The organism is Caballeronia catudaia, from assembly GCF_001544755.2.
GTDB lineage: Bacteria > Pseudomonadota > Gammaproteobacteria > Burkholderiales > Burkholderiaceae > Caballeronia > Caballeronia catudaia.
The window spans coordinates 230,687-275,735 of record NZ_FCOF02000006.1 but is presented as its reverse complement, the minus strand read 5'-3'; the positions used below and the strand labels follow the sequence as shown (position 1 = coordinate 275,735).

At 62.4% G+C, this 45,049-nt stretch carries 42 protein-coding genes (1 of these 42 only partly in view); 18 read left to right on the top strand and 24 right to left on the bottom strand.

Going from position 1 to position 45,049, the window contains the following annotated elements; all coding sequences use genetic code 11:
• Positions 1-110: 110 nt before the first annotated feature.
• The 4 genes from AWB75_RS09475 to AWB75_RS09460 all read right to left on the bottom strand — a co-directional run bounded on the left by AWB75_RS09475 (position 111) and on the right by AWB75_RS09460 (position 4,464).
• Positions 111-1,415: a THUMP domain-containing class I SAM-dependent RNA methyltransferase gene (locus AWB75_RS09475; protein ID WP_061123809.1), complete on the bottom strand. Its 1,305-nt coding sequence runs from the start codon at positions 1,413-1,415 to the stop codon at positions 111-113.
• A 125-nt stretch (positions 1,416-1,540) separates the two neighbouring features.
• Positions 1,541-2,983 carry an NAD(P)(+) transhydrogenase (Re/Si-specific) subunit beta gene (locus tag AWB75_RS09470; RefSeq protein WP_061123808.1) on the bottom strand — a complete coding sequence of 481 codons (1,443 nt, stop codon included), beginning with the start codon at positions 2,981-2,983 and terminating at the stop codon, positions 1,541-1,543.
• Complete coding sequence (locus AWB75_RS09465) at positions 2,984-3,304, bottom strand: NAD(P) transhydrogenase subunit alpha (RefSeq protein WP_061123807.1); 321 nt, start codon at positions 3,302-3,304, stop codon at positions 2,984-2,986. It abuts the gene before it with no gap.
• A 14-nt stretch (positions 3,305-3,318) separates the two neighbouring features.
• Positions 3,319-4,464, bottom strand: coding sequence for a Re/Si-specific NAD(P)(+) transhydrogenase subunit alpha (locus AWB75_RS09460; protein ID WP_061123806.1), 1,146 nt, complete (start codon positions 4,462-4,464; stop codon positions 3,319-3,321).
• Between the two features lie 224 nt (positions 4,465-4,688).
• Between AWB75_RS09460 and AWB75_RS09455 the strand changes: the two genes are divergently transcribed.
• The 4 genes from AWB75_RS09455 (at position 4,689) to AWB75_RS09440 (ending at position 8,305) form a co-directional block, all read left to right on the top strand.
• Positions 4,689-5,171 carry an NUDIX hydrolase gene (locus AWB75_RS09455; RefSeq protein ID WP_061123844.1) on the top strand — a complete coding sequence of 161 codons (483 nt, stop codon included), beginning with the start codon at positions 4,689-4,691 and terminating at the stop codon, positions 5,169-5,171.
• A gap of 12 nt (positions 5,172-5,183) precedes the next feature.
• The gene (mnmA, locus tag AWB75_RS09450) at positions 5,184-6,314 is read left to right on the top strand and encodes a tRNA 2-thiouridine(34) synthase MnmA (protein WP_061123805.1); all 1,131 of its coding nucleotides are present in this window, start codon (positions 5,184-5,186) and stop codon (positions 6,312-6,314) included.
• A 155-nt stretch (positions 6,315-6,469) separates the two neighbouring features.
• Complete coding sequence (locus AWB75_RS09445; protein ID WP_061123804.1) at positions 6,470-7,027, top strand: TetR/AcrR family transcriptional regulator; 558 nt, start codon at positions 6,470-6,472, stop codon at positions 7,025-7,027.
• A 243-nt stretch (positions 7,028-7,270) separates the two neighbouring features.
• Positions 7,271-8,305: an alpha/beta hydrolase gene (locus AWB75_RS09440; protein ID WP_061123803.1), complete on the top strand. Its 1,035-nt coding sequence runs from the start codon at positions 7,271-7,273 to the stop codon at positions 8,303-8,305.
• 48 nt (positions 8,306-8,353) lie between these two features.
• On the opposite strand, the gene AWB75_RS09435 is transcribed toward AWB75_RS09440, so the two are convergent.
• From AWB75_RS09435 to AWB75_RS09415, 5 genes are all read right to left on the bottom strand, one after another.
• Positions 8,354-8,965, bottom strand: a complete 612-nt coding sequence (locus AWB75_RS09435) for a glutathione S-transferase family protein (RefSeq protein WP_200822952.1) — start codon at positions 8,963-8,965, stop codon at positions 8,354-8,356.
• A 152-nt stretch (positions 8,966-9,117) separates the two neighbouring features.
• Positions 9,118-9,822 (bottom strand): PqiC family protein, encoded by a 705-nt coding sequence (locus AWB75_RS09430; RefSeq protein WP_061123802.1) that lies wholly within the window; start codon positions 9,820-9,822, stop codon positions 9,118-9,120.
• Positions 9,819-11,501 (bottom strand): PqiB family protein, encoded by a 1,683-nt coding sequence (locus AWB75_RS09425; RefSeq protein WP_061123801.1) that lies wholly within the window; start codon positions 11,499-11,501, stop codon positions 9,819-9,821. Before AWB75_RS09425 ends, AWB75_RS09430 begins: the two co-directional genes overlap by 4 nt.
• On the bottom strand, positions 11,494-12,180 hold the full coding sequence (locus AWB75_RS09420) for a paraquat-inducible protein A (protein ID WP_061123800.1): 687 nt from the start codon (positions 12,178-12,180) through the stop codon (positions 11,494-11,496). Before AWB75_RS09420 ends, AWB75_RS09425 begins: the two co-directional genes overlap by 8 nt.
• The gene (locus tag AWB75_RS09415) at positions 12,177-12,854 is read right to left on the bottom strand and encodes a paraquat-inducible protein A (protein WP_061123799.1); all 678 of its coding nucleotides are present in this window, start codon (positions 12,852-12,854) and stop codon (positions 12,177-12,179) included. Before AWB75_RS09415 ends, AWB75_RS09420 begins: the two co-directional genes overlap by 4 nt.
• A 457-nt stretch (positions 12,855-13,311) precedes the next feature.
• Between AWB75_RS09415 and AWB75_RS09410 the strand changes: the two genes are divergently transcribed.
• The 4 genes from AWB75_RS09410 to AWB75_RS09395 all read left to right on the top strand — a co-directional run bounded on the left by AWB75_RS09410 (position 13,312) and on the right by AWB75_RS09395 (position 16,251).
• On the top strand, positions 13,312-13,881 hold the full coding sequence (locus AWB75_RS09410; protein ID WP_061123798.1) for a cytochrome b: 570 nt from the start codon (positions 13,312-13,314) through the stop codon (positions 13,879-13,881).
• Positions 13,882-14,006: 125 nt separating this feature from the next.
• The gene (locus tag AWB75_RS09405; protein ID WP_061123797.1) at positions 14,007-14,564 is read left to right on the top strand and encodes a YceI family protein; all 558 of its coding nucleotides are present in this window, start codon (positions 14,007-14,009) and stop codon (positions 14,562-14,564) included.
• Between the two features lie 51 nt (positions 14,565-14,615).
• Positions 14,616-15,194, top strand: a complete 579-nt coding sequence (locus AWB75_RS09400; protein ID WP_061123842.1) for a YceI family protein — start codon at positions 14,616-14,618, stop codon at positions 15,192-15,194.
• Positions 15,195-15,378: 184 nt separating this feature from the next.
• Positions 15,379-16,251 (top strand): DUF5672 family protein, encoded by an 873-nt coding sequence (locus tag AWB75_RS09395; RefSeq protein ID WP_061123796.1) that lies wholly within the window; start codon positions 15,379-15,381, stop codon positions 16,249-16,251.
• An 89-nt stretch (positions 16,252-16,340) separates the two neighbouring features.
• On the opposite strand, the gene secF is transcribed toward AWB75_RS09395, so the two are convergent.
• The 5 genes from secF to queA form a co-directional block, all read right to left on the bottom strand.
• Positions 16,341-17,291: a protein translocase subunit SecF gene (gene secF, locus AWB75_RS09390; RefSeq protein ID WP_061123795.1), complete on the bottom strand. Its 951-nt coding sequence runs from the start codon at positions 17,289-17,291 to the stop codon at positions 16,341-16,343.
• Between the two features lie 28 nt (positions 17,292-17,319).
• Positions 17,320-19,395, bottom strand: coding sequence for a protein translocase subunit SecD (secD, locus tag AWB75_RS09385; RefSeq protein ID WP_061123794.1), 2,076 nt, complete (start codon positions 19,393-19,395; stop codon positions 17,320-17,322).
• 139 nt (positions 19,396-19,534) lie between these two features.
• Positions 19,535-19,861 carry a preprotein translocase subunit YajC gene (gene yajC, locus AWB75_RS09380; protein WP_061123793.1) on the bottom strand — a complete coding sequence of 109 codons (327 nt, stop codon included), beginning with the start codon at positions 19,859-19,861 and terminating at the stop codon, positions 19,535-19,537.
• A 208-nt stretch (positions 19,862-20,069) separates the two neighbouring features.
• Positions 20,070-21,233: a tRNA guanosine(34) transglycosylase Tgt gene (gene tgt / locus AWB75_RS09375; RefSeq protein ID WP_061123792.1), complete on the bottom strand. Its 1,164-nt coding sequence runs from the start codon at positions 21,231-21,233 to the stop codon at positions 20,070-20,072.
• Between the two features lie 152 nt (positions 21,234-21,385).
• Positions 21,386-22,432, bottom strand: coding sequence for a tRNA preQ1(34) S-adenosylmethionine ribosyltransferase-isomerase QueA (gene queA, locus AWB75_RS09370; protein WP_061123841.1), 1,047 nt, complete (start codon positions 22,430-22,432; stop codon positions 21,386-21,388).
• 81 nt (positions 22,433-22,513) lie between these two features.
• Here queA and recG point away from each other — a divergent pair, with 81 nt between their 5' ends.
• The 8 genes from recG to AWB75_RS38065 all read left to right on the top strand — a co-directional run bounded on the left by recG (position 22,514) and on the right by AWB75_RS38065 (position 30,970).
• Positions 22,514-24,697 (top strand): ATP-dependent DNA helicase RecG, encoded by a 2,184-nt coding sequence (recG, locus tag AWB75_RS09365; protein WP_061123791.1) that lies wholly within the window; start codon positions 22,514-22,516, stop codon positions 24,695-24,697.
• Positions 24,698-24,829: 132 nt separating this feature from the next.
• Positions 24,830-25,789 (top strand): hydrogen peroxide-inducible genes activator, encoded by a 960-nt coding sequence (locus AWB75_RS09360; protein ID WP_061123790.1) that lies wholly within the window; start codon positions 24,830-24,832, stop codon positions 25,787-25,789.
• A gap of 88 nt (positions 25,790-25,877) precedes the next feature.
• Positions 25,878-26,069 (top strand): hypothetical protein, encoded by a 192-nt coding sequence (locus AWB75_RS36970; protein ID WP_143746415.1) that lies wholly within the window; start codon positions 25,878-25,880, stop codon positions 26,067-26,069.
• A 50-nt stretch (positions 26,070-26,119) separates the two neighbouring features.
• Positions 26,120-27,592: a catalase gene (locus AWB75_RS09350; RefSeq protein ID WP_061123788.1), complete on the top strand. Its 1,473-nt coding sequence runs from the start codon at positions 26,120-26,122 to the stop codon at positions 27,590-27,592.
• Between the two features lie 30 nt (positions 27,593-27,622).
• Positions 27,623-27,775: a hypothetical protein gene (locus AWB75_RS37660; protein WP_159462775.1), complete on the top strand. Its 153-nt coding sequence runs from the start codon at positions 27,623-27,625 to the stop codon at positions 27,773-27,775.
• 178 nt (positions 27,776-27,953) lie between these two features.
• Positions 27,954-28,442 carry a Dps family protein gene (locus AWB75_RS09345; protein WP_061123787.1) on the top strand — a complete coding sequence of 163 codons (489 nt, stop codon included), beginning with the start codon at positions 27,954-27,956 and terminating at the stop codon, positions 28,440-28,442.
• A 104-nt stretch (positions 28,443-28,546) separates the two neighbouring features.
• Positions 28,547-29,404, top strand: coding sequence for a 4-hydroxybenzoate octaprenyltransferase (gene ubiA, locus AWB75_RS09340; RefSeq protein WP_061123786.1), 858 nt, complete (start codon positions 28,547-28,549; stop codon positions 29,402-29,404).
• 321 nt (positions 29,405-29,725) lie between these two features.
• Positions 29,726-30,970 (top strand): class I SAM-dependent methyltransferase, encoded by a 1,245-nt coding sequence (locus tag AWB75_RS38065; RefSeq protein WP_200822951.1) that lies wholly within the window; start codon positions 29,726-29,728, stop codon positions 30,968-30,970.
• A 19-nt stretch (positions 30,971-30,989) separates the two neighbouring features.
• Here AWB75_RS38065 and proC read toward each other — a convergent pair whose 3' ends face one another.
• The 6 genes from proC to AWB75_RS09305 all read right to left on the bottom strand — a co-directional run bounded on the left by proC (position 30,990) and on the right by AWB75_RS09305 (position 38,016).
• Complete coding sequence (gene proC, locus AWB75_RS09330; protein ID WP_061123785.1) at positions 30,990-31,802, bottom strand: pyrroline-5-carboxylate reductase; 813 nt, start codon at positions 31,800-31,802, stop codon at positions 30,990-30,992.
• A gap of 14 nt (positions 31,803-31,816) precedes the next feature.
• Positions 31,817-32,512 carry a YggS family pyridoxal phosphate-dependent enzyme gene (locus AWB75_RS09325; protein WP_061123784.1) on the bottom strand — a complete coding sequence of 232 codons (696 nt, stop codon included), beginning with the start codon at positions 32,510-32,512 and terminating at the stop codon, positions 31,817-31,819.
• Between the two features lie 40 nt (positions 32,513-32,552).
• Positions 32,553-33,779, bottom strand: coding sequence for a glycolate oxidase subunit GlcF (gene glcF / locus AWB75_RS09320; RefSeq protein ID WP_061123783.1), 1,227 nt, complete (start codon positions 33,777-33,779; stop codon positions 32,553-32,555).
• Positions 33,780-33,787: 8 nt separating this feature from the next.
• On the bottom strand, positions 33,788-34,876 hold the full coding sequence (gene glcE, locus AWB75_RS09315) for a glycolate oxidase subunit GlcE (protein ID WP_061123782.1): 1,089 nt from the start codon (positions 34,874-34,876) through the stop codon (positions 33,788-33,790).
• Positions 34,877-34,985: 109 nt separating this feature from the next.
• A complete protein-coding gene (locus AWB75_RS09310) occupies positions 34,986-36,497 on the bottom strand; it encodes an FAD-linked oxidase C-terminal domain-containing protein (protein WP_087086554.1) in 1,512 nt (503 codons plus the stop codon).
• Between the two features lie 100 nt (positions 36,498-36,597).
• Positions 36,598-38,016: an FAD-binding oxidoreductase gene (locus tag AWB75_RS09305; protein ID WP_061123780.1), complete on the bottom strand. Its 1,419-nt coding sequence runs from the start codon at positions 38,014-38,016 to the stop codon at positions 36,598-36,600.
• Positions 38,017-38,269: 253 nt separating this feature from the next.
• Between AWB75_RS09305 and AWB75_RS09300 the strand changes: the two genes are divergently transcribed.
• Together AWB75_RS09300 and AWB75_RS09295 are read left to right on the top strand one after the other, a co-directional pair.
• Positions 38,270-38,815, top strand: coding sequence for a cob(I)yrinic acid a,c-diamide adenosyltransferase (locus tag AWB75_RS09300; RefSeq protein WP_061123839.1), 546 nt, complete (start codon positions 38,270-38,272; stop codon positions 38,813-38,815).
• A gap of 65 nt (positions 38,816-38,880) precedes the next feature.
• Complete coding sequence (locus AWB75_RS09295) at positions 38,881-39,924, top strand: HEPN domain-containing protein (RefSeq protein ID WP_143746414.1); 1,044 nt, start codon at positions 38,881-38,883, stop codon at positions 39,922-39,924.
• A gap of 60 nt (positions 39,925-39,984) precedes the next feature.
• On the opposite strand, the gene aroG is transcribed toward AWB75_RS09295, so the two are convergent.
• From aroG to AWB75_RS09275, 4 genes are all read right to left on the bottom strand, one after another.
• Complete coding sequence (gene aroG / locus AWB75_RS09290) at positions 39,985-41,058, bottom strand: 3-deoxy-7-phosphoheptulonate synthase AroG (protein ID WP_061123778.1); 1,074 nt, start codon at positions 41,056-41,058, stop codon at positions 39,985-39,987.
• A 338-nt stretch (positions 41,059-41,396) separates the two neighbouring features.
• The gene (gene tldD / locus AWB75_RS09285; protein WP_061123777.1) at positions 41,397-42,863 is read right to left on the bottom strand and encodes a metalloprotease TldD; all 1,467 of its coding nucleotides are present in this window, start codon (positions 42,861-42,863) and stop codon (positions 41,397-41,399) included.
• 129 nt (positions 42,864-42,992) lie between these two features.
• Complete coding sequence (locus AWB75_RS09280) at positions 42,993-43,823, bottom strand: carbon-nitrogen hydrolase family protein (protein WP_061123776.1); 831 nt, start codon at positions 43,821-43,823, stop codon at positions 42,993-42,995.
• A 66-nt stretch (positions 43,824-43,889) separates the two neighbouring features.
• Positions 43,890-45,049: the end of a YhdP family protein gene (locus AWB75_RS09275; RefSeq protein WP_061123775.1), read on the bottom strand. Its footprint extends 3,148 nt past the window's final position; the window shows 1,160 of its 4,308 coding nt (coding positions 3,149-4,308); its start codon lies off the right edge, out of view; the stop codon is at positions 43,890-43,892.

The window sequence follows — 45,049 nt, the reverse complement described above, 5'->3', positions numbered from 1 at the left end:
GAAACGTGGCAGTCAAAGGAGCTAAATGTGTTACCCATGTCCTGACACACCTGTTACCCATGTCTCCGGTCTATACAGCCGCTGCATACTTGTTTCGAAGGCGGCGCGGCTTACTCGTCGGCGGGCCGGTTGCGCACGCTGCCCGCGATCAGATCGAAGCGGAAGAGACGGCATTCGAGCGCACCGTTGAAAAGCGGCGTTTTCGTCGATTCGCGGAGCCGCAGCATGCCCGGCAGCTTGCGGTCCGACGTGAGCACGTAGGCGCGCCAGCCGGGAAAACGCTGCTTGAGCGCGTTGCCGAAGTTGACGAAGAACTCCGTGTCGGCGGGATCGGGCTGCGCGCGGGCGAAGGCGTCGTCGTCTTCGCGGCGGGAGCGCGCCGTGTCGCGGATTTCGCCGCGCGGACCGCGTCCGCGCACTTCGATCCGTTCGCCGTACGGCGGATTCGCGACGAGGATGCCGGGTGCGTCGGTCGGCGGCGCCATGTTACGGGCGTCGACCTGCTTGAGCGACAGCCCGGAAACGCCCGCGCGGCTCAGGTTCGCGCGCGCTTTTTCGAGCATGTCGCCGGAGATGTCGCTGCCGAAGATATTCAGTTCGTTTTGCGCCGCGCGCGCGGCGCGGCGTTGTTCGAGCGCGGCCGTCTTGAGCTTTTGCCACATGCCGGGGTGAAACGGCTTGAGCTTCTCGAAGCCGAAGCGCCGCTCGCTGCCCGGCGCGATATCGAGCGCCGTTTGGGCTGCTTCGGCGAGGAAGGTGCCGCTGCCGCACATCGGATCGAAGAGCGGCGTGCCGGGCGTCCAGCCAGTGAGGCGCAGAATGCCCGCGGCGAGATTTTCCCGCAGCGGCGCGGCGCCTTTGTCCATGCGCCAGCCGCGCTTGAAGAGCGGCTCGCCGGAGGTGTCGAGATAGAGCGTGCACTCGTTCATCGTGAGGAACGCGAACACGCGTACATCGGGCTGGGCGGTGTCGATGCTCGGGCGCGCGCCGGCCACGTCGCGCAGCCGGTCGCAGACCGCGTCCTTCACGCGCAAGGTCGTGAATTCGAGGCTCTTCACCGGCGATTTGATTGCGGTGAGATCGACGCGCATCGTCTGGCTCGGCGTGAACCATTGCTCCCAGCGCTGGCGATGCGTCAGTTCGTAGATGTCGTGCTCGTTGCGATACGGGCCCTGCGCGACTTTCAAAAGCACGCGGCTCGCGATGCGCGAGTGCAGGTTCGCCGCCATGCCCGCGACCCAGCCGCCCCGGAAATGCACGCCGCCGGGCACTTGCGCGCCGACGACGAGCGATCCGCCACCCGACAGCGGTGCGCCTGACACATGCCGTTCACCGATCTCCGCAAGCTCGGCGGCGAGCGGCGCTTCAAGACCGCGCGGGCAGGGGACAAACCAGTCGAAGAGAGGGGAGGACATGTGGTGCTTTTCTGACGTTCAAAGGCGGTATTGTACGCGGGCGTTCGAAACGAAAGCGCCAGCCTCTATGAGAGCAGGCTGGCGCGGTTCATTCGGCGACCTCGATCGTGGCTACGCCATGATGCTCAATCCACCGCCTTCATCATCTCCTCGACGACCTTCTTCGCGTCCCCGAACACCATCATCGTTTTGTCCATATAGAACAGTTCGTTATCGAGACCGGCATAACCCGCGGCCATCGACCGCTTGTTCACGATGATCGTCCGTGCCTTGTACGCTTCGAGAATCGGCATCCCGGCAATCGGCGATTTCGGATCGGTCTTCGCGGCGGGATTCACCACGTCGTTCGCTCCGAGCACCAGCACCACATCCGTCTGGCCGAACTCGCTGTTGATGTCCTCCATCTCCTGGACCATCTCATAAGGCACTTCGGCTTCCGCGAGCAGCACGTTCATGTGCCCCGGCATGCGTCCCGCGACCGGGTGAATCGCGTACCGCACATCGATGCCTTTCTCGACCAGCTTGTCCGTCAGCTCCTTCAACGCGTGCTGCGCGCGGGCCACGGCAAGACCGTAACCCGGCACGATCACTACGCTTTCCGCGTTGCCGAGCATGAACGCGGCGTCATCGGCGGAACCGGATTTGACCGGACGTTGCTCCGTCGATCCGCCTGCCGTCGCGCCGCCCGCTTCGCCGCCGAACCCGCCGAGAATCACGTTGAAGAACGAGCGGTTCATCGCCTTGCACATGATGTACGACAGAATCGCACCCGACGAACCGACCAGCGAACCTGCGATGATCAGCATCGGATTGTTCAGCGAGAAGCCGATGCCCGCCGCCGCCCAGCCCGAATACGAGTTGAGCATCGACACGACCACGGGCATGTCCGCGCCGCCGATCGGAATGATGATGAGCACGCCCAGCGCGAACGCGATGATCGTCATGATGATGAACGGCAGCCACGATTGCGTGATCATGAAGATCACGCCGAAGCCGACCATCGCGACGGCGAGCAACAGGTTGATCAGATGCTGTCCCGAATACACGACCGGCGCGCCCTGAAACAGCCGGAACTTGTACTTGCCCGACAGCTTCCCGAACGCGATGACCGAACCGGAGAACGTGATCGCGCCGACGAACGTGCCGATGAACAACTCGACGCGATTGCCGTACGGAATCGGCTCGCCGAGCGGCGCGAGACCGAACGCGGCCGGCTCCGCAACGACGCCATACGCGATACACACCGCCGCGAGACCGATCAGCGAGTGCATCGCCGCGACCAGTTCGGGCATCTTCGTCATCTCGACTTTCGCCGCGATGTACGCGCCCGCGCCGCCGCCGACGATCAGCGCGACGAACAACAGCGACAAGCCCAGCGCCAGATTCGCTTCGAGATAAGCCGCCTGTTTAACGATCAGCGCGAGCGTGGTGAAGATGGCGATCGCCATACCCGCCATGCCGAACGTGTTGCCGATGCGCGCGGTCTTCGGATTGGACAAGCCCTTCAACGCCTGGATGAAGCACACCGAGGCGACGAGATAGAGGAGAGTAACGACGTTCAGGCTCATTTACGCACCCTCCTTGCTCGCGATCTTCTTGGGTTCTTTCTTCTTGAACATCTCGAGCATTCGCCTTGTGACGAGGAAGCCGCCGAACACGTTCACCGCCGCGAGCAGCACGGCGAGCGTGCCGAAGAACTTGCCCGCCACGCCGACGGTCAGGCCGACCGCGAGCATCGCGCCGACGATGACGATCGCCGAGATCGCGTTGGTCACGGCCATCAGCGGCGTATGCAGCGCGGGCGTGACGTTCCACACGACGTGATAGCCGACGTAAATGGCCAACACGAAGATGATGAGGTTGATCACCGTATGATTGATGACGTCCATGGCTCGTCTCCGTGTTATGCCGTGGCGCGCGCCACTTGACCGTCGCGGCACTGAAGCGTGGCCGCGACGATGTCGTCCGCGAGATCGATGTTGAGCGTGCCTTCCTTCGTCAGAATCAGCTTCAGGAAGTCCAGGAGATTGCGGGCGTAGAGCGCGGAGGCATCGGCGCCGACCATCGAAGCGAGATTCGTGTGGCCGACGATATGCACGCCGTGCTTCATCACCACTTGGTCGACTTCGGTGAGCGGGCAATTGCCGCCTTTCCTGCCTTCGAACTCGGGCCCGCGACCGGCGGCGAGATCGACGATCACGCTGCCCGGCTTCATGTGCTTCACCGTTTCGACGGAAATGAGCGTCGGCGCGGGACGGCCGGGAATCAGCGCCGTCGAGATGACGATGTCCGCGGCCTTCGCACGTTCGTGCACTTGCGCCGCCTGCCGCGCGAGCCAGCTTGGCGGCATCGGGCGCGCGTAACCGCCGACGCCGACCGCCGCCTCGCGTTCTTCTTCGGTTTCGAAGGGCACGTCGACGAACTTCCCGCCGAGCGATTCGATTTGCTCTTTTACAGCCGGACGCACGTCGGACGCTTCGACGACCGCGCCGAGACGCTTGGCCGTCGCGATCGCCTGCAGGCCCGCCACGCCCGCGCCGAGCACGAGCACGCGCGCCGCTTTCACGGTGCCGGCGGCGGTCATCAGCATCGGCATGAAGCGTTGGTAATACTGGCAGGCCATCAGCACCGCCTTGTAGCCGGCGATGTTGGCCTGCGACGAGAGCACGTCCAGGCTTTGCGCGCGCGTCGTGCGCGGCGCGGCTTCGAGCGCGAACGCGGTCACGTTCGCGGACGCGAGACGCGCGGTGTTCTCCGTGTTGAAGGGGTCGAGCATGCCGATGAGCACGGCGCCCGGTTTGAGCATCGCGAGTTCGCTTTCGCTCGGCGATTGCACCTTGAGGACGATTTCGGCGGAAAAGGCCGTGGCCGCATCGACGAGATCCGCGCCCGCCTGAGCGAACGCATCGTCGATATAACTTGCCGGCAAGCCCGCGCCGCTCTGGACAGAAACGCGATGTCCTTGCGTGACGAGCTTTTTGACCGTTTCGGGCGTGGCGGCGACGCGCGCCTCGTTCGCCCGCGTTTCAGCAGGCACTCCAATATGCATCTTCAATTCTCCTGTCTTTGTTGCCTTCTTCACCCGGGCAAGGCTTAGGAAGGCTTAAGGCTGAGTTTTTATTTCAAATGCTGGAACTTACGGCTATCGCAACTGTAACCGAAGAATGCGCGCGCAAGAGTCCGATCCGGCACTCGTTCCGTTTTGCCCACAGTCGGCGCTTACCCTTAGGGCGGATGCGCGTGATCTGTGCGGGGACGGTAAAATATCTCACCATGAAATCAGTTACTTGGGCCCCCCACGTTACGGTGGCTGCCATCATCGAGCGCGACGGGCGTTTTCTCGTCATCGAGGAGCACACCTCCGCAGGGCTGCGAATCAACCAACCGGCCGGTCATCTGGAAGCGGGCGAAACGCTCGTCGAAGCCGTGGTGCGCGAAACGCTGGAAGAAACCGCGCATCGCTTCGAGCCGGAGGCGCTCGTCGGTACGTATATGACGCACTTCGAGCGGCCAGGCCGCGGCGTCACGTATCTGCGTTTCACGTTCTGCGGCAGGTCGTCGGGAGAAGAGTCCGGTCGTTCGCTCGACGAAGGCATCGTGCGCGCGATGTGGCTAACCGCCGGCGAGTTGCGGGCGTCGGCGAGCCAGCATCGGACGCCGCTCGTCATGCAGTGTGTCGACGATTATTTATCCGGGCGGCGTGTGCCGCTCGACTTCATTCATACGCATTCGGTCGCGCCGGTCGTGCGGAGCTGAGGCGTTTTTTCTATGAGCAAGCGAAGAGTGGTGGTAGGCATGTCGGGCGGCGTCGACTCGTCCGTGACGGCATGGCTTCTGAAGGAGCAGGGCTACGACGTGGTCGGCCTCTTCATGAAAAACTGGGAAGACGATGACGACGGCGAATACTGCTCGACGCGACAAGACTGGATCGACGTCGTCTCGGTGGCGGACCTGATCGGCATCGATGTCGAGGCGGTCAATTTCGCCGCCGAATACAAGGACCGTGTGTTCGCGGAATTCCTGCGCGAATACTCGGCGGGCCGCACGCCCAATCCCGACGTGCTCTGTAACGCCGAAATCAAGTTCAAGGCGTTTCTCGACCACGCGATGTCGCTCGGCGCGGAAAACATCGCGACGGGACACTACGCTCGCGTGCGCGAGCAGGACGGCCTCTTCCAGTTGCTCAAGGCGACCGATTCGACGAAGGACCAGTCGTACTTCCTGCATCGGCTGAATCAGGCGCAACTGTCGAACACGCTCTTTCCGCTCGGCGAGATTCCGAAGACGAAGGTGCGCGAGATCGCCGCGCAGATCGGCCTGCCGAACGCGAAGAAGAAGGATTCAACCGGCATCTGCTTCATTGGCGAACGGCCGTTCCGCGAATTTCTGAACCGCTACCTGCCGACGAAACCCGGTCCAATGAAAACGGCCGAGGGCAAGATCGTCGGCGAGCATATCGGGCTGGCGTTCTATACGTTCGGGCAGCGCAAGGGCATCGGCATCGGCGGCGCAAAGGACGGCAGCGGCGAGCCGTGGTTCGTCGCCGGCAAGGACATGGCGACGAATACGCTCTACGTCGTGCAGGGACACGACCATCCGTGGCTATTGTCGCCCACGCTCGTCGCGGGCAACGCGAGCTGGGTCGCGGGTTTCGCGCCGGAAGAGGGCGCGGTGTGCGGTGCAAAGACGCGCTATCGGCAACAGGATGCCGCGTGCCGTTTCGCGAATGCCGACGACGGCCGCTTCGCGCTTCGTTTCGACGACGCACAATGGGCCGTTACGCCGGGGCAATCTGCCGTGTTGTATCGAGGCGATGTGTGTCTGGGCGGCGGCATCATCGAGCACGCGGCGGTGGGCGACGAATCGGTGCAAGCCGCGGTGCTTTCCGCTGCGCGCTAGCTTCTCCGATAGCATTCGAACGCTACGAGCCCTGACTTCGGTCGGGGCTTATCTTTTTCCTATCGAGCCGATAAAAACTTTTTTGATACAAGCGCTTGACCGTCTATCTAGTGATAGATAAATTACGCATATCGAATGCAGGGACAATCACGGAAATGGATAGGAACACCGTACGCGAGGCGCTGCTGGACCACGCTCAAACGCTGTTGATGACGCGCGGCTACAACGGTTTCAGCTACCGCGACTTGTCCGAACTGGTGGGCGTGAAGACATCGAGCATTCACTATTACTTTCCGACCAAGGAAGACCTCGCGCTCGAAGCGGTGAACGCGTACAGCGCGGACGTAATGTCGTCGATATACGCGATCGACAGCTCCGCGCCGGCCGACAAGAAGCTCGATCGATACACAAAGCTATTCGGGCGGATTATCGGCGGGGGTAACCAGATTTGCCTGTGCGGCATGCTTGCGGCCGACATCGAATCGTTACCCGAAAGGGTGCGGCACGCGGTGCAGTCGTTCTACAAGGCGAACGAGAACTGGCTGGCGAAAGTGCTCGCGGAAGGCGAGGCGCAGGACACGCTCGACGCCGGCAAAAATCCCGAAGCCGCGGCGCGCACGCTGTACGCGGCGTTTCAGGGCAGTTTGCTCGCCTGCCGCCTGTTTCAGACGCGTACACGGCTGGAAGAAGTCGCGAACGCTGTACGCCGGTAGGCAACCCTGTGGATAACCTTGTGTAAATCGAGTGAATTAGCGTTTGAAAATCTACCTTTGGGTAGATAGATTTTGGCGGTTAAAGCTGCCGATTGCTCGGTTGCCAGTTCCATCAGTCGATTCGGCTTCTCCGAAGCGCAAATGCTCCAGATCGCACGTTATTTGTTTCAAGCGTGATGATTTATCTATCTAGTAGTAGATGTATTCGAATGTTCAAACTTGACTGAGAAAAGGAGTGCCTCAATGAAAAAGCTCAAAGCCGCCGCCATCTTAACCGCCGTTGCAACTGCCGTGTTGACGCAGCCGGCCGCGCATGCGGAAACCGCCGCGCCCGTCCTCGAACCAGTAACGCAACAATTCATCGACGCTCTCGCCGCGAAGAACGCACCGCCGATTTACACGCTCTCGCCTGCGGACGCGCGCAACGTGCTTGCCGGCGCTCAAGCGCAGCCGATAAAAAAACAGGCAGCGAAGGTCGAGGATCGCGTGATCGAAGCCGGACCGACCGGAAAGATCGCGCTGCGCATCGTGCGGCCCGAACACGCGAAGGGCGCGCTGCCGGTCGTCATGTACTTCCACGGCGGCGGCTGGGTGCTCGGCGATAAAGACACACATGATCGCCTCGTGCGCGAAATCGCTAACGGCGCGCAGGCGGAGGTCGTGTTCGTTGATTATGACCGCTCGCCGGAAACGAAATATCCGGTGCCGATCGAACAGGCATACGCGGCGACGCGCTACGTCGCTGACCACGCGCGCGAATTCAACGTCGATGCGTCGCGCATGGCGGTGGCGGGCGACAGCGTCGGCGGCAACATGACGGCGGCCGTCACGCTGCTCGCGAAAGAACGCGGCGGCCCGAAGCTGCGCGCGCAAGTCTTGTTCTATCCGGTGACGGACGCCAGTTTCGATGATGCCTCGTACACCCAGTTCGCGAACGGCCCGTGGCTCACGCGCGACGCGATGAAGTGGTTCTGGGACGCCTACGCGCCGAACGCTGCCGACCGCGCGAAGGTCACCGCATCGCCGCTGCGCGCGAGCCTCGATGAATTGAAGGGATTGCCGCCCGCGCTCGTCATCACCGACGAAAACGACGTGCTGCGCGACGAAGGCGAGGCATATGCGCGCAAGCTGACGCAGGCCGGCGTGCCGGTCACGTCGGTGCGTTACAACGGCACGATCCACGACTTCGTGATGCTCAACGCGCTGGCCGACACGCCCGCAACGCGTGCGGCCATCGATCAGGCGAACGCGACGCTCAAAGCCGCGCTGAAGAAGTAAGCGTGAGACGACGCTCCCGCCGCGTGCGGGAGCGCATCGTCGTGCGGCTCAGGCGGGGGCGGTATCGATGAACGACGGGCGCTGCGAAATGCGCGCGAAGTATTTGTCGAGATTCGGATGTGCGTCGCGCCAGTTCAGATCCGGCATGCGGAAGTCGAGATAGCCGAGCGTGCAGCCGCACGCGATGTCCGCGAGCGTGAAGCGGTTCGCCGAGCACCATTGCTTCGAGCCGAGGCCGCGCGCCATCGCGCGCAAGCCGTCTTCCACCTTGCGATGCTGACGCGCCGTCCACTTTTCGCTGCGGTGCGCCTCTTCGCGCACCACGCCTTCGAGCCGGATCAGCACGGCGGCATCGAGCATGCCGTCGGCGAGCGCTTCCCAGCAACGCACTTCGGTGCGCTCGCGCCGCTCCTGCGGCAAGAGCTTGCCGACCGGGGTGAGCGTGTCCACGTACTCGCAGATGACGCGCGAATCGAATACCGCTTCGCCGTCGTCGAGAATGAGGCAGGGCACTTTGCCGAGCGGGTTGTAATCGTGAATCTTCGAATCGGATGCCCAGACGTCCTCGAGCACCAGTTCGCAATCGATTTTCTTTTCCGCCATGACGATTCGTACCTTGCGGACGAACGGGCTGGGGTGCGAACCGATCAGTTTCATCATCTATTCTTCGCTGTTGATTCGGAATGCGGGCGACGACGATCTTAACCGGGCGCGCACGAACCATCGGCAATTTAGAGATGGAGGCAGACGACAATGTCGCCTGCCCACAACATGAGACGCCGCGCCCGGCGCGATGCCGGGCGCGGCGCGGATCATGGCGCGCTGGCCGTCGTCGCGGCGCTTGCGGCAGGGCACGGCAGCACCGGCACGGACGCTGGCTTCGTGACCGCGCCACTCTTGCCCTTCGCGACCGCGGCGGGCGCGCTCGCTGTCGTGCGCGGCAGCGAGCCCAGGCTGCGCACGCCTGCGGAGATCGCCGACGCGAGTTCGTCGACGGCCTTGCGATGGCCATCCACGAGCGCGTCGTAGCCCGAGCCTACGCGTTCCTGCGCGACGGTCCGGCAGGTCAGCACAGTGTCCGATCCGGCGGCGCGCACGCTCCACACCGCGTCGATCACGGCTTGCGAATCCGGCCAGGATTCGAAGCGCTGCACGTTCACCTTCACGCGATAGACCGGCACCGCGTCCGGATGCGGCGTGCCGTAGACATCGATCGCACCCAGTTGCTGCGTGAGATCGGCCGATAGCGCGCGACGCACTTCGTCGCCGGGCAGCGATGCCCAGCGCTCTTCTTCCAGCACGCGCACCTGCGCGGGGCTCGTCTGCACCACCAACTGATTTTTCGCGACCTGCTGCGGCATGTCCACGGGCGCAAGCTCGAAATAGAACGAAGCCGGCGCGGACGACACGGGCCGCGCGTCACTGCTGCCGAGCGTATAGAAACGGCTCGTCGGCGAGGCGCAGGCGGCGAGCACCGCCGCCGCGCCCAAGGTCGTTATCAACGAGCCGAACTTCATGGTTTGTCTCCCGATTTACCACGCACGAGCGATTCCGGATGGCGCTCCAGATAATCGGCGAGCGAATTGAGCGATTGAAGCGTGCGCGTGAGTTCCTGCAACGCCTGATGCACGTCCGATTGCAACGGCGAGTCCTGCTGCAGCGTCGATCGCGCTTCGCCGAAGGTCTGCTTCGCCTGCGTGAGCGTGTCTCGCATCTCCGGCATGACTTCCTTGTCGAGGCGGTCGAACAGCGCGTTTGCGTTCTTCAGCGAGCCGTTCAGGTTCGTGCCGATCTCGTCGAACGGAATCTTGTCGATCTTGCGAGCGATATCCGCGATCTGCAGTTGAAGTTCGTCGAGCGTGTTCGGCACAGTGGGAAATTCGAGCGGATCCGCAGTGCCGTTCACCTTGACGGCCGGCGCCTTCGGGAAGAAGTCGAGCGCGACATACAACTGGCTCGTCAACAGGTTGCCGGTGCGCAACTGCGCGCGCAGGCCGCGATTCACGAGCATTTGCAACAGGTCCTGGCTCGCCTGGGTGCCCTGTTCCGGGAGCACCTGCTTCGCGCGCCTGCCGAGCCGGTCCGGATAGAGATCGATCGTGACCGGCATTCTGAACGAACGCGATTTCTGATCGTATTGCACGCCGATGCCTGTCACCTGACCGAGCACGATGCCGCGGAAATCGACCGGAGCGCCGACCGAGAGCCCGCGCAGCGACTGATTGAAATTCATCACGACGTGCACGGCCTGGCCGTCGGGATCGCGCATCGCGTCGGACTGATCGCCGGCGAGACGGAAGGTCGTGTTGTTCTGCGCCTGTGGCCCCGACTGCTGGTTGGGCGGCGTCTGGAACGCGATGCCGCCCAGCACGACGGTCGTGAGCGATTGCGTGTTGAGCGTGAAGCCGCTCGAATCGAGCCGCAGATCGACGCCGCTCGCATGCCACCATCGCGAATTGGTGCCGACGTACTGATCGTACGGCGCGGTGACGAACACCTGCAGCGTGACGCCGGTGCCGTCCTTGTCGAGCGAAAACCCGACGACCTGGCCCACCTGCACGCGCCGGTAATATACCGGCGAGCCGATATCGAGCGAGCCGAGCGATTCGCCATGCAGCGTGAAGGTGTGGCCCTTCTGGTCGCCGGTGACGCCGGGCGGCCCTTCGAGGCCGACGAAATGCGTCTGGTCGTCGGTCGATCTGCCCGCATCGACGCCGATGTATGCGCCGGACAGAAGCGTCGACAAACCGCTCACGCCGCTCGCCGCCACGCGCGGACGCACGACCCAGAAGCGCGTGTCCTTCACGGCGAAGTCGGTGGCTTCCTTCGTGAGCAGCACGTCGACGAGCACGCGCGAATGATCCTTCGACAACGTGATGGTCTTGACCGTGCCGATATCGACGTCCTTGAACTTCACCTTGGTCTTGCCGGGCTCGAGGCCTTCCGCGGAGACAAAGCTGATGGTGATGGTCGGTCCGCGGCTCGACACCGTCTTCACGACGAGAATCACGCCGATCAGCGCCGCGACGAGCGGAATAACCCACACGAGCGAGGGCAGCCAGCGGCTGCGCGGCTCGATTACGGGCTCCGGGAGATTCGGCGGCAGTCCGCCGCCTTTGCCTTTGTCGCCTGCGTCGCCGTTTCCGGACGGCGGCGCGGGCTGCTTCGGGTCGTTCGGACCTTGGGCACTAGTCATATTTCTTTCCTGACGGTTCTATGTTGTCCCAGATGAGGCGCGGGTCGAATTGCATGGACGCGATCATCGTCAGCACGACGACCGATGCGAACGCGAGCGCGCCGGGGCCTGGCGTGATGACGGCGAGCGACTTGAAGCGCACTAGCGCGATGGTGAGCGTGATCACGAAGACATCGAGCATCGACCAGCGGCCGATGCCCTCGACGATCCGAAAGAGCGTCGTGCGCTGACGCGGCCGCCATTGCGATCGCCGCTGCACGCTGATGACGAGAAAGCTGAGCGTGACGAGCTTCAACATCGGCACGAGAATGCTGGCGATGAAGATCACGGCGGCGAGCGGATAGTCGCCGTCGTTCCAGAAGAGCGCGACGCCGCTCATGATGGTGTCGTCCTCGGAACCGAGAATGGACGACGTATGCATGATCGGAAACAGATTCGCGGGGATATAGAGAATCGCCGCGCTGATGAGCAGCGCCCACGTGCGCGCGATGCTATCGGGATGGCGCCGGTGCACGACCGCGTCGCAGCGCGTGCAGCGCTGCTTCTCGATGGTGCGCGCGAGCGGCTGCACGAGCCCGCACGCGTGGCACGACACGACTTGCGCGCGCGAGGCTGTCGTGTAGTTCGGCTGCGGCGCGCTAGCGTCGGCGCCTGCCGGCTGGTCGATGGGGTCGCTCATTGCTTTTGCCTCGTGGCGGGGCGCATGGTCTCGGACTGCGTGCCGCTAACGGCCTTGCGCGGGCCGAGTCTGCCGGCGATGTCCCACAGCGCGCGCGGATCGAAGCTCACGACGACCGCAAACATCAACGTGAGCGCGCCGAACGCGAAGAGCGCCGCCTCGGGAATCACGCGCGCGATGCTCACCATCTTCACGAGCGTGACGAGCACGCCGAGCATGAAGACCTCGATCATTCCCCACGGACGCACGAACTGAATCGCGCGCAGGACCGCATGCAAGCCCGGCGGCACGTAACCCGAGCGCAGCGGAATCAGCACGTAGAGCAGCGCGATCAGCTCGCACAGCGGGAAAAGAATCGTCGAACAGAAGACGAGGACCGCCATGATCTCCATCTGCTCGTTCCACAGCGCGACGATTGCGCCGATGAGCGTGGTCTGCGACGTGAGACCGTTGGCGTCCAGCTCGACGATGGGAAAGCCCTGCGCGATCACGAACGTGACGAGTGCGGCGAGCGTCATCGCGGAGATCTTGTCGAGGTTCGACGAGATGCTTCGATAGAGCAGCGATCCGCAGCGCGGACACTTGGCCGATGTGCGCCGAGGCAATGCAAGTTTGTGAAAAAGCGCGTCGCATTCGTGACACGCGATAAGTTCGTCCGGTTCGTTCGCGTTCATGGTCGAGGCCCGAGGCGTGTCGAGCGTATGTTTCGGACGCCGCGAGAACCGGCTCCGACGGAGCTTAGCAAGCAGCAGGCCAGCGCAAAGGGTAGCAGCATGGTATCAAATGGCGGGTCGGCGACGGATTGGACAGGACGCTTCGTTACAGACGGAATGAAACCGCTCGTCCGCTCGTTAATACATCAATGCCGGAATGCCGTGCCGTTCACGCCGCCTCTTCGCGCTTCATCGACCGTTGCACGCGTGGAATAGTTCGTTGCATGCGCGGCACGCGAGGCGCCGTGGCGCGTCCCGAAGCCCGCAAAGCCCCGCCCGGCGTGGCTCTGCGTGCTTGCGAGCCCCTCCATACGTGCGCTGGCAATTCGTTATCGTTGAGGTAGCATGGCGGCCTTGGATACTTGTCATCGGCTGATGACAAGCAGGGAAACCATTGAACACATTGGGTGAAAGCAATATGGAAAGCAGTGCGCGCATCGCGGCGACAGCGCCGGCGCAACGCTACGGCGCCACGGCAATCGGCCTGCACTGGCTGACCGCGTTGTTGATCGTGGGCGGCTTCTGGCTCGGCTGGATCATGACCGACATCCCGGGCATCACGCCGACGAAGCTCAAGTACTTCTCGTGGCACAAGTGGATCGGCGTGACGGTGTTCGCGCTCGCGTTGCTGCGCCTCGTCTGGCGCGCGACGCACCCGACGCCGCCGATGCCCGATGGCATGCCGCGCTGGCAGCAGGGCGCGGCGAATCTCACGCATTTCCTGCTCTATGTGCTGATGTTGGTCATTCCCGCGTCGGGCTATCTGTACAGCTCGGCCGCGGGGATTCAGGTGGTGTACCTCGGCGTGCTTCCGTTGCCGACGATCATCGGTCCGGACAAGGCGCTGAAGGCGACGCTGCGCATCGTGCATGTGGCGCTGAACTACACGCTGCTGTTCTTCGTGGTCATGCACGTGCTCGCGGCGCTGAAGCACCATTTCGTCGATAGGGACGGCCTGCTCGGGCGCATGCTGCCGTTTCTCCGATAAGTACGTCGATTGTTTCTTGGCCGTTGGCAGGACGTTTCCCGGCGGCTGATTGTTCTTGCGTTCTTTTGATTTCCAATACCGGTTTGTTCATCGAAACCGTTTCGAATCGTTTCAATAGGGCACACATGAAAGTGAAACTCAATCGTTGGATGCTGGCCACGGCAGCTTCGCTTGCTCTCGCGGCCGGCGCGCATGCGCAGGTGGACGTGAGCAAGAGCACGGTGATCGCCACGTCGAAGCAGATGAACGTGCCCACCGATGGCAAGTTCAACAAGTTCACCGCGCAGATCGCGTTCGATCCGGCGAAGCCGACAGCGGGCACGGCGAGCATCACGATCGACATCGGCAGCTATGACCTCGGCGACGACGAGTACAACAAGCAGGTGCGCGGCGCGGAATGGTTCGACGCGGCCAAGTACCCGACCGCGACCTTCGTCTCCAGCGCGATCGCGCCTGCGGGCGGGAACAAGTACAACGTCACGGGCAAGATCACGATCAAGGGCAAGTCGCAGACGCTCACGGTGCCGGTGACGGTCACGCAGCAGGGCGCGACGGAAACCTTCGACGGCTCGCTGCCGATCAAGCGCACCCAGTTCGATGTCGGAACGGGCGAATGGAAGGACACGTCGATCGTGGCGGACGACGTCGTCATCAAGTTTCACATCGTTGCCGCGAAGAAGTGAGCGGCGCATATTTCGCGTATCTGCGCATATTTGGTTAGTCAGGAGAACAACTTGAAAAAGCTTTCGATCATCGCTGCGGGCGCGCTCGCAATGGGTCTTTCATTCAGCGCGTTTGCGGCCGACACGTATCAGCTCGATCCGAACCACACTTATCCGAGCTTCGAAGCGGATCACTTCGGCGGCGTGTCGACGTGGCGCGGCAAGTTCAACAAGAGCAGCGGCACCGTCGTGCTCGATCGCGCGGCGAAGACCGGCACGGTCGACGTGACCATCGACGTCGCATCGGTGAATACCGGCAACGTGAAGCTGGACGAGCATCTGCAGAAGGCAGAATTCTTCGATGTCGCGAAGTTCCCGACGGCCGTGTACAAGGGCACGTCGATCAAATTCGACGGCGACAAGCCTTCGGAAGTGATCGGCACGTTGACGATGCACGGCGTGACCAAGCCGATCAACCTGAAGGTCGAAAGCTTCAAGTGCTTCGTCAACCCGATGATGAAGAAGGAAGTGTGCGGCGTGGAAGCAACGACGACCTTCGATCGCGGCGACTTCGGGATGGATTACGGCAAGGCTTATGGGTTCAGTCTGAAGACGGTGCTGCATATTCAGGCGGAAGGGGTGAAGCAGTAAGTTTGCGCTTCACGTCGCTTGGAGAGGAGGCTTCGCGTGTCATGCGCGAAGCCTTTTTTGTGGATGAAATTTGGCAGCTTCTAATCGCCGCCCGACATTTCGATGATAGTCTGGGAATACGCTTTGGCTTGGCCTGCGTTGCGTCGGCGAAAAGGCCAAAATTGATCTGTATGGCAAATTCACTATGGGCCATGAACTTCGTCCCGATCTGCGGAGCGTAACCGTCTGTGCAGTCGATTCGCTCAATCCTCGGCTCGCCGCGCGCGCATTGAAGATCTCGAGTTCGCACTGTTCCTTCGGCGATGTCGTGCTTTTCACACATGAAGACATTGAGACCGAAGCGCGGATCGTGCGGACGCCCCACATCACATCACACAAGCAATACAGCGATTTCGTGCTGAAGGAAGTCATTCAGCATATCCACACGCCCTGGGTTCTTCTCATTCAGTGGGATGGTTACGTCGTCGATCCGTCCGCGTGGCGTGCGGAGTTCTTCGACTACGACTACATAGGCGCGCGTTGGCCATGGTGCGAGGACGGTATGTCGGTCGGAAACGGGGGATTTTCATTGCGCTCTGCAAAGCTGATGCGTCTCATCGCCAGCGACGCATTTCCCCTGCGCGAGCGCATCCACGAAGATGAATTCATCGGCCGCATTTGCCGACCGATTCTCGAGGCCGAGCACGGCATTCGCTTCGCACCGGACGAAGTAGCCGACCGGTTCTCATATGAGCACACCCAACCTGGCGGACCGACATTCGGATTTCACTCGCCTCACAATCTGTTTCGCCATATCAGTGATTCTGAACTGCGCGAATTGCTTCAGCTTGCGCACCCGAGCACGATTTCGGCGGACTCCATGATTGCGTTGTTCGGCAACTATCTCGCTGGCGGGAAGTTCGCGGCTGCGCAGATCCTGTACTCCCGTATGCGGGGGACGGTGAGCGCGGACTATATCCGGGGCAAACTGATCGGACTCAATGCGCCCCGAGACTTCGCACAGTACTGGGTGTTGCTCTGCGAGACCGCGTTCGGCAGGAAGAACATCCAGCGGTAGCGTCCCGTACCCCTCGTCGCCGGCAATAAAAAACGGGCCTGTCCATAAAGACAGGCCCGTTGTTTTTCAATCGATGAGACGCTACGACTTCAAACCTGCGCGCCCGCATTCGGATCGTTCGGATCGAACTTGTCCTTCCTGTCCTTCACGAGATCCTCGCGCTTCACGCCGAACCACATCGCGAGCGCCGCCGCGACGAACACCGACGAGTAGATACCGAACAGAATACCAACGGTGAGCGCCAGCGCGAAGTAATGCAGTGTCGGGCCGCCGAAGAAGAACATCGACAGCACCATCATTTCCGTACAGCCGTGGGTGATGATGGTTCGCGACATCGTGCTCGTTATCGCGTGGTCGATCACTTCCTTGACCGTCATCTTGCGCTGCTTGCGGAACGTCTCGCGAATCCGGTCGAAGATAACCACCGACTCGTTCACCGAATAGCCGAGCACCGCCAGAATCGCCGCCAGCACCGACAGCGAGAACTCCCACTGGAAGTAGGCGAAGAAGCCGAGAATGATCACCACGTCGTGCAGATTCGCGATGATGCCCGCCACCGCATACTTCCATTCAAAGCGGAACGACAGGTAAATGACGATGCCGATCACCACGCACGCGAGCGCGAGCAGGCCGTTCGTGACGAGCTCCTTGCCCACCTGCGGCCCGACGAACTCCACGCGCTGCAATTTCACTTGCGCGTTGTCGGCCTTGAGCGCGGTCATCACCTGTTCGCTTTGCTGTGCGGACGTCAGGCCTTGCTTGAGCGGCAGACGAATCAGAACGTCCTGCGACGTGCCAAAGTTCTGCACCTGTGCGTCGGGATAGCCGAGCCTGCCCATCGACGCGCGCACCGGCTCGAGCTGGGCGGCTTGCGGATATTGCACTTCGACGACTGTGCCGCCGGTGAATTCCACCGACAGATGCAGGCCGCGATGCATGAGGAAAAACACCGCGACGAGGAACGTCACGAGCGAAATCACGTTGAAAATCAACGCGCGCTCCATGAACGGCAAGTCGCGGCGGATGCGGAAGAATTCCATTTGCTTTTTTCTCCGGACTCAAGCGGTCTCAGCGGGACTGGCCCGGTTTCTGTTGATCGACGCCCGGGCCCGAGCGGCGGCGCACCGTCGGCTTGCCGGTGCGCGTGTTCGACTGACTGGCCGGTTCCGTTGCGCGCGGCGCGGCCACGGCGGTCTTCGTCTTGCCCTTCGCGGTCTTCACGATTTCGTCCACAGGCGATTCGTCGCCGCGTTGCGCCGCGAGATAGGCCGCGGCCGCCGCTTCGGCATTCGTGCCTTCGGGGCGCCACACCTGACCGATCGCGAGCGACTTCAGCTTCTTCTTGCCGCCGTACCACAGGTTCACGAGGCCGCGCGAGAAGAACACCGCCGAGAACATCGACGTCAGAATGCCGATACAGTGCACGACCGCGAAGCCGCGCACCGGACCCGAACCGAACGCGAGCAGCGCAAGGCCGGCGATCAGCGTGGTGACGTTCGAGTCGAGAATCGTCGCCCAGGCGTGCTTGAAACCTTCCTGAATCGCGGTCTGCGGCGGCGCGCCGTTACGCAGTTCCTCGCGGATACGCTCGTTGATCAGCACGTTGGCGTCGATCGCCATACCGAGCGCAAGCGCGATAGCCGCGATGCCCGGCAGCGTCAGCGTGGCCTGCAAGAGCGAAAGGATGGCCACCAGCAGCAGCAGGTTGACCGACAACGACAGCATCGAGAACAGGCCGAACAGCAGGTAATACGCGATCATGAACACGGCGATCGCGGCGAAACCATACGTGACCGAATCGAAACCCTTCTTGATGTTGTCCGCGCCGAGGCTCGGGCCGACCGTGCGTTCCTCGATGATGTCCATCGGCGCCGCGAGCGAGCCGGCGCGCAACAGCAGCGCGAGATCGGTGGCGGCTTGCGCGCTCGGCTGGCCGGTGATCGAGAAGCGATCGCCCAGTTCGGACTGGATGTTCGCGACCGTCAGCACTTCGCCCTTGCCCTTTTCGAAGAGCACCATCGCCATCGGCTTGCCGATGTTGTCGCGCGACACGCTGGCGATCGCGCGGCCGCCGGCCGAGTCGAGACGGATATTCACCGACGGGCGCTGATGCTCGTCGAAGCCCGTGGAAGCATCGACGATGCGGTCGCCGGTGAAGATCACCTGCTTGCGCAGGAGCACGCGGCGATCGCCCTGATTGAACGCTTCGTCGCCCGGCGGCACCGCATCGTTCGGGCCGATGTAGGTGTTGATCGGATCGGCGAGACGCGCTTCGAGCGTCGCCGTGCGGCCGATGATGTCCTTCGCCTTCGCGGTGTCCTGCACGCCCGGCAGCTCGACCACGATGCGGTCGGAGCCTTGCTGCTGGATCACCGGCTCCGCGACGCCGAGTTCGTTCACGCGGTTATGCAACGTCGTGATGTTCTGCTTGAGCGCGCTGTCTTCGACGGTTTTCATCGCGTCCGGCGCGAACGTGCCCACGACCTGGAAGCCGTCGCCGCCCTGGCGCGTCGTCCATTGCAGTTCGGCGACGCCCGTCTGGAGCAGCGTGCGCGCGCTGTCCGCCGCGGCCTGATCCGAAAAATTTACGACGACCGACTGCCCGACGCGGTTCACGCCGCCGTCGCGGATGTTGCGGTCGCGCAGGTAGGTGCGCGCGTCCGATGCGTCGGAGTCGAGTTTCTTGTTGAGCGCGCCGGCCATGTCGACCTGGAGCAGGAAGTGCACGCCGCCGCGCAGGTCGAGACCGAGGTACATCGGCAGCGCATGCAGCGCCGTCAGCCAGCGCGGCGAGGCGCTCTGCAGATTCAGCGCGACGATGTACTGCGGATTGGCGGGGTCCGGGTTCAGCGTCTTCGAAAGCAGGTCCTTCACGTGCAACTGCGTGTCGGTGTCTTTCAGACGCACGCGGATGTTCGCGTTGAGCTGCGAGTTGTCGAAGGTGACTTCGTCGGCCTTGATGTTGCTCGCGGCGAGCGCAGTCTCGACGTTCGAGAGCGTCGACGAATCGAGCTTGACGGTCGCCTTGCCGCTCGACACCTGAACTGCGGGCGCTTCGCCGAAGAAATTGGGGAGCGTGTACACGAGGCCGATGACGAGCGCCACCAGCATCACGACATACTTCCAGAGGGGATAACGATTCATGGGGATGGCCGACCGGAAAGTTGGCTTCGGGGGAGAGGGCGTCCGGCGATATGCGCTGCGAGCGGGTCGGGAAGACGCGTGTGGCTCAGTGAGCGAGGCCGCGCCGGACGCGATGGAACCATTGGCCTGACAGCGGGCCTTACAGCGACTTGATCGTGCCCTTCGGGAGAATGGTCGTGACCGACGCCTTCTGCACGGTGATTTCCGTGCCTTCTGCGATTTCCACGCCCACGTAAGCGTCCGACACCTTCGTCACCTTGCCGACGATACCGCCGTTCGTCACGACTTCGTCGCCCTTCGCCATCGCGGAGAGCATGTTGCGATGCTCCTTCTGACGCTTCATCTGCGGACGGATCATGATGAAGTACAGCACCGCGAACATCAGGATCAGCGGCAGGAAGCTCATCAGGCTCGATTCCGCGCCACCGGTTGCGCCTTGTGCAAAGGCATTGGAAATGAACGACACGTTGGTCTCTCCGTTAATAACGTCAGAAATACGTTCGAAAAACTCGAATAGAAATTAGCCCGGTATTCTACCACTCGGGCATGTCGCGAGACTCCGGAAATGCGCTTTGCCATCAAGCCGTTACGGCGCGGTTTTCCGAGGTATCGCGACATTTCGCCAAGCGGTAGAAAGCAGATTGTAATGCTTGCCGCACCGTTCGCGACGCGGCTCAATCGACGCCGCGCGCCCGGTTGTCCGCAAATGTCTTGCGGAATGCTTCGAACGTATGGCTTTCGATCGATTCGCGCACTTCGCCGATCAGTTGAAGGTAGTAATGCAGGTTGTGGATCGTGTTCAATTGCGCGCCGAGAATTTCGCCCACGCGATGCAGATGATGCAGATAGCCGCGCGTGAAATTCTGGCAGGTATAGCAGCCGCACGATTCATCGAGCGGCTTCATCGAGTTCTTGTGAGTCGCGTTCTTGATCTTGAGATCGCCGAAGCGCGTGAAAAGCCAGCCGTTGCGCGCGTTGCGCGTGGGCATCACGCAGTCGAACATGTCGACGCCCGCCGCCACGCCCGCGATCAGATCCTCCGGCGTGCCGACGCCCATCAGGTAGTGCGGCTTGTCGGCGGGAAGCTTCGGGCCGATATGGTTCAGCACGCGCATCATGTCTTCCTTCGGCTCGCCGACCGACAGCCCGCCGATCGCGAGTCCGTGAAAGCCGATGTCTGAGAGGCCCGCGAGCGATTCGTCGCGCAGGTCTTCGAACATGCCGCCCTGCACGATGCCGAAGAGCGCGTTTGGATTGCCGAGCCGCTGAAATTCGTCGATGGAGCGCTTCGCCCAGCGCATCGACATACGCATGGAGTCCGCGGCGTCCTTGTGCGAAGTCGCGATGCCGTTGGTCGAGTAGGGCGTGCATTCGTCGAACTGCATGACGATGTCCGAGTTCAGCACCTTTTGAATCTGCATCGACACTTCGGGCGACAGGAACAGCTTGTCGCCATTGATCGGCGATGCGAACGTGACGCCTTCTTCGGTGATCTTGCGCAGATCGCCGAGCGAAAATACCTGAAAGCCGCCGGAGTCGGTGAGAATCGGCCGGTTCCATCCCATGAACCTGTGCAGGCCGCCGTGCGCGCCGATGACTTCGAGCCCCGGCCGCAGCCAGAGGTGAAACGTGTTGCCGAGGATGATCTGCGCGCGAATCTCTTCGAGTTCGCGAGGCTGAATCGCCTTGACGGTGCCGTACGTGCCGACCGGCATGAAGATCGGCGTTTCGACGACGCCGTGATTGAGCGTGAGGCGGCCGCGGCGCGCCTGGCCGTCGGTGGTCAGCAGCTCGAACTTGAGGCCGTTTGCGGGCGGGGTAAATTGACCAGCGGTCATTGATGAAGCTCCGATGCAACCGGAAAGTGCAGCGTTCTAGGCATAGTAAGCGCTGAAGCGCTAACTATGCCTAGAACACTGCATGAGACCGGAGTAAGGCGCTGAAGCGCCAACTCCGGTCGCAAGTCCGGCGCAAAAATTGATTGAGAAACTTAGTTCTTGCGAGTCAGCAACATCGCGTCGCCGTAACTGAAAAAGCGATAACGCTGTTCGATCGCGTGCCGGTACGCATCGCGAATCGTCTCCATGCCGGCGAACGCGGACACGAGCATCAGGAGCGTCGACTTCGGCAGATGGAAGTTCGTCACCAACCGGTCGACGACGCGAAATTCATAGCCCGGCGTGATGAAAATGTCCGTCTCCGCCTGGCTTCCGGCGAGCGCCTTGCCCGCACTGGCGGCGTCGCGAGCGGCGGCTTCCAGCGCGCGCATCGACGTTGTGCCGACCGCGATCACCTTATTGCCGCGCGCCCTCACGGCCGCGATGCGGTCGACGAGCGCTTGCGGCAGGTCGTACCACTCGCTGTGCATCTTGTGCTCGGCGATATTCTCGACGCGCACCGGCTGAAACGTGCCGGCGCCGACATGCAGCGTCAGTGTCGCTCGCTCGACGCCGCGTGCATCGAGTTCGGCGAAGAGCGCATCGTCGAAATGCAGGCCGGCGGTCGGCGCGGCCACCGCGCCCGGATTGGCCGCATACACCGTCTGATAGCGCGTTTCGTCGTAGGCGTCGGCGTCGTGCTCGATATACGGCGGCAGCGGCAAGCGCCCGTACTGCTCGATGAGCGTCAGGCATTCGGCCGGAAAATGCAGCGTGTAGAACGGTTCGACGCGCTCGCCGACGATCACGTCGAACGCGTCCGCGAGCCGGATCGTGCTGCCTTCGGCCGGGCTCTTGCTCGCGCGGATTTGCGCGAGCGCCGTGGTCGCGCCGGTCAGACGCTCGACCAGCACCTCGACGCGCCCACCGCTGGCCTTCTGGCCTAAGAAGCGCGCCTTCAGGACTTTGGTATCGTTGAACACCAGCAGATCGCCGGCACCGATGAGATTCGGCAACTCGGAGAAGCGCCGGTCGGTGAGCCGGGTTTGCGGCATGCCACCGGACACTTCGAGCAGACGGCTCGCGCTGCGCTCGGTGAGCGCACTCTGCGCGATCAGCTCGGGCGGCAGATTAAAATCGAAATCGGAAAGCGTGAACATGGCTTGAACGTAGCGCGAACAGGCGCGAATGAAGAGCAATCGCGCCGAACAAACCTCATATTGTACTTGCGAAGAGAGTCAATGCCTTTGCCCGACCGCCGCCTCGCCTCGACCGACCCGCTGCCCGTGGAGGAAAGCGAAGCGCCGCGCGCCGCCGCTCCGGCGCGCAAGAAGGCGAAAACGGAGGAAAAGCCGAAGCCCGTCGTGAAGACGGCGGACAAGCTCGCCAAGCTCGGACTGAAATCCGACATCGATCTCGTCCTGCATCTGCCGATGCGCTACGAGGACGAAACGCAGCTCACGCCCATCGGCGAAATGATTCCCGGCGATATCGCGCAGACCGAAGGCGTCGTGTTCGACAACGAGATCGCGTATCGCCCGCGCCGCCAGCTCCTCGTGAAAATGCAGGACGACGCCGGCGACGAACTCACGCTGCGCTTTCTCAACTTCTACGGCTCGCAGGTCAAGCAGATGGCCGTCGGCGTGCGCCTGCGCGTGCGCGGCGACGTGCGCGGCGGGTTCTTCGGACTGGAGATGGTGCATCCGGCGGTGCGTCCCGTCGATGAAAACACGCCATTGCCGCAAGCGCTCACGCCGGTGTATCCGTCGACGGCGGGTATCTCGCAGGCGTACTTGCGCAAGGCCATCGATTCGGCGCTTTCGCGTGTGTCGCTGCCGGAGCTCTTGCCCGAACCGATTGCGAACGCGCATCTGAAGCCGCTCGATGTGCCCGGCCTCCTCGACGCAGTGAAAACGCTGCATCATCCGCGTGCGGATTCGGACGAAACCGCGCTCATCGACGGCACGCACCCGGCGTGGACGCGCATCAAGTTCGAGGAATTGCTCGCGCAGCAACTGTCGCTCAAGCGCGCGCACGAAGAGCGCCGCACACGCGCCGCGCCGGCGATGCCGCGCCGTTTGCCGAACGATGAACAATCGCTCGTCGCGCGTCTGCTGAAAGCGCTGCCGTTCGCGCTGACCGGCGCGCAGGAGCGCGTCGTCGCCGAAATCGCGGGAGAGCTCACGCTCGCGCACCCGATGCAGCGTCTCTTGCAGGGCGATGTCGGCAGCGGCAAGACGATCGTCGCGGCGCTCGCGGCGGCGCAGGCCATCGACGCGGGTTATCAGGCTGCGCTCATGGCGCCGACCGAAATCCTCGCGGAACAGCACGCGCGCAAGCTGCGCGGCTGGCTGGAGCCGCTCGGCGTGTCCGTCGCGTGGCTCGCGGGCAGTCTGAAGGCGAAGGACAAGCGCGCCGCGCTCGAATCGGCTGCGCTCGGCACGGCGCAATTGGTCATCGGCACGCACGCGATCATTCAGGATGCGGTCGAATTCGCGCGCCTCGGGCTCGTGATCGTCGACGAGCAGCATCGCTTCGGCGTCGCGCAACGGCTCGCGCTGCGCGCCAAGGCGGCGAACGCGGCGGATGGCGCACGCGATTTCCAGCCGCATCAGCTGATGATGTCCGCGACGCCGATCCCGCGCACGCTCGCGATGACCTACTACGCCGATCTCGACGTCTCCACGATCGACGAATTGCCGCCCGGCCGCACGCCGATCCTGACGAAAGTCGTCGCCGATGGCCGTCGCGACGAAATCATCGGCCGCGTGCGCGAGGCGGCGCTGACCGGGCGCCAGGTGTATTGGGTGTGTCCGCTGATCGAGGAAAGCGAGACTTTGCAGTTGCAAACCGCCGTCGAAACCTACGAAACGCTCGCCGCCGCGCTGCCGGAACTGCGCGTCGGGCTGGTTCACGGGCGGCTCGCGCCCGCCGAAAAAGCCGCCGTCATGGACGCGTTCTCGCGCAACGAAGTGCAACTGCTCGTCGCGACGACGGTGATCGAAGTCGGCGTGGACGTGCCGAACGCATCGCTGATGGTGATCGAGCATGCCGAGCGCTTCGGGCTCGCGCAGTTGCATCAGTTGCGCGGGCGCGTGGGGCGGGGCAGCGCGGCGTCCGTCTGCGTGCTGATGTATTCGAATCCGTTGTCGCAGACGGCGCGCGCTCGCCTGAAGACGATGCGCGAGACCACCGACGGCTTCGAGATCGCCCGGCGCGATCTGGAAATCCGCGGCCCGGGCGAGTTTCTCGGCGCGCGGCAATCGGGCGAAGCGATGCTGCGTTTCGCCAGTCTGGAGAACGACGGCTGGCTGATCGAGCCCGCGCGCGAAGCCGCGGACCAGATGCTCAAGGCGTTCCCCGATGCCGTCACGCGCCATCTCGCGCGCTGGCTCGGCGCGCGGGAACACTATTTAAAGGCGTAGTTGCTGAACTCGCGCTGAACTTGCGAGCGCCTCGTCGGTCCCTATTTGGGCGTAACAGGCTCGCTGTTGTCGAAGTGCGGTCAGCGGGTGTATAAGTCAAACCTATCGAATCCATGTATTTCATTGGCCCCAATGACGCTCACTGAACTGAAGTACATCGTTGCGGTTGCGCGCGAACGGCATTTCGGCCGCGCCGCCGAGGCGTGCTTCGTGAGCCAGCCGACGCTGTCGGTGGCAATCAAGAAGCTCGAAGACGAACTGAACGTGCAGATCTTCGAGCGCGGCACGAGCGAAGTCAGCGTGACGCCGATCGGCGAGCAGATCGTCACTCAGGCGCAGCGCGTGCTCGAACAGACGCTCGCCATCAAGGAAATCGCCAAGCAGGGCAAGGATCCGCTCGTCGGGCCGCTCAGGCTGGGCGTCATCTATACGATCGGACCGTATCTGCTGCCCACGCTCGTCAAGCAGATGATCAAGTCCGTCCCGCAGATGCCGCTGATGCTCCAGGAGAACTACACGCTCAAGCTGATCGAGCTTCTGAAGCAGGGCGAAATCGATGTCGCCATCATGGCGCTGCCGTTTCCCGAAACCGGTCTGATGGTGCGCGCACTCTACGACGAACCTTTTGTCGTCGCGATGCCGTCGGGCCACGCGTGGGAAAACCGCGCGAAAATCGACCCGGACGATCTCAAGCAGGAAACGATGCTGCTGCTCGGCAGCGGCCATTGCTTCCGCGATCACGTGCTCGGCGTCTGCCCCGAGCTCATGCGCTTCTCGCAGAACGCGGACGGCATCCAGAAAACGTTCGAAGGCTCGTCGCTGGAAACGATTCGCCATATGGTCGCGAGCGGCGTCGGCATCACCGTGCTGCCGCGCATGTCGGTGAGCGAAGTGAAGCCGCATGCCGCGGGCATCGATTCCGGTCTGCTCAGTTACGTGGCGTTCGACGAGCCCGTGCCGGACCGCCGCGTCGTGCTCGCCTGGCGCAAGAGCTTCACGCGCATGCCCGCCATCGACGCCATTTCGGAAGCGATCGCCAACTGCGATCTGCCAGGCGTCAGGAAACTGGATATGCCCGTCGCGGTCAACTGATCGCGCTCTGCTTCGCGAACGCCGCGCTCTGAAAACGGAGCGCGGCGTTTTCATTTTGGTCTCCGTTCGAGCGAAGTCCGCGCGAGCTTTGACCTATCGCATATATAAATTTAATCGAATTAAAAATATTGATAGTTTTCGCTACGATCCTTTTCACATCGGCCGAGCCGACATCAAAGACCAAGAGGATTCCATGACCGCCGCGACCTTCTCCGACCGCTGGGCCAGCTTGCGCGATATGGCGGTCTCGATCCTTGCCGATTTCGCCCGCGTCGCCTGACCACGCGCCGCGCATTCATCCAACGCAAACGCAAAAACAGGAGCATCACGATGACAACTCAACAACTCACGACCGCGGCAGGCGCCCCCGTCGGCGACAACCAGAATTCGCAGACCGCCGGCCCGCGCGGTCCTGTCGCGCTTCAGGACTTCTGGCTCGTCGAGAAACTCGCGCACTTCGACCGCGAAGTGATTCCCGAGCGCCGCGTCCATGCGAAAGGCTCCGGCGCGTTCGGCACGTTTCGCGTGACGCATGACATCTCGCGCTACACGAAAGCGAAGCTGTTCGCGGACATCGGCAAGGAAACGCCGATCTTCATGCGCTTCTCGACGGTCGCGGGTGAGCGCGGCGCCGCCGATGCCGAGCGCGACGTGCGCGGCTTCTCGATCAAGTTCTACACGGAAGAGGGCAACTGGGACGTGGTCGGCAACAACACGCCGATATTCTTCATCCGCGATCCGCTGAAGTTCCCCGACTTCATCCATACGCAAAAGCGCGATCCATACACGAACCTGCGCAGCAACGTCGCGGCGTGGGACTTCTGGTCGCGGCATCCGGAATCGCTGCATCAGGTCACGATCCTCATGAGCGATCGCGGCATTCCGAAGAACTACCGTCAGATGCACGGCTTCGGCTCGCACACGTTCTCGTTCATCAACGAGGACAACGAACGTTTCTACGTCAAGTTCCACTTCAAGTCGCAGCAGACGCTCGAGAACTACACGGACGCCGAAGCCGCCGCCGTCATTGCGGGCGACCGTGAAAGCGCGCAGCGTGACCTCGTGGATAACATCGAGAACGGCAATTTCCCGCGCTGGAATTTCCGCATTCAAGTGATGACGGAAGAGCAGGCCGCGAAGTCGGCGATGAACCCGTTCGACATCACGAAGGTGTGGCCGCATAAGGACTATCCGCTGATCGACGTCGGCGTGATCGAGCTGAATCGCAACGCGCAAAACTATTTCGCGGACGTGGAGCAGGCCGCGTTCACGCCGGCGAACGTAGTGCCGGGCATCGGTTTCTCGCCGGATCGTTTGCTGCAAGGGCGTTTGTTCTCCTATGGCGATACGCAGCGCTATCGGCTCGGCATCAATCATCACCAGATTCCGGTGAACGCACCGCGTACGCCGGTTGCGAACCCGTTTCATCGCGATGGCGCGATGCGCACCGACGGCAATCTCGGCGGCCGCGTGAACTACGAGCCGAACCGTTACGGCGAATTCGCGCAGGACGCGAACGCGAACGAGCCGCCGCTTGCGGGCGGCACGGTGTATCGCTACGACCATCGCGAGGACGACGATTACTACAGCCAGCCGGCCGCGCTGTTCAGGCTGTTCGATGACGCGCAACGCGAGCGCTTCTTCGGCAACATCGCGCGGCACATTCACGGCGTGCCGAACGAGATCGTCGCGCGGCAGATCGCGCATTTCCGTCGCATCGATCCGGCTTACGCGCAGGGCGTGATCGACGCGCTCGCGAAGCTCGGCCAGAACGTCGACGAGAAGGACACCGCCGCCGTCTGACACGGCGCAACGAAACACGGGAGGACGAACATGTCTCAAGCGTTGAACCACATCGCCCACGCCGTCGACCAGATCGAAGCGACGAGCCGTCAGGCGTCACGCGGCGTGCGCGTAGCGATCGCATTCGGCATCGTCGCGGCGGGTTACGGACTCGTTTTCGCGAGCGGCGTGATCGGCGCCTGAGCATGACCGATGACCGGAGGATTGCGTCAACAGGGCGCAGCGCAAGCGCCCGAAAGCCTTGCCGTGCCATAAAGCCGTCCCCGTTTCTACGATAAACTGTCGAACGCTCGAAACGCCGCGCGGCAAGACGAAGCGCGCGGCGCTCGCACCGTTCGAATCACTCTCTCACGGAGTCATCATGGCGAAGAAAGGCACTGCACCTGCCGTCAATATCGGCATCAGCGACAAGGACCGCAAGAAGATCGCCGAGGGCTTGTCCCGGCTGCTGGCCGATACATACACGCTGTATCTGAAGACCCATAACTTCCACTGGAACGTGACGGGTCCGATGTTCAACACGCTGCATCTGATGTTCGAAACGCAATACACCGAGCTCGCGCTCGCCGTCGATTCGATCGCGGAACGCATCCGCGCGCTGGGCGTGCATGCGCCGGGCAGCTACAGGGACTTCGCGAAGCTGTCGTCGATTCCGGAAGCGGACGGCGTGCCGGCTGCCGAGGACATGATCCGTCAACTGGTGGAAGGCCAGGAAGCGGTGGTGCGCACGGCGCGCGAGATCTTTCCGGCGACCGAAGCCGCGAACGACGAGCCGACCGCCGACCTGCTCACGCAACGCATGCAGACGCACGAGAAGACCGCGTGGATGCTGCGCGCGATGCTGGCCTGATTGCACCAGTCGATCGGTGAAAGAGCCCCGCCCTGACGCGGGGCTCTTTGCATTTCAGGCCGTGATCTAAAATAGCCGCATACAGTTTTCCAGCATTCACCGCCATGCTCGCCCGTCTCCCGCTCTACGTGCGCCTCGTGCGCCTCGACAAGCCCATCGGCAGTCTGCTGCTCTTGTGGCCGACGCTCAACGCGCTGTGGATCGCGTCGGAGGGACGTCCTTCGCCTATGCTGCTCGTGATCTTCATCGTCGGCACGATTCTGATGCGCTCGGCGGGCTGCGCGATCAACGATTACGCCGACCGCGATTTCGACAAGCACGTCAAGCGCACCGCCGAGCGGCCGATTACATCGGGCAAGATCAAGGCGTGGGAGGCGGTGGCGCTGGCGGCGGCGCTGGCGCTCGTCGCGTTCCTGCTGATCCTGCCGCTCAACACGCTGACGAAGGAGCTGTCGGTGTTCGCGTTGTTCGTCGCGGGCACGTATCCGTTCACCAAGCGCTTCTTCGCGATTCCGCAGGCGTATCTCGGCATCGCGTTCGGCTTCGGCATTCCGATGGCCTTCGCCGCTGTGCAGAACCACGTGCCGATGCTCGCGTGGATCATGCTCGCCGCCAACGTGTTCTGGTCGGTCGCATATGACACCGAGTACGCGATGGTCGACCGCGACGACGACATCAAGATCGGCATCCGCACATCGGCGCTTACCTTCGGCCGCTACGACGTGCTCGCCGTGATGCTGTGCTACGCGGTCACGCTCGCGATCTACGTGGGAATCGGCATCGCGCTCGGCTTCGGCTGCCTGTACTGGCTCGGCTGGCTCGCGGCGGCGGGATGCGCGGTATATCACTACCGGCTGATCCGCAATCGCGATCGCATGGCGTGCTTTGCCGCGTTCAGGCACAACAACTGGCTCGGCGGGATGCTGTTCGCGGGCATTGCGCTGCATTACGCGTTTTCCTGAACCGATGGTTTTTGCTGTATCGAGCACTGCGGCGTGTGCAATGCACGCCGCGCAAGGGTGCTGCTTCGTGTTCGTGCCATTTCGCGAAACACTCTGAGAACGACAAATTTGTTCAAATTGCGGCTTTACGACGCTATCTTTTGATAAGTTCGTGAACTACGTAATCAAGTAATTCCCAAGAGCGCTAAAACAAGCGTCCAGTTCATCCGGCGATTCATGCGCGAATGCGCCGGCCTTATCTTCGACAACTCGACTGAACGCCGCGGAGTTCTCTGCGCGACGGCGTTCGCTCGCTTGTTGCTTTTCGATGGTCTGTCATCTATGGGTTTTCTTGCTCGCTTCGATCTCGCGGGACTTGTTTCCCGAAACCAGGTCACGCACTTGATCGAAACCGGTTATGGACGAGGCGATTCCTGCCGCGCGGCCTTGAGCGCCGGCTTCACGAAGGCGCTGTCATGCGAAATTTTCGAGCCGCTTTTTGCCGAGGTGGAGCAAAGTGAACAGCTCCATGTCGCGAACGCGGATAGTGTCACCTTCCTGAACTCGGCGCCGGTGAAAACAGCGCTTGCCGAACATCGCTGCCTTGTCTTCCTCGATGCGCATTATCCGGGCGCGGACTATGGCGGCACGAGCTACATGAGCAAGGAGCACGATCCAACCGAACGCCTGCCGATGCTCGCCGAACTCGAGCAACTGCGCGGCGTCGCCGATAACGCGCTGATCGTGATGGACGATGTGCGCATCTATCGGCGTGCATTCGAGACGAGCGCAGGACCGCTGCCGGATGATGTGGAGAACGCATTCCATGAGGAAGGGCGGTTCTTCAAATTGCTCGGCGCTTTCGGACAAACGCATACTCTGCATTGGTACGCCGAAGACACGGGTTACGCGGTGCTATGGCCGCACGCCTGGGGTGAGCACGCGCTGAAGAAATGGGTGCTCCCCGGCGATCAGACGCAGCCACTCGCGCTCACGCTGGGCGTTCCGGGCACGACGTGCATCTCGCTTAATCGCCGTCTGATGGATGCGCGCTTCGGCAATCGCTGGCTAGTGGGCAACGGGCTCGATATCGGCGGCGGGGCGGACAGCATCGCGCTGTATCGCCCGCTGTTTCCGCGCATCGGAGGCGTGACGGTCTACGAATGGGCGCAGGGTGACGCGCAATATCTCGAGAACGTGCGGGACGACAGCTTCGATTTCGTGTACTCGGCGCACTGTCTCGAGCACGTACTCGACCCGCAGATCGCACTGCGGCACTGGTTGCGTGTGCTCAAGCCCGGCGGACATCTCGTCATCACGGTGCCGGACGAAGACATGTACGAGCAGGGCGTGTGGCCGTCGACGTTCAACGACGACCACAAGCACACGTTCACGCTTTTCAAGCGCTCGAGCTGGTCGCCGGTTTCGGTCAATGTCCTCGATCTGCTACGCGGCTTCGAGCGCGAAGTCAGCGTGAAGAAGATCGAGTGTCTGGATCACAGCTTCCTGCATGGAATGGAGCGCTACGATCAGACGCGCACCGCATTCGCCGAGTGCGCCATCGAATTCGTCGTGCAGAAACTTTGAGCGTCGACGATCCGCCGCCTCACACAGCGCCTAGTTCGTCTCCCATTGCTTTAGCCCGCGCTTCTGCCGCCAGCGCGCCGCGCACGATCGCCTCCTTCACGCCTTGTGCATCGAACGAGGCGAGCGCCGCCGCCGTCGTGCCGCCCTTCGACGTCACGCGCTCGCGCAGCACGCTCGCAGGTTCCCCGGATTGCGCTGCCAGTTGCGCCGCGCCGGTGAACGTGGCGACGGCGAGCGCACGGCCTTGCTCTTCATCCATGCCGAGCTGGCGCGCGGCTTCCTGCATCGCTTCGATGAAATAAAACACGTAGGCCGGGCCGCTGCCGGAAATCGCGGTGACGGCGTCGAGTTTCGCTTCGTCGTCGAACCAGACGGCCGTGCCGACCGCTTCCAGCACTTGCGATGCAAGCGCCTTCGCCGCATCGGAGACGCCGGGCAGCGCGGCGAGGCCCGTCACGCCCATGCCGATCAGTGCGGGCGTGTTCGGCATCGTGCGCACGATTTGGGCATAGCCGTTGAGCCAGCGGCTGAGGTCCGTCGCGCGGATGCCCGCCGCGATGCTGATGACCGTCTGCTTCGACAGATGCGGCGCGAGCGCTTCGGCCACGCTCTTGAGCACCTGCGGCTTCACCGCGATCACGATGGCGTCGTAACCGGCGAGCGCCGCGTCGACGGCCGCGCCCGTCGCGATGCCGAATTGCTTCGCAGTGCGCGCGCGCGCTTCGTCGTTGATGTCGACGGCGTAGATGTCCGCGGGCGAGGCGCCGCGCTTGACGAGACCGCCGATGAGCGCCGCGGCCATGTTGCCGCCGCCGATGAATGCAATTTTCATGATGGAAGGTGAGGTCAGGTGGTGTAAGTCCGTGCGCCGAAAATCGCGGTGCCGATGCGCACCATCGTCGCGCCTTCGAGCACGGCGGCTTCGAGATCGGCGGACATGCCCATCGAGAGCGTGTCGAGATCGAGGCCGTCGGCGCGCAACGCGTCCATTAGCTCGCGCAGGCGCGCGTGAGGTGCGCGTTGCGCATCCAGCGTGTCGGCGGGTTCGGGGATCGCCATCAGACCGCGCAAGCGCAAGCCCGGTAGCGCAGCCACCGCGTGAGCGAGTGCGGCGGCTTCATCCGGCTCGACGCCGCTTTTCGACTGCTCGCCGCTCACGTTCACCTGAATGCACACGTTGAGCGCGCTCGCGCCTTCGGGACGCTGCGCGGACAGCCGCTCGGCGATCTTCAGCCGGTCGACGGAGTGCACCCAGTCGAACTGCTCCGCGACGAGCTTCGTCTTGTTCGATTGCATCGGCCCGATGAAATGCCATTCGATCTCGCCGCGCACATCGGCGAGCGCCGCGATCTTCGCGATGCCTTCCTGCACGTAGTTTTCGCCGAACGCGCGCTGGCCGGCATCGAAGGCGGCGCGCACGTCGTCGGCGGGAAAGGTTTTCGACACGGCGAGCAGCGCGACCGACGACGCATCGCGCGACGCGTCGTGCGCGGCCTTCGCGATGCGCTGGCGGACTTCTTCCAAGTGTTCAGCGATGGACATGTGACAGCCTTCAGAATCATCCGGCCATTATACGAATCGCTCATCCATAAAGCAGATGCTCCAGCAGTTGGATCCAGTGCGTGACGGGCGTCGACGTGCCGCTTTGCAGATGCGCGATGCAGCCGACGTTCGCCGACACGATCAACTGCGACTCCAGCTTTTCCAGCCGGTCCAGCTTCTGGTTGCGCAGCGTGTACGACAATTTCGGCTGCAGGACCGAATACGTTCCCGCCGATCCGCAGCACAGATGGCTGTCCGCGGGCAGGCGCACTTCGAGGCCGAGCGCGGTCAGCAGATGCTCGACGCGTCCGCGAATCTGCTGGCCGTGCTGCAACGTGCACGGCGGATGAAACGCCACGGTGTGCACGCCGCGCCGCCGCGCAAGCCCGACCAGCTCTTCTTCGTACATCGGCAGGATTTCGGCGAGATCGCGCGTCAGCTCGACGATGCGCCGCGCCTTCTCCGCGTACGCCGGATCGTGACGCAACAAGTGTGCGTATTCCTTCACGGTCGCGCCGCAGCCCGATGCGTTCATCACGATCGCCTCGACGCCGCTTTCCACGTACGGCCACCATGCGTCGATGTTGTTGCGCACGTCGTCGAGCGCGTCGTCGTTGTAGCCGAGATGCAGGCGGATCGCGCCGCAGCAGCCCGCGCCCGGCGCCGTGACGATCTCGATGCCGAGCGCGTCGAACACGCGCGCGGTCGCCGTGTTGACGTTAGGCATCATCGCGGGCTGCACGCAGCCGGCGAGCATCAGCATCTTGCGTTCGTGCTTGTTCGTGGGCGCCGCGAGCGGCCGCTCGGGAACCGGAATCTTCGCGCGCAGCTTGCGCGGAAGGATGCCGCGAAACTGCTGGCCGAGCTTCATCGCGGGCGTGAAGAGCGTGCTGTTCGGCAGAAAGCTCGCGAGAAAGCGCCGTTGCAGCCGCTGACGCATCGGCCGCTCGACTTTCTCTTCGACGACCTTGCGCCCGATCTCGACGAGCTTGCCGTACTGCACGCCCGACGGGCATGTGCTCTCGCAGTTGCGGCACGTGAGGCAGCGGTCCAGATGCAGTTGCGTGCTGCGCGTGACCGGCGCGCCTTCGAACATCTGCTTCATCAGATAGATGCGACCGCGCGGCCCGTCGAGCTCGTCGCCGAGCAATTGATACGTCGGGCACGTGGCCGTGCAGAAGCCGCAGTGCACGCATTTGCGCAGGATGGCGTCGGCTTCGTCGCCGTCTGCGGTGCCGCGAATGAAGTCGGCGAGATTGGTTTGCATCGATGCGCCTAAAAGTCGGGATACAAACGCGCGCGATTGAAGATGCGCGCCGGATCGAATGCGGCTTTCAATCCGCGATGAATCTTCATCAGTGGCGCGGGCAGCGGCGTGAAGACGCCCGCATTGCGATCGTAGGCGGAGCCCGCGCGGAAGATCGTCGCGTGACCGCCCGCCTGCTTCGCGCTGATGCGCACGGTTTGCGGGTCGGTGTCGGTGATCCACCAGCGCTGCGCGCCGCCCCATTCCATCAACTGCGCGCCCGGCAGGTGCAGCGGCTCCGCGATCGACGGCAATGCGAGCCGCCACAGCGCCGAACGCGGCTCGATTACGGCGAAGAACGGATCGGTCTGTTCGCGCATGCCGATCCAGAAACGGTCGGCTTCGACGGCATCGACCACCTCGCCGCCGAGCGTGTTGCGCGCGGTCTTGACGGCCGCTTCCGCGCCCGCGAGACGCAGCGCCAGCGTGCCGTCGCGCCACGCGCTGCCGCAGATCGGCAGCGGATGGCCGCCCCATTCGTTGAGCTTGCGCACGCCGTCGGTCGCGTGCATGTCGAACTTGAGCGTGGCTTCCGCGACGGGGCGCGGCAGCACCTTGATCGACAATTCGAGAATCAGCCCGAGCGTGCCGAGCGAACCCGCGAGCAGGCGCGACACGTCGTAGCCCGCGACGTTCTTCACCACTTGCCCGCCGAAGTGCAGCACCTGGCCGTGCCCGTTCATCACGACCGCGCCGAGCACGAAATCGCGCGGCGCGCCGGTCCACGCGCGGCGCGGGCCCGCGAGCCCCGCGGCGATGCAGCCGCCGAGCGTCGCGTTGCGCCCGAAGTGGGGCGGCTCGAACGGCAGCATCTGGTTGTGTTCGCGCAGCGCGGCTTCGATTTCCGCGAGCGGCGTGCCGCTCTTCGCGGTAATGACGAGTTCAGCCGGATCGTAGGCGATGATCCCGCGATACGCGCGCGTGTCGAGGATTTCTCCCTGGAGCGTCTGACCGTACCAGTCCTTCGTGCCGCCGCCGCGGATACGCAGCAGCGCGCCGGATTCGGTCGCCCGAGCGATCCTCTCCGACCAGCCGGCGACGATGTCGTCCTGTTCCATGCGTGTTCCGCTCGTATTTCGATTTCTGTTGGGCTGCCCGGTCGATTGTACCGGCCGCTTAACGGCGCAATACCCGGTGAAACGTGGATAGCGGAACGCGATCCTCCGCCTAGAAGCGCGGCAACTCCGGATGCGGCAGCAGCCCGCCCCGGACATGCATCTTGCCGTATTCGGCGCAGCGCGCGCGCGTCGGGATGCCCTTGTCGGGATTGAGCAGGCCGGGCGGGTCGAATGCGCGCTTCACGGCGAAAAACGCGTCGCGTTCTTCGGGCGAAAACTGCACGCACATCGAATTGATTTTCTCGATGCCCACGCCATGCTCGCCCGTCACCGTGCCGCCCAGCTCGACGCACGTTTCCAGAATGTCCGAGCCGAACGCTTCCGCGCGGTGCCATTCGTCGAGATCGTTGCCGTTGAAGAGAATGAGCGGATGCATGTTGCCGTCGCCGGCATGGAACACGTTGATGCAGCGCAGCGCGTACTTCTTCTCCATCTCTTCGATGCGCGCGAGCAGCGGCCCGATCGCGCGGCGCGGCACGGTGCCGTCCATGCAGTAGTAGTCCGGCGAGATGCGGCCGGCGGCCGGGAACGCGTTCTTGCGGCCCGACCAGAACTTGAGGCGCTCGGTCTCCGAACGGGAAATCTGGATGCGCGCCGCGCCGTGCTCGCGCAAGACGGCCGTCATGCGGACGATTTCCTCGGCGACTTCGTCGTGCGTGCCGTCGGATTCGCACAGCAGGATCGCGGCGGCGTCGAGATCGTAGCCCGCGTTGACGAACTCTTCGACGGCGCGCGTCGCGGGTTTGTCCATCATTTCCAGGCCGGCCGGGATGATGCCCGCCGCGATGATCGCCGCGACCGCGTTGCCGCCTTTCACGACATCGTCGAAGCTCGCCATGATGACTTGCGCCGTCTGCGGCTTCGGAATCAGCTTGACGGTGATCTCGGTGACGATCGCAAACATGCCTTCGCTGCCGATCAGCACCGCGAGCAGATCGAGGCCGGGCGCGTCGGGTCCGAGCGAGCCGAACTCGACGACATCGCCGTCCATCGTCACCGCGCGCACGCGCAGCACGTTGTGGACGGTGAGTCCGTATTTCAGGCAATGCACGCCGCCGGAGTTTTCGGAGACGTTGCCGCCGATCGTGCACGCAATCTGCGACGACGGATCGGGCGCGTAGTACAGGCCGTAGGGCGCGGCGGCTTCCGAAATGGCGAGGTTTCGTACGCCGGGCTGCACGGTTGCGGTGCGCGCGTAGGGATCGACTTCGACGATTTTCCGAAAGCGCGCAAGCGACAACACGATGCCGTGGCGGATCGGCATGGCGCCGCCCGACAGTCCGGTGCCCGCGCCGCGCGGGACGATCGGAATGGCAAGACGCGCGCAGATCTGCACGACGCGCTGAACCTGCGCCTCGGTTTCCGGCAGCGCGACCGCGAGCGGCAGGCGGCGATAGGCGGCGAGGCCATCGCATTCATAGGCCGCCGTGTCTTCCTCGCGAAAGAGCAGACAGTGCGTCGGCAGCACGGCCATCAGCGCCTGCACGACTTCGCGCTGACGCGCGGCGAGTTGCTCTTCGGTCAGCGCTGCGGCTTCTTCGTGCGGCAGATTCGGCGACATCTGCTCGTGCTTGAGCTCGTCGGGTGCGTTCATGTCTCCTCCAGTTGATGCCTGCGCTGTCAGTGCGCTTGTCTTCATGCGTGCATCTTGCGCGACTTCGTCAGCCTTCGAAAGAGAAGATTTTCCCCGGGTTCATCAGGTTTTTGGGATCGAGCGCCTGCTTGATCGAGCGCATCACGGCGACGGCGTCTTCGCCGTGCTCGTCGATCATGAAACCCATCTTGTGCAACCCGACGCCGTGCTCGCCGGTGCAGGTGCCGCCCATCTTCAGCGCGCGTCCGACGATGCGTCGATTGATGCGCTCCGCTTCTTCCAGCTCTTCGGGCCTGGCCGGATCGAGCAGCATTGCGACATGGAAGTTGCCGTCGCCGACATGGCCGACGATCGGGCTCGGCAAGTAAGAGCCTTGCAAATCCTTCTCCGTTTCCTCGACGCATTCGGCGAGGCGCGAGATCGGCACGCAGACGTCGGTCGTGACGGCGCGGCAGCCGGGCTTCAGTTGCAGCATTGCGAAGTAGGCGGAGTGGCGCGCGTTCCAGAGGCGGCTGCGGTCTTCGGGGCGCGTCGCCCATTCGAAGTCCTCGCCCTTGTTTGCCGCGACGATGTCCTGCACCGTCTGCGCCTGTTCCAGCACGCCCGATTCGGTGCCGTGGAATTCAAAGAACAGCATCGGCGCTTCACGCAGCGTCAGATTCGAGTGACGGTTGATCGCGCGCACGGCGAGCTTGTCGACGAACTCGACGCGCGCGATCGGCACGCCCATCTGGATCGTTTCGATGACGGCGCGCACGGCGTCGCCCATCGACGGAAACGCGCACACGGCCGCCGAGATCGCTTCGGGCTGCGGATAGAGGCGCACGGTGATTTCGGTGATGACGCCGAGCGTGCCTTCCGAGCCGACGAAAAGGCGCGTGAGGTCGTAGCCCGCCGACGATTTGCGCGCGCGCGTGCCGGTTTTGATGACGCGGCCATCGGCGGTGACGACGGTGAGGCCGAGGACGTTTTCGCGCATCGTGCCGTAGCGTACGGCGTTCGTGCCCGATGCGCGCGTCGCCGACATGCCGCCGATGCTCGCGTCCGCGCCGGGATCGATCGGGAAGAAGAGGCCGGTGTCTTTGAGGGCTTCGTTCAGTTGCTTGCGGGAGATGCCGGGTTGCACGGTGACGGTGAGGTCTTCGGCGTTGATCGAGACGACCTGGTTCATTTCCGACAGGTCGATGGACACGCCGCCTTGCACCGCGAGCAGATGGCCTTCGAGTGATGAACCGTTGCCGTAGGGGATGATCGGGACGTCGTGTTCGGCGCAGAGTTTGACGATGGTTTGCACTTCGTCGGTGCTGCGCGCGTAGACGACGGCGTCGGGGAGTTGCGGGTCGAACGGGGATTCGTCGCGGCCGTGGTGTTCGCGGACGGCTTGTGCGGTCGAGACGCGGTCGGCGAAGTTTTGCTTCAACAATTCGAGAAGCGCGGCGGGGAAGGGGCGTTTCTGGAAGGCTGGGCGTTCGGTGGGGTGGTTCACAAGGTGTCTCCGGGTGCGGCTTTGTTTGTTTGCTTTTTTGCGGATTTTCGCCGGGTGGATGCGTGTTCGCTCGCGCTTGATGTGGGCGTTGCGGAATTCCCGCGTGATGCTTTGTGCGTTTATCGCCGGCTCTTTTTTCCGCGAGCGCCGTGCGGTGTTCATCTCATTTTACGCCCGTGCGGAGAAGCCCGGTGGGGCAGGGTTTCCGGCGTTGAGGCCGTGCCTATAATGGGCCTTGACCTGGGAGGCAGTGATGGGAAACCGCTTGAGCAAGATCGCCACGCGCACCGGTGATGATGGAACCACCGGGCTTGGCGATGGGAGCCGCGTATCGAAGGACGATGCGCGCATCGCCGCGATTGGGGATGTCGATGAGTTGAATTCGTGTATCGGCGTTTTGTTGTATGAGCCGATGCCTTCTGATGTGCGGGATGCGTTGACGCAGATTCAGAACGATTTGTTTGATCTGGGTGGAGAGCTATCGATTCCCGGGCATTCGATGATTCAGAATTCTCATCTTGCCCGACTGGATGCCTGGCTTGCAGAGTACAACGCCACGCTGCCGCCGTTGAAGGAGTTTATTTTGCCGGGTGGGTCTAGGGCTGCGGCTCTTGCTCACGTCGCGAGGACGGTTTGTCGGAGGGCGGAGAGAGCGATTGTCGCGCTGGGGCGTGCCGAATCTGCGGGAGTTCATGAGGTGCCGCGGAGGTATGTAAATCGGCTCTCGGATTTGTTGTTTATCCTGGCTAGAATCGCGAACCGTGCCGACGGTCGTGCGGATGTTACATGGAAACGCTAAGTCTTTACTGTGTGTTTGTGTTTTTTTTTTGAATTATGAATAAAGCTATCTTAGCAAGAGACTTATTGAAGGAGATCAAGGAAAAGAAGCTTCGCGCGATGCACACAGGCGAGCGTGGCCTTGCTGAGCTTTGGGAAATCGAGCTGTTCTTATCTGGATATCAAAAACAAGAAGAGGTTGCAAATTCTCTTAGTCTAGCGGGCATCGCAGCGTGCCTCGAAGTATCCGTGCGAGACGCAATTCGAAAACTGGTCGATCACGGCGAGCCATATGTCAGTAGAATCGATAAGTTCAAAGCACCATTAAAATTCGATCTCAAACTAACAAAAGCACTCAGCGATAACAAAATAAGCTATGGCGAATACATTGCACATCTTTTACCTGTCAGTAGCATTTCGCATATAATTTCACATCTCGACGCACTGCTTGGTGATAACGAGAATTCCGGCGCATTCTTGACCGTTCTTGGCGAAATCAAGGAGTTCAAAGAGGAAAGCGATCCGGATATGTCGCGCGAAGATTTATCTGAGATTGACTCGTATACGAGCTTTGGATTGACGGAGTTCAGCTTCTACCCAGTCTCTCTTCCGATTTCGGATGTAAGTGCGTTGCTACAAGATATAGAAGAATTGCTTCAACGCCGTCATATTATCGTGCATGAGGCAAGCTTTTGCGATCTTAAGAGCGAACGATTTGACTCTTTGATTCGGAGCTCTCGAAAGTTAATGCTCGCTCTCTATGAAATCGTTGAGCAAATTTTAAGGCCAGGAGAACCTCGTTCTCCTGTTCATCAATCGCTACGTGAGGCGAAGAGATCGGAGTTTTTGCGCTTAGAGATACTAGTTAATTATGCTGAGATACTGCAAATGCTATCTTCGCGTGGGAGTGAACGATTTTCTCAAATTGGATCAGTCCTGCTTGGCCAAGAGAGATTCTTAGAATTGGTGTCATTGGAAGCGAATCTGAGGGTTGCGCTTTGCCGAGACTACCGTAATGCGGCTCGTCGGAGCGCTGAATCGCGTGTGAAAATAAAGCTGTACAAAGAGCACGCGATTTATTTAAGCGAACTAAAAAACGCGATCAAGGCGTCGGACCCAATTCTACTCTAGCGATCTTAAATGGCGAGGTATGAAGAATCTTTCTAGCGTACCTCGCCAATGTCAGATTTTCTAGTTTCCACCGCCACGTACGATGCGTCTTTGCTTCACCGCCTCCGCCAACCTCTCCAGCACCTTCACACTCTCATCCCACCCGATACAAGCATCAGTAACACTCTGCCCGTAGGTAAGCTCACACCCCTCCCGCAAATCCTGCCTCCCCGCAACAAGATGCGACTCCACCATCACGCCAACGATTCTTTCATCGCCAGCAGCCAACTGCCTCCCAATATCCTCACAAACCGGAATTTGATTCTCATGCTTCTTCGAGCTATTCGCATGACTCGCATCAATCATTAACCGCGCGGCCAGTCCAGCCTTCCCAATATCACTACAAGCCGCATCGACACTAGCCGCATCATAATTAGGCGTCTTCCCGCCGCGCAGAATGATGTGACAATCCTCATTCCCCGCAGTAGAAACAATCGCCGAATGCCCGCCCTTGGTCACCGACAAGAAATGATGCGGCTGCGACGCCGCCTTGATCGCATCGACGGCGATCTTCACATTCCCATCCGTGCCATTCTTGAAGCCAACAGGACAAGACAACCCCGATGCCAATTCACGATGAACTTGCGATTCGGTCGTTCTAGCCCCGATCGCCCCCCACGAAATCAAATCAGCGATGTACTGCGGACTAATCATGTCGAGATACTCAGTACCCGCAGGCAAGCCAAGCTCATTGATACGCATGAGCAACTCCCGGGCAGCCCGCAACCCGTCATTGATCTTGAAGCTGTTATCCATATACGGATCGTTGATGAGCCCCTTCCAGCCCACCGTCGTACGCGGCTTCTCGAAGTACACGCGCATCACGATCTCCAACTCCGATGAAAAGCGACGACGCTGCTCGATCAACTTCCCCGCATACTCCAGCGCAGCCTTCGGATCATGAATCGAGCAAGGCCCGACGATGACGATCAACCGATCATCCATCCCATGAAGAATGCGATGCATCGACTGCCGCGCGTTATAGATGAGTTCCGAAACCGGCTCCGCACAAGGGAACTCGCGGATCAAATGCGCGGGCGGGGTCAGTTCTTTCAACTCACGGATACGAACGTCATCGGTATTGTGCGGGGGCATTTCGGTTCTCCAACGGCAGCGTTTTAAACAAATGGGAAGACGAAAAAAAACCGCCAGACTCGCTGGCGGTTTTTCGGGAATTTCGGTCTTTTCGACCTGCGTACAACTCACCCCTCTCGATCCGCCAGCGGCTTGAGATGCCAAAAGAAATAAAAATAAAACTTGGCGGACATGATGGGTCGGGAGTCGGTCGAAAAAAGTTGTGACTGCTTTTATACCTTCAAACGTGCGGCACTGACAACCCTACGCAACCAAAAACGCGGACATTCCGCATCGAACGAAGCAAACAAGCCAAAACCGAGCGTCGTCGATGCGGAATCCCCGCATGGCAAGCAACATCAAACCGTCCCGCCCACCGTCATCTTCTCGATGCGCAACGTCGGCTGACCCACGCCCACCGGCACGCTCTGGCCTTCCTTGCCGCACACGCCGACGCCGCTATCCAGCGACATATCGTTGCCGATCATCGTCACGTACTTGAGCGATTCCGGCCCGCTGCCGATCAGCGTCGCCCCCTTCACCGGATATGTGATCTTGCCGTTCTCGATCATGTACGCCTCGGACGCCGAGAACACGAACTTGCCGTTGGTGATATCGACCTGGCCGCCGCCGAAATTCACCGCGTACAGCCCGTTCTTCACCGACGCGAGAATCTCCTGCGGGTCCTTGTCGCCGTTGAGCATGTAGGTGTTGGTCATGCGCGGCATCGGCAGCGCGGCGTACGATTCGCGCCGCGCGTTGCCCGTCACCGGCATCTTCATCAGGCGCGCGTTGAGCGAATCCTGAATGTAGCCCTTGAGAATGCCGTCCTCGATCAGCGTCGTGCACTGCGTCGGATTGCCTTCATCGTCGATATTGAGCGAGCCGCGACGATTCGGCAGCGTGCCGTCATCGACGACCGTGACGCCCTTCGCCGCCACCTGCTCGCCAATCATGCCCGCGAACGCCGACGATCCCTTGCGGTTGAAATCGCCCTCGAGTCCGTGTCCGACCGCCTCGTGCAGGAGCACGCCCGGCCAGCCCGGCCCGAGCACGACGGTCATCGCGCCGGCCGGAGCGGGGCGCGCTTCGAGATTCACCAAGGCCGCGTGCACGGCGTCATCGACATATTTCTGCAGGATTGCGTCCGTGAAATAGCCGTAGTCGAAGCGCCCGCCGCCGCCGCCCGTGCCGATTTCGCGCCGGCCGTTCTGCTCGGCGATCACCGTCACCGAGACGCGCACGAGCGGCCGCACGTCGGCCGCGAGCGCGCCGTCGCTGCGCGCGACCAGCACGACATCGTATTCGCCGGCCATGCCCGCCATCACCTGCGTGATGCGCGGATCTTTGGCACGCGCCATCTGCTCGACGCGCTCCAGCAGCTTCACCTTGGCCGTGGCATCGAGCGAATGCAGCGGATCGGCGGCGAGATACAGATCGCGGCCCGACACGCCCGTGAGCGTGCTCGCCGGCTTGATCTTCTGCTTGCCGCCGCCCGCCTTGGCGATCGCGCGTGTGGCGATGGCGGCCTGGCGGATCGATTCGGGCGAGAGATCGTCGGAATAGGCGAACGCCGTGCGCTCGCCGGAAACGGCGCGCACGCCGACGCCCTGATCGATGCTGAAGCTGCCCGATTTGACGATGCCTTCTTCGAGGCTCCACGCTTCGCTGCGCGTGGACTGGAAATAGAGGTCCGCGTAATCGACGCGATGCGTGAAGATTTCCGCGAGCGTGCGGGTGATCAGCGCTTCGTCGAGGCCGTAGGGCGTGAGCAAAACGTCCTTCGCCGTGACCAGATTGCGAATGCCGGGTTCGATGATGTTCATGCGGTGCCTATTGCGTGTTCTGTGACGAGTTCGGTGATATTGCAGACGAATATCAGACTATTCTACGGTGCGATTCGGTCAGTCCATGTGCGGGGAGCAATCCCCGTCTTCAAGTCGTTGGCGTGCCTGTCAACCGATCACGCGATGCCGATAAGCCGGCAAGCTCTGCCGCACGGCCGCGATGCGCTCCAGATCGACGCCGCCGGCCACGACGCCCGGTCCTTCCTCTTTCACGTCGACGAGTTCGCCCCAAGGATCGATGAGCAAGCTGTGGCCCCATGTCCGGCGTCCGTTCTCGTGATGGCCACCTTGCGCCGCTGCGAGCACATAGCACTGATTCTCGACGGCGCGCGCCTTGAGCAACGTCTGCCAGTGCGCACGGCCGGTCGTATAAGTGAACGCCGATGGCACGACCATCAGCGCGCAGTCGCCGAGCTTTCGATACAGCTCCGGAAAGCGCAGGTCGTAGCACACGGAAAGACCCACGCGCCCGAACGGCGCATCGAACGTGCGGACTTCGCTGCCGGGGAAGATGGTGCGCGCTTCATCGAACGATTCCTCGCCGCGCTCGAAATTGAACAGATGAATCTTGTCGTAGCGCGCGACCTGCTTGCCCTGCGGGTCGAACACGAGCGTCGTGTTGAGCACGCGGTTCTCTTCCGGCGATTGCAGCGGCAACGTCCCGCCGATGAGCCACACGCCATGCTCGCGCGCCGCGTCGGAAAGAAATTGCTGGATCGGGCCCGAGCCGGGCGTTTCGCGGATCGCGAGCTTGTCGGTGTCCTTGAAGCCCATGTAGCAGAAATATTCGGGCAGGAGCACCAGTTTCGCGCCGCCGCGCGCGGCTTCGGCGATAAGACGTCCGGCGTCGGCCAGATTGCGCTCGCGGTCCGGCGTGCTGACCATCTGCAGCGCGGCAACCTGAAACGGCGCCGCGCTGTCGCTCGATCTTTCGCTCATGTCTGAATGCGCTGTTGAAAAAGGGGACGAAAACGGCGCCGCTGCCGGCGAAGCGATGGCCCGTTTTTAGCGGGCAGCGGACGGAACCACGGCGGCGGCGGGTGTTTCGATCTTACCCTGATCGCCCTTGAGACGCTGGATGACGGGTTTGCTCCAGGAGCCGGTGATCGAATAGTCGCGCGCGAACGCTTTCTGGATCGATGCCGACAGCGCGATATCCGCAGCCAGCACGCCCAGGCCGAGCAGCGGATTGATCACCGCGGCGCCGATCGCCGCCGCGCCCGCGCCGACGGTCGGAATCACTTTCACGTGCAGATCCTGCGTCTGCTTCGGCATATCGACGGTGCCCTGCATCTGCACGCGCGCGGGCGATGTCACCATCAGGAAGTCGTCCGTGTGGCTGATGCCATCGGCGATTCTCGCATTGCCCGTGATCTTCTCGAACGGCAACCCATTGCCGACGACATCCTCGAAATGCAGCGTCATCAGATTCGCGAGGCTGCGCAGGCTGAAGATGCCGAGCCACTTCGCCGCGCCCGGCGCGCGCAGAATCTGTCCGTGATGCAGGTCGACGGCGACATTACCATCGAGCGTATTCACATCGACGGCGGTCGGCCCGCCGTTCCACGCCGCGTGGCCCGAGACCGTGCCGCTGCCCGCCGTGACGACGTGCGGCGCGCCGAAGCGGTCGATCAGCTGCCCGCCGTTCTTCACGTCGAGCTTGAAATCGAGCGACGTGCGGCGGGGCAGGCGATCATCCATCTCGTCGGGAGTCGTGCTCGATCGCGCCGCCTGGATGACGCCGCCCGGCAGCGTGCGCCAGGTCGCGTTGGCGGAGAGCGTCGCGTCCGGGTTGATGAGCTCGAGCTTGTCGAGTGTCCAGATCGCTTCGTCGGCGATTACATCGTTGCGCGCGTCGACTTCCAGCCGCCCGAGGCTGTGGCCGCGGAACACGAGCTCGTTGACGATGAGATCGATCGTCGGCATGTTGCGCGGCGGTCTCGTGATCGCCTTCTCGGCGGGACCGGTCCCGGTCTTGTCCGGAATCACGATCTTCGCAAAGCGCGCCTGCAACGCGCCGGGGCTGCCCTTCGTCGCGCCCGGCGTCCACGCGACATCGCCCGATATCTGATCCGACACGATGTTCGCCACCCACTTGCGATCCTGCGCTTCGCTCGCGCCGATATCGACATTTTCAAAGCGCCGGTCGAGCAGCTTGAGCGTCG

What these genes read in the sequence shown, in the direction of transcription:
- AWB75_RS09475 (WP_061123809.1), bottom strand. Translation starts at nt 1,415, where the DNA reads ATGTCCTCCCCTCTCTTCGACTGGTTTGTCCCCTGCCCGCGCGGTCTT.
- AWB75_RS09470 (WP_061123808.1), bottom strand. Translation starts at nt 2,983, where the DNA reads ATGAGCCTGAACGTCGTTACTCTCCTCTATCTCGTCGCCTCGGTGTGC.
- AWB75_RS09465 (WP_061123807.1), bottom strand. Translation starts at nt 3,304, where the DNA reads ATGGACGTCATCAATCATACGGTGATCAACCTCATCATCTTCGTGTTG.
- AWB75_RS09460 (WP_061123806.1), bottom strand. Translation starts at nt 4,464, where the DNA reads ATGCATATTGGAGTGCCTGCTGAAACGCGGGCGAACGAGGCGCGCGTC.
- AWB75_RS09455 (WP_061123844.1), top strand. Translation starts at nt 4,689, where the DNA reads ATGAAATCAGTTACTTGGGCCCCCCACGTTACGGTGGCTGCCATCATC.
- mnmA (WP_061123805.1), top strand. Translation starts at nt 5,184, where the DNA reads ATGAGCAAGCGAAGAGTGGTGGTAGGCATGTCGGGCGGCGTCGACTCG.
- AWB75_RS09445 (WP_061123804.1), top strand. Translation starts at nt 6,470, where the DNA reads ATGGATAGGAACACCGTACGCGAGGCGCTGCTGGACCACGCTCAAACG.
- AWB75_RS09440 (WP_061123803.1), top strand. Translation starts at nt 7,271, where the DNA reads ATGAAAAAGCTCAAAGCCGCCGCCATCTTAACCGCCGTTGCAACTGCC.
- AWB75_RS09435 (WP_200822952.1), bottom strand. Translation starts at nt 8,965, where the DNA reads ATGATGAAACTGATCGGTTCGCACCCCAGCCCGTTCGTCCGCAAGGTA.
- AWB75_RS09430 (WP_061123802.1), bottom strand. Translation starts at nt 9,822, where the DNA reads ATGAAGTTCGGCTCGTTGATAACGACCTTGGGCGCGGCGGCGGTGCTC.
- AWB75_RS09425 (WP_061123801.1), bottom strand. Translation starts at nt 11,501, where the DNA reads ATGACTAGTGCCCAAGGTCCGAACGACCCGAAGCAGCCCGCGCCGCCG.
- AWB75_RS09420 (WP_061123800.1), bottom strand. Translation starts at nt 12,180, where the DNA reads ATGAGCGACCCCATCGACCAGCCGGCAGGCGCCGACGCTAGCGCGCCG.
- AWB75_RS09415 (WP_061123799.1), bottom strand. Translation starts at nt 12,854, where the DNA reads ATGAACGCGAACGAACCGGACGAACTTATCGCGTGTCACGAATGCGAC.
- AWB75_RS09410 (WP_061123798.1), top strand. Translation starts at nt 13,312, where the DNA reads ATGGAAAGCAGTGCGCGCATCGCGGCGACAGCGCCGGCGCAACGCTAC.
- AWB75_RS09405 (WP_061123797.1), top strand. Translation starts at nt 14,007, where the DNA reads ATGAAAGTGAAACTCAATCGTTGGATGCTGGCCACGGCAGCTTCGCTT.
- AWB75_RS09395 (WP_061123796.1), top strand. Translation starts at nt 15,379, where the DNA reads ATGGGCCATGAACTTCGTCCCGATCTGCGGAGCGTAACCGTCTGTGCA.
- secF (WP_061123795.1), bottom strand. Translation starts at nt 17,291, where the DNA reads ATGGAATTCTTCCGCATCCGCCGCGACTTGCCGTTCATGGAGCGCGCG.
- secD (WP_061123794.1), bottom strand. Translation starts at nt 19,395, where the DNA reads ATGAATCGTTATCCCCTCTGGAAGTATGTCGTGATGCTGGTGGCGCTC.
- tgt (WP_061123792.1), bottom strand. Translation starts at nt 21,233, where the DNA reads ATGACCGCTGGTCAATTTACCCCGCCCGCAAACGGCCTCAAGTTCGAG.
- queA (WP_061123841.1), bottom strand. Translation starts at nt 22,432, where the DNA reads ATGTTCACGCTTTCCGATTTCGATTTTAATCTGCCGCCCGAGCTGATC.
- recG (WP_061123791.1), top strand. Translation starts at nt 22,514, where the DNA reads ATGCCTTTGCCCGACCGCCGCCTCGCCTCGACCGACCCGCTGCCCGTG.
- AWB75_RS09360 (WP_061123790.1), top strand. Translation starts at nt 24,830, where the DNA reads ATGACGCTCACTGAACTGAAGTACATCGTTGCGGTTGCGCGCGAACGG.
- AWB75_RS09350 (WP_061123788.1), top strand. Translation starts at nt 26,120, where the DNA reads ATGACAACTCAACAACTCACGACCGCGGCAGGCGCCCCCGTCGGCGAC.
- AWB75_RS37660 (WP_159462775.1), top strand. Translation starts at nt 27,623, where the DNA reads ATGTCTCAAGCGTTGAACCACATCGCCCACGCCGTCGACCAGATCGAA.
- AWB75_RS09345 (WP_061123787.1), top strand. Translation starts at nt 27,954, where the DNA reads ATGGCGAAGAAAGGCACTGCACCTGCCGTCAATATCGGCATCAGCGAC.
- ubiA (WP_061123786.1), top strand. Translation starts at nt 28,547, where the DNA reads ATGCTCGCCCGTCTCCCGCTCTACGTGCGCCTCGTGCGCCTCGACAAG.
- AWB75_RS38065 (WP_200822951.1), top strand. Translation starts at nt 29,726, where the DNA reads ATGGGTTTTCTTGCTCGCTTCGATCTCGCGGGACTTGTTTCCCGAAAC.
- proC (WP_061123785.1), bottom strand. Translation starts at nt 31,802, where the DNA reads ATGAAAATTGCATTCATCGGCGGCGGCAACATGGCCGCGGCGCTCATC.
- AWB75_RS09325 (WP_061123784.1), bottom strand. Translation starts at nt 32,512, where the DNA reads ATGTCCATCGCTGAACACTTGGAAGAAGTCCGCCAGCGCATCGCGAAG.
- glcF (WP_061123783.1), bottom strand. Translation starts at nt 33,779, where the DNA reads ATGCAAACCAATCTCGCCGACTTCATTCGCGGCACCGCAGACGGCGAC.
- glcE (WP_061123782.1), bottom strand. Translation starts at nt 34,876, where the DNA reads ATGGAACAGGACGACATCGTCGCCGGCTGGTCGGAGAGGATCGCTCGG.
- AWB75_RS09310 (WP_087086554.1), bottom strand. Translation starts at nt 36,497, where the DNA reads ATGTCGCCGAATCTGCCGCACGAAGAAGCCGCAGCGCTGACCGAAGAG.
- AWB75_RS09300 (WP_061123839.1), top strand. Translation starts at nt 38,270, where the DNA reads ATGGGAAACCGCTTGAGCAAGATCGCCACGCGCACCGGTGATGATGGA.
- aroG (WP_061123778.1), bottom strand. Translation starts at nt 41,058, where the DNA reads ATGCCCCCGCACAATACCGATGACGTTCGTATCCGTGAGTTGAAAGAA.
- tldD (WP_061123777.1), bottom strand. Translation starts at nt 42,863, where the DNA reads ATGAACATCATCGAACCCGGCATTCGCAATCTGGTCACGGCGAAGGAC.
- AWB75_RS09280 (WP_061123776.1), bottom strand. Translation starts at nt 43,823, where the DNA reads ATGAGCGAAAGATCGAGCGACAGCGCGGCGCCGTTTCAGGTTGCCGCG.